The organism is Solicola agrisoli (assembly GCF_049059935.1).
Taxonomy (GTDB): Bacteria; Actinomycetota; Actinomycetes; order Propionibacteriales; family Nocardioidaceae; genus JAURVT01.
In genome coordinates, this window is the sequence record NZ_JBMGQR010000033.1 from 1 (window position 1) to 43,763 (window position 43,763).

At 73.9% G+C, this 43,763-nt stretch carries 42 protein-coding genes; 19 read left to right on the forward strand and 23 right to left on the reverse strand.

Annotation, left to right across the window (positions count from 1 at the left end):
* Window positions 1–26: 26 nt before the first annotated feature.
* Together ACI6PP_RS12795 and ACI6PP_RS12800 are read right to left on the reverse strand one after the other, a co-directional pair.
* Window positions 27–2,552 carry an SCO7613 C-terminal domain-containing membrane protein gene (locus ACI6PP_RS12795; protein ID WP_421111979.1) on the reverse strand — a complete coding sequence of 842 codons (2,526 nt, stop codon included), beginning with the start codon at window positions 2,550–2,552 and terminating at the stop codon, window positions 27–29.
* 68 nt (window positions 2,553–2,620) lie between these two features.
* Window positions 2,621–3,859 carry a class I SAM-dependent RNA methyltransferase gene (locus ACI6PP_RS12800; RefSeq protein WP_421111980.1) on the reverse strand — a complete coding sequence of 413 codons (1,239 nt, stop codon included), beginning with the start codon at window positions 3,857–3,859 and terminating at the stop codon, window positions 2,621–2,623.
* Between the two features lie 164 nt (window positions 3,860–4,023).
* Here ACI6PP_RS12800 and ACI6PP_RS12805 point away from each other — a divergent pair, with 164 nt between their 5' ends.
* Together ACI6PP_RS12805 and ACI6PP_RS12810 are read left to right on the forward strand one after the other, a co-directional pair.
* Entirely contained in the window at window positions 4,024–4,701 is a 678-nt protein-coding gene (locus ACI6PP_RS12805; protein WP_421112018.1) for a potassium channel family protein, read from the forward strand.
* Between the two features lie 2 nt (window positions 4,702–4,703).
* Window positions 4,704–5,396: a potassium channel family protein gene (locus tag ACI6PP_RS12810; RefSeq protein WP_421111981.1), complete on the forward strand. Its 693-nt coding sequence runs from the start codon at window positions 4,704–4,706 to the stop codon at window positions 5,394–5,396.
* Between the two features lie 132 nt (window positions 5,397–5,528).
* On the opposite strand, the gene ACI6PP_RS12815 is transcribed toward ACI6PP_RS12810, so the two are convergent.
* The 4 genes from ACI6PP_RS12815 to dut are packed head-to-tail and all read right to left on the reverse strand — an operon-like array spanning window position 5,529 to window position 7,874.
* Complete coding sequence (locus ACI6PP_RS12815) at window positions 5,529–6,251, reverse strand: DUF3159 domain-containing protein (RefSeq protein ID WP_421111982.1); 723 nt, start codon at window positions 6,249–6,251, stop codon at window positions 5,529–5,531.
* Window positions 6,248–6,604, reverse strand: a complete 357-nt coding sequence (locus ACI6PP_RS12820; protein WP_421111983.1) for an OB-fold nucleic acid binding domain-containing protein — start codon at window positions 6,602–6,604, stop codon at window positions 6,248–6,250. Before ACI6PP_RS12820 ends, ACI6PP_RS12815 begins: the two co-directional genes overlap by 4 nt.
* Window positions 6,605–6,620: 16 nt before the next feature.
* The gene (locus tag ACI6PP_RS12825; protein WP_421111984.1) at window positions 6,621–7,361 is read right to left on the reverse strand and encodes a DUF3710 domain-containing protein; all 741 of its coding nucleotides are present in this window, start codon (window positions 7,359–7,361) and stop codon (window positions 6,621–6,623) included.
* A gap of 45 nt (window positions 7,362–7,406) precedes the next feature.
* Window positions 7,407–7,874 (reverse strand): dUTP diphosphatase, encoded by a 468-nt coding sequence (gene dut / locus ACI6PP_RS12830; RefSeq protein ID WP_421111985.1) that lies wholly within the window; start codon window positions 7,872–7,874, stop codon window positions 7,407–7,409.
* Between the two features lie 102 nt (window positions 7,875–7,976).
* Here dut and ACI6PP_RS12835 point away from each other — a divergent pair, with 102 nt between their 5' ends.
* The 3 genes from ACI6PP_RS12835 to ACI6PP_RS12845 all read left to right on the forward strand — a co-directional run bounded on the left by ACI6PP_RS12835 (window position 7,977) and on the right by ACI6PP_RS12845 (window position 9,514).
* Window positions 7,977–8,441, forward strand: a complete 465-nt coding sequence (locus ACI6PP_RS12835) for a DUF3093 domain-containing protein (RefSeq protein ID WP_421111986.1) — start codon at window positions 7,977–7,979, stop codon at window positions 8,439–8,441.
* Window positions 8,442–8,513: 72 nt separating this feature from the next.
* Window positions 8,514–8,897: a DUF4235 domain-containing protein gene (locus tag ACI6PP_RS12840; RefSeq protein ID WP_421111987.1), complete on the forward strand. Its 384-nt coding sequence runs from the start codon at window positions 8,514–8,516 to the stop codon at window positions 8,895–8,897.
* A gap of 62 nt (window positions 8,898–8,959) precedes the next feature.
* Window positions 8,960–9,514, forward strand: coding sequence for a hypothetical protein (locus tag ACI6PP_RS12845; RefSeq protein ID WP_421111988.1), 555 nt, complete (start codon window positions 8,960–8,962; stop codon window positions 9,512–9,514).
* A 14-nt stretch (window positions 9,515–9,528) separates the two neighbouring features.
* Here the strand turns inward: ACI6PP_RS12845 and ACI6PP_RS12850 are convergent, their stop codons facing one another.
* From ACI6PP_RS12850 to ACI6PP_RS12860, 3 genes are all read right to left on the reverse strand, one after another.
* Window positions 9,529–9,828: a DUF4193 domain-containing protein gene (locus ACI6PP_RS12850; protein WP_421111989.1), complete on the reverse strand. Its 300-nt coding sequence runs from the start codon at window positions 9,826–9,828 to the stop codon at window positions 9,529–9,531.
* 117 nt (window positions 9,829–9,945) lie between these two features.
* Window positions 9,946–10,755, reverse strand: a complete 810-nt coding sequence (locus tag ACI6PP_RS12855) for an inositol monophosphatase family protein (protein WP_421111990.1) — start codon at window positions 10,753–10,755, stop codon at window positions 9,946–9,948.
* A complete protein-coding gene (locus ACI6PP_RS12860) occupies window positions 10,752–11,858 on the reverse strand; it encodes a ferrochelatase (protein ID WP_421111991.1) in 1,107 nt (368 codons plus the stop codon). Before ACI6PP_RS12860 ends, ACI6PP_RS12855 begins: the two co-directional genes overlap by 4 nt.
* A gap of 106 nt (window positions 11,859–11,964) precedes the next feature.
* Between ACI6PP_RS12860 and ACI6PP_RS12865 the strand changes: the two genes are divergently transcribed.
* A complete protein-coding gene (locus ACI6PP_RS12865; RefSeq protein WP_421111992.1) occupies window positions 11,965–13,152 on the forward strand; it encodes an MFS transporter in 1,188 nt (395 codons plus the stop codon).
* A 98-nt stretch (window positions 13,153–13,250) separates the two neighbouring features.
* Here the strand turns inward: ACI6PP_RS12865 and ACI6PP_RS12870 are convergent, their stop codons facing one another.
* Window positions 13,251–13,877, reverse strand: coding sequence for a trimeric intracellular cation channel family protein (locus ACI6PP_RS12870; protein WP_421111993.1), 627 nt, complete (start codon window positions 13,875–13,877; stop codon window positions 13,251–13,253).
* 130 nt (window positions 13,878–14,007) lie between these two features.
* Between ACI6PP_RS12870 and sepH the strand changes: the two genes are divergently transcribed.
* Both sepH and ACI6PP_RS12880 read left to right on the forward strand, forming a co-directional pair.
* Window positions 14,008–14,946 carry a septation protein SepH gene (sepH, locus tag ACI6PP_RS12875; protein WP_421111994.1) on the forward strand — a complete coding sequence of 313 codons (939 nt, stop codon included), beginning with the start codon at window positions 14,008–14,010 and terminating at the stop codon, window positions 14,944–14,946.
* A gap of 54 nt (window positions 14,947–15,000) precedes the next feature.
* Entirely contained in the window at window positions 15,001–15,648 is a 648-nt protein-coding gene (locus ACI6PP_RS12880; protein WP_421111995.1) for a thymidine kinase, read from the forward strand.
* 6 nt (window positions 15,649–15,654) lie between these two features.
* Here the strand turns inward: ACI6PP_RS12880 and ACI6PP_RS12885 are convergent, their stop codons facing one another.
* The 4 genes from ACI6PP_RS12885 to ACI6PP_RS12900 all read right to left on the reverse strand — a co-directional run bounded on the left by ACI6PP_RS12885 (window position 15,655) and on the right by ACI6PP_RS12900 (window position 20,914).
* On the reverse strand, window positions 15,655–16,797 hold the full coding sequence (locus ACI6PP_RS12885; RefSeq protein ID WP_421111996.1) for an alkaline phosphatase family protein: 1,143 nt from the start codon (window positions 16,795–16,797) through the stop codon (window positions 15,655–15,657).
* Window positions 16,794–17,417 carry a DUF5998 family protein gene (locus ACI6PP_RS12890; RefSeq protein ID WP_421111997.1) on the reverse strand — a complete coding sequence of 208 codons (624 nt, stop codon included), beginning with the start codon at window positions 17,415–17,417 and terminating at the stop codon, window positions 16,794–16,796. Before ACI6PP_RS12890 ends, ACI6PP_RS12885 begins: the two co-directional genes overlap by 4 nt.
* Window positions 17,418–17,458: 41 nt before the next feature.
* Window positions 17,459–20,182: a bifunctional acetate--CoA ligase family protein/GNAT family N-acetyltransferase gene (locus tag ACI6PP_RS12895; protein ID WP_421111998.1), complete on the reverse strand. Its 2,724-nt coding sequence runs from the start codon at window positions 20,180–20,182 to the stop codon at window positions 17,459–17,461.
* A gap of 213 nt (window positions 20,183–20,395) precedes the next feature.
* Window positions 20,396–20,914, reverse strand: coding sequence for a mycothiol transferase (locus ACI6PP_RS12900; protein WP_421111999.1), 519 nt, complete (start codon window positions 20,912–20,914; stop codon window positions 20,396–20,398).
* Between the two features lie 101 nt (window positions 20,915–21,015).
* On the opposite strand from ACI6PP_RS12900, the gene ACI6PP_RS12905 reads away from it, so the two are divergent.
* The 4 genes from ACI6PP_RS12905 to ACI6PP_RS12920 are packed head-to-tail and all read left to right on the forward strand — an operon-like array spanning window position 21,016 to window position 26,549.
* Window positions 21,016–23,499: a DNA gyrase/topoisomerase IV subunit A gene (locus ACI6PP_RS12905; RefSeq protein ID WP_421112000.1), complete on the forward strand. Its 2,484-nt coding sequence runs from the start codon at window positions 21,016–21,018 to the stop codon at window positions 23,497–23,499.
* A gap of 4 nt (window positions 23,500–23,503) precedes the next feature.
* Window positions 23,504–24,214, forward strand: coding sequence for an LppX_LprAFG lipoprotein (locus tag ACI6PP_RS12910; protein WP_421112001.1), 711 nt, complete (start codon window positions 23,504–23,506; stop codon window positions 24,212–24,214).
* 11 nt (window positions 24,215–24,225) lie between these two features.
* Window positions 24,226–25,986: an MFS transporter gene (locus tag ACI6PP_RS12915; protein ID WP_421112002.1), complete on the forward strand. Its 1,761-nt coding sequence runs from the start codon at window positions 24,226–24,228 to the stop codon at window positions 25,984–25,986.
* A gap of 56 nt (window positions 25,987–26,042) precedes the next feature.
* The gene (locus tag ACI6PP_RS12920) at window positions 26,043–26,549 is read left to right on the forward strand and encodes a beta-class carbonic anhydrase (RefSeq protein WP_421112003.1); all 507 of its coding nucleotides are present in this window, start codon (window positions 26,043–26,045) and stop codon (window positions 26,547–26,549) included.
* 43 nt (window positions 26,550–26,592) lie between these two features.
* On the opposite strand, the gene ACI6PP_RS12925 is transcribed toward ACI6PP_RS12920, so the two are convergent.
* Window positions 26,593–28,788: a DNA gyrase/topoisomerase IV subunit B gene (locus tag ACI6PP_RS12925; RefSeq protein ID WP_421112004.1), complete on the reverse strand. Its 2,196-nt coding sequence runs from the start codon at window positions 28,786–28,788 to the stop codon at window positions 26,593–26,595.
* 170 nt (window positions 28,789–28,958) lie between these two features.
* Here ACI6PP_RS12925 and ACI6PP_RS12930 point away from each other — a divergent pair, with 170 nt between their 5' ends.
* Together ACI6PP_RS12930 and ACI6PP_RS12935 are read left to right on the forward strand one after the other, a co-directional pair.
* Window positions 28,959–29,189, forward strand: coding sequence for a DUF7455 domain-containing protein (locus ACI6PP_RS12930; RefSeq protein WP_421112005.1), 231 nt, complete (start codon window positions 28,959–28,961; stop codon window positions 29,187–29,189).
* Window positions 29,190–29,205: 16 nt separating this feature from the next.
* Window positions 29,206–29,754: a DUF456 domain-containing protein gene (locus tag ACI6PP_RS12935; RefSeq protein ID WP_421112019.1), complete on the forward strand. Its 549-nt coding sequence runs from the start codon at window positions 29,206–29,208 to the stop codon at window positions 29,752–29,754.
* A gap of 4 nt (window positions 29,755–29,758) precedes the next feature.
* On the opposite strand, the gene ACI6PP_RS12940 is transcribed toward ACI6PP_RS12935, so the two are convergent.
* The 4 genes from ACI6PP_RS12940 to ACI6PP_RS12955 all read right to left on the reverse strand — a co-directional run bounded on the left by ACI6PP_RS12940 (window position 29,759) and on the right by ACI6PP_RS12955 (window position 32,907).
* Complete coding sequence (locus tag ACI6PP_RS12940; protein ID WP_421112006.1) at window positions 29,759–30,322, reverse strand: HEAT repeat domain-containing protein; 564 nt, start codon at window positions 30,320–30,322, stop codon at window positions 29,759–29,761.
* Between the two features lie 54 nt (window positions 30,323–30,376).
* Complete coding sequence (locus ACI6PP_RS12945; protein ID WP_421112007.1) at window positions 30,377–30,982, reverse strand: rhomboid family intramembrane serine protease; 606 nt, start codon at window positions 30,980–30,982, stop codon at window positions 30,377–30,379.
* Window positions 30,983–31,084: 102 nt separating this feature from the next.
* Window positions 31,085–32,413 (reverse strand): RNA polymerase sigma factor, encoded by a 1,329-nt coding sequence (locus ACI6PP_RS12950; protein WP_421112020.1) that lies wholly within the window; start codon window positions 32,411–32,413, stop codon window positions 31,085–31,087.
* 92 nt (window positions 32,414–32,505) lie between these two features.
* Window positions 32,506–32,907, reverse strand: a complete 402-nt coding sequence (locus ACI6PP_RS12955) for a universal stress protein (RefSeq protein WP_421112008.1) — start codon at window positions 32,905–32,907, stop codon at window positions 32,506–32,508.
* A gap of 196 nt (window positions 32,908–33,103) precedes the next feature.
* Between ACI6PP_RS12955 and ACI6PP_RS12960 the strand changes: the two genes are divergently transcribed.
* Window positions 33,104–33,622 carry a hypothetical protein gene (locus ACI6PP_RS12960; protein WP_421112009.1) on the forward strand — a complete coding sequence of 173 codons (519 nt, stop codon included), beginning with the start codon at window positions 33,104–33,106 and terminating at the stop codon, window positions 33,620–33,622.
* Between the two features lie 37 nt (window positions 33,623–33,659).
* Here ACI6PP_RS12960 and ACI6PP_RS12965 read toward each other — a convergent pair whose 3' ends face one another.
* Genes ACI6PP_RS12965 through ACI6PP_RS12975 form a run of 3 tightly spaced genes read right to left on the reverse strand, consistent with a single transcriptional unit; the run spans window position 33,660 to window position 36,950 of the window.
* A complete protein-coding gene (locus ACI6PP_RS12965) occupies window positions 33,660–35,132 on the reverse strand; it encodes a glutamate-cysteine ligase family protein (RefSeq protein ID WP_421112010.1) in 1,473 nt (490 codons plus the stop codon).
* A gap of 56 nt (window positions 35,133–35,188) precedes the next feature.
* Entirely contained in the window at window positions 35,189–35,815 is a 627-nt protein-coding gene (locus tag ACI6PP_RS12970) for a GyrI-like domain-containing protein (protein ID WP_421112011.1), read from the reverse strand.
* 43 nt (window positions 35,816–35,858) lie between these two features.
* Window positions 35,859–36,950: a DUF4192 domain-containing protein gene (locus ACI6PP_RS12975; protein ID WP_421112012.1), complete on the reverse strand. Its 1,092-nt coding sequence runs from the start codon at window positions 36,948–36,950 to the stop codon at window positions 35,859–35,861.
* A 131-nt stretch (window positions 36,951–37,081) separates the two neighbouring features.
* On the opposite strand from ACI6PP_RS12975, the gene ACI6PP_RS12980 reads away from it, so the two are divergent.
* The 4 genes from ACI6PP_RS12980 (at window position 37,082) to ACI6PP_RS12995 (ending at window position 42,476) form a co-directional block, all read left to right on the forward strand.
* Entirely contained in the window at window positions 37,082–38,419 is a 1,338-nt protein-coding gene (locus ACI6PP_RS12980) for a DNA polymerase IV (protein ID WP_421112013.1), read from the forward strand.
* Window positions 38,416–39,204, forward strand: a complete 789-nt coding sequence (locus ACI6PP_RS12985; RefSeq protein ID WP_421112014.1) for a sulfite exporter TauE/SafE family protein — start codon at window positions 38,416–38,418, stop codon at window positions 39,202–39,204. The genes ACI6PP_RS12980 and ACI6PP_RS12985 overlap by 4 nt, the downstream gene beginning before the upstream one ends.
* A gap of 4 nt (window positions 39,205–39,208) precedes the next feature.
* On the forward strand, window positions 39,209–41,320 hold the full coding sequence (locus ACI6PP_RS12990) for a S9 family peptidase (RefSeq protein ID WP_421112015.1): 2,112 nt from the start codon (window positions 39,209–39,211) through the stop codon (window positions 41,318–41,320).
* A 193-nt stretch (window positions 41,321–41,513) separates the two neighbouring features.
* On the forward strand, window positions 41,514–42,476 hold the full coding sequence (locus ACI6PP_RS12995; protein ID WP_421112016.1) for a sigma-70 family RNA polymerase sigma factor: 963 nt from the start codon (window positions 41,514–41,516) through the stop codon (window positions 42,474–42,476).
* A 79-nt stretch (window positions 42,477–42,555) separates the two neighbouring features.
* Here ACI6PP_RS12995 and ACI6PP_RS13000 read toward each other — a convergent pair whose 3' ends face one another.
* The gene (locus ACI6PP_RS13000) at window positions 42,556–43,359 is read right to left on the reverse strand and encodes an SDR family oxidoreductase (protein WP_421112017.1); all 804 of its coding nucleotides are present in this window, start codon (window positions 43,357–43,359) and stop codon (window positions 42,556–42,558) included.
* Window positions 43,360–43,763 lie beyond the last annotated feature (404 nt).

The following is a 43,763-nucleotide window of genomic DNA, read 5'->3' on the forward strand; positions in this document are numbered from 1 at the left end:
GGTGAACCTGGGAAACCGACGGCCGGTCAGCGCAGGGTGCGCAGGACGAGGGCGGCGGAGCGGGCCTGGCGGACGCGGCTCTCCCAGGTGATGCCGACGGCGAGGAGGGTGAGGCCGGCGACGGCGATGAGCACCCAGCGCGGGACGGCGTCGGCGTAGGGGCCGAGGTGGCGCAGCACCAGCACGGCCGCGACGGACGCGCCCGCCACCACCGGCGCCTGCCAGCGCAGCACGATCCCCGTGCCGAGCACCGCGAGGGACCCGAGCCCGAGCAGCAGGCCGCGCAGGCTGGTCGGGTCCGCCAGGACGAGCGGCAGGCTCGGCAGCAGGCCGAGGGCGAGCGCCGGCCCGAGGGCGAGCCAGGTGCCGGTGGTCGGACGGCGCCGCAGCACCACCACCCCGGCGATCCCCAGCAGCACCGCGAACGGGAGCGTGTAGGCCTCCACCAGTCCGACGTCGCTGGCCAGCAGTCTCATGACGTAGGCACCGGCGAGCAGCGCCGACCCGGCGACGCCGACGAGTCGACGGTCGGCGACCAGCAGGCCGACGAACGCGGCGCCCGCACCGAGCACCGTCCAGACGAGCGCCCTCCAGGCGAGGGTCTCCCCCGGCACCGCCAGCAGCACCGGGACGGCGACCACGGCCGCGACCACCTCGACGGGCAGGCGCAGCGCGTCGCGGCGAGCGGTCGAGAGCACCCGTGCCAGCATCTGGGCGGAGCCCACCACGAGCAGGACGGCGACGGCGGTCGCGAGCTGGACGACGCGGTCGGGCGCGGCCAGCAGGTCCGAGGCCGTCGCCACCACCGCGAGCACGGCCAGGGCGCAGGAGCCGGACGAGGCCGCCACGACCCGACGGTCGCGCGAGCGTGCGGCCACGACGCCCAGCACCATGGACGCGAGCGCCCAGGTGACGAGCGACAACGCCTGGTCGACCGCGGCGAGCCCGGAGGCGACCGCCAGGGCACCGACGACGGCCGCCTCGACCGCCGCCGAGCCGCGCCAGCACGAGACCGCCAGGCCCGCCAGGGCGACCCCGCCGGCGACCGCCACGGGCACCCAGGCGGGCGCCGGGACGATGAGGGGCTGCAGGAGCGCCGCTGCCGCGGCAACCCCGACGGCCACGCGGGGCAGCGCCCGACGGGCGCCCGCCGGTGCCGGGCTGCGGCGCCAGAGCGACGCGACGGCCGCCGCGACCGACAGCGACGCCGCGAGCAGGAGCGAGGACCACCACGGGCCGAGCGGAGCCGACGCGTCCACGGCGACGGGGTCGGTGGCCCGTCCGGACCACACCGGCAGGACGGTGGTGACGGCCGCGGTGACGGCGAGCACCAGCCAGCCGGCGAGCAGGCCCACCACCGGCAGCGACCACAGGACGGCCGAGGCCCGCAGGCCGCGCCCCACGGCTCCGAGGTCGGCCCAGCCCAGCAGCGCCAGGGCGACGACCGCCGCCGCGACGACCGCGGAGGACGTGAGCACGTGGTCGCCGACCCGGGGGTCGAGGCCGGCCACGACGAGGAGCGGAAGGACCACCTGGCCCACGGCGACGACGACCGCGGCGGACGCGACCCCGGCACGTCCCGGCAGGACCAGCACGGCGCCCGCAGCGACGCCGGCCGCGACCGCGGTCAGCGCGAGCGTCCGCAGCGCGGCGTCCGCGAGGTCCGTCGGCGAGCCGAGGACCGGGCCGAGCCCGAGGAGGACGAGCTGGGCGGCCGTCAGCAGGACGTAGGACGTGAGCGCCACGACCACGGAGCCGACCCGCAGCACCCGCAGCCCGGCGACCCGGGCGCACGCCCACACGCCGCCGGCGGCGAGGACGCCGACGAACCCGCCCCAGAACGACCCGTCGGACAGCGCGGCCAGGCCCGCCGTCACCGACGCGGCACCGAGCAGAGCCGTCAGCTCGCCGACGACCAGCGTCGAGCCGAGCCGTCCACGCGAGGCCAGCGTCGCGGCGACTCCCACGGCCAGGAGCAGCAGACCGAAGACCACCGTGGCCGGCGCGCCATCGAGGGCACCGAGCCCGGCGAGGCCGTACCCGCGCGCGGCCCAGTAGTCGAGCGCGACCAGGCCGGCCGTCACCGCCGCGAGCGCCTCGGCCGAGCCGCGCAGCCGGCGCGCGGTGGCCAGGGCGGCCGCCCCGCCGACCACGCCCGTCACCGCCACGAGCACCGCCGTGCGGCCGCCCAGGCCGAGCGAGCCCCACGCCACGCTGACGAACACGAAGGCCGCGACCACCAGGCACAGCGCACCGAGGGCGAGCAGCAGCGCGCCGACCGACCACGGGCTCCGGGCGGGCGGCGCGGGGGTGGCCGGGTAGGCGCGGGTGGGGACGAACTGCCCGGGCGCGGGCGCGGCAGCGACCCGGGACCGCCAGGACGCGGCGTCGGCGCGCATCGTCCCGAGCAGCCCGTCGACGGTCGCGAGCAGTCGCAGCACCTCACGGGCGTCGGCGCCCCGGAGGTCGACGGCGCACGTCCCGCAGCGGGGTGCCGCGGTCGCAGGTGCCCCGCAGGAGGGGCAGGTGGTGGGGTCGGCGTACGTCCTCATGCCACCAGGGTCGGCCGCCGGACGGGTCCGACGGCAGCGTCGGCGTACCCGACCGCGCCTGGGTACGCCTACTCAGCCGGTGCGGGGACGAGCGTCGCGACGCACTCGACGTGGTGCGTCATCGGGAACAGCGCGAACGCCCGGAGCGCGTCGAGCACGTACCCCTCCTCGGCGAAGGTGGCGACGTCGCGGGCGAGCGCGGCGGGGTCGCAGGCCACGTACACGACGCGCTCGGGGCGGCGTGACGCGATCGCCCGCACGACCTTGGCCTTGGCCCCGGTGCGCGGCGGGTCGAGGACGACGACGTCGACCTCGGGCGGCACGGTGCCGTGGTCCATCGCGGGCTGGACGCCGGCGTGGGCGACGACGGCCTGCGGGAGGTCGGCGAGGTTGGCGGCGGCGTCCTCGGTGGCCCGGCGGCCCGACTCGACGGCGACGACGAGCCCGGACTCCCCCACCGCCTCGGCCAGGAACGCGGCGAACAGCCCGACCCCGGCGTAGAGGTCGGCGACGGTCTGGCCCGGCTCGGGACGCGCGGCGTCCATCACGGCGTCGACGAGGACGCCCGCCGCGCGCGGGTGCACCTGCCAGAAGCCCGAGCCGCCGACGGTGAACGAGCGGTGGCGGACCTGCTCGACCACCTGCGAGGCACCGCTGACGTGGCGCCCCCGCTCGTCGACCACGCCGTCGAGCGGGACGGGAGGCAGCTCGCCGCGGGCGCCCTCGACGACCGCGAGCCGCTCCCCCGTCGACGACACGACGCCCTCGACGCGGACGGCGGGCCAGGGCAGCGAGGTCAGGTCGGCCAGCGCGGGGTGCGCGATCGGGCAGGGGTCGACGGGCAGGACGTCGTGCGAGCGGTGCCGGCGCAGGCCGAGACGGTCGCCGTCACCGACCGCGTAGCCGACCCGGGTGCGCCACCCGAGGCCGTCGCCGTCGTCGGGTGCCTCGACGCGGACGTCGACGTCCAGGCCGGCGAGGCGCTGCAGCTGCTCGGCCACGACCGCGCCGAGGAGCTCGCGCTGGGTGGGCAGGTCGACGTGCTGGAAGTCGCAGCCGCCGCAGCCGCCGGGGCCCGAGACCGGGCAGCGGGGCTTGACGCGTCCGGGCGCGGCCTGGAGCACCTCGGTGGCGTCGGCCCGCAGGAAGCGCGAGTCGTCCTCGCCCTCGGTGACGGTCGCGACCACCCGCTCGCCGGGCAGCGCGTGCCGCACGAAGACCACGCGGCCGTCGTGGCGCGCCACGCAGTGACCACCGTGGGCGACGGGGCCGACGTCGACGGTGAAGCGCTCGCCGACGAGCGTCACCGCTGCTCGTCCCGACGCGTCGGAGCGGGGTCGCCCCGGCGGACGCGGGGCTCGAGGTCCCCGAGGATGCGCATGCGTGCCTCAGCCAGTCCCACGTCGGCATCGTAGGCGCACGGGCACCGCTCGCCCGGCCGGTCCCCGTGCACCGCAGCAGCAGGGCCCTTCTGGGGTACGGTCACCGCGTGCACATCGTGATCATGGGCTGCGGCCGGGTGGGCTCCACGCTGGCGCGCAGCCTGGAGGACCGCGACCACACCGTCGCCGTCATCGACAGCAACCCCGACGCGTTCCGCCGCCTCGGCCCGTCCTTCGGCGGCACCACCGTCACCGGCCCGGGCTTCGACCGCGCGGTGCTCACGCAGGCCGGCATCGAGCGCGCCGACGCGTTCGCCGCCGTCTCGAGCGGCGACAACTCCAACATCATCTCCGCCCGCGTGGCGCGCGAGCAGTTCGACGTGCCCACGGTCGTCGCGCGGATCTACGACCCGGGTCGCGCCGAGGTCTACGAGCGCCTCGGCATCCCCACCGTCGCCACCGTGACGTGGGCCGCCGACCAGGTGCTCCGCCGCGTGCTCCCCGCCGGCACCGAGCCCACCTACCGCGACCCCACGGGCAGGATCCGGATGGACCAGGTGCTGGCCCCCGACGTCTGGGTGGGCCACCCGGTCGCCGCGCTCGAGCAGGCGACGGGCGGACGCGTCTCGCACCTCACGCGCCTCGGCGCCGGGATGATGCCCACCGGCAAGACCCGGATCCAGGAGGGCGACCTGCTGCACGTCTTCTCCGACACCGACGACGAGACGATCATGTCCGCCCTCGCCCAGGGCCCCGAGGAGGACTGACCATGCTGGTCACCATCGCCGGAGCCGGCGCCGTGGGGCGCTCGGTCGCCCAGGAGCTGCTCGAGAACGGCCACGAGATCCTGCTCATCGACAAGGACCCGCGCGCCATCAAGGCCGACCGCGTGCCCGGCGCCGAGTGGCTCCTCGCCGACGCCTGCGAGATGTCGTCGCTCGAGGAGTCGCAGATGCAGCGCTGCGACGTCGTCATCGCCGCCACCGGCGACGACAAGGCCAACCTGGTCATCTCGCTGCTCGCCAAGACCGAGTTCGGGGTGCCGCGCACCGTCGCCCGCGTCAACCACCCGTCCAACGAGTGGCTGTTCAGCGAGTCGTGGGGCGTCGACGTGTCGGTCTCGACCCCGCGCCTGATGTCGGCGCTGGTGGAGGAGGCGGTGACCGTCGGCGACCTCGTCCGGCTGTTCACCTTCCGTCAGTCCTCGGCCAACCTCGTCGAGCTGACGCTCCCCGAGGACTCCCCCTTCATCGGCCGCCGCGTCGTCGAGGTGCCCTGGCCCACCGACGTCGTCCTCGTGGCGATCCTGCGCGACGACTCCATCCAGACCCCCGAGCCCGACCGCTCCCTCGAGGCCGGCGACGAGCTGCTCCTGGTGGCCGCCGAGGAGGTCGAGGACGAGATCGCCTCGCTCCTGTCACCCTCCACGCACCCCGCCAAGCCGGTCACCCGCCCCGTCTGAGACGCCACCCCCGGACCACCTGCCCGCCCGGACCGCCGAGTGGCGCAGATTCGGGGCCGCCGTCGGTGTGTCGGCCCGGAATTGCGCCACTCGGTACGAGTTTTGCGCCACTCGGCGGGGAGGGGGCCGGGATCAGGCCTGGGCGGGACGGGCGACGGGGGTGCGGCCGCGGCCGAGCACCCACGCCATGGCGGCGAAGGCGGCCACCTGGAGGGGCCAGCCCATGACGACCTTGGAGCCGCCGAGGAGGGCGAACCACAGGCCGGAGTCCTCGCCGCGGGCGAGCAGGTAGAGCGGCAGCTGGACGACGACGCGGACCAGGCAGGGCGCGGCGAGCAGCCAGGTGAGGCGGGCGCACAGCCGCACCATGGGCTTGTCGGCGTGCCAGGCGGTGGGGTCGCCGGTGACGCTTCCCACCAGGAAGCCCACGACGGGCCAGCCCACCACGACGGAGATCGCGAGCACCACGCCGTAGACGGCGTTGTAGATGATGCCGGGCAGGAACGCGTCGGCGGCGTCGCCCGACCGGAGCGCGAAGACCGCCGCGATGCCGATGCCGACGAGCGCGTTGACGACGAACTGCGGGTTCTGGCGCTGGACGAGTCGCACCACCAGCAGCACGGCGGCGAGCGAGCCGCCGAGGATCAGCGCGGTGCGGACCTCGCGCGTCAGCAGGAACGTGACGGTGAAGGCGATCGTCGGGACGGCGCCCTCGAGCATGCCCCGCACGCCGCCGAGCGCCTTGGCGAGCTGGGCGCGGACGACCTGCTCGACGGTGTCGTGGGCGGGCCGCGAGGCGTCGGACGGGCGGTCCGGGCCGTCGCTGCCGGTCCAGACCTGCTCGGGATCGCTCACGCGGTGAGCTCGTAGCGCGGGTTGAACATCACGCGCTCGCCGTCCTGCAGGCTCAGCCGGCCGACGACGGTGAGCTGGCGCCCGCTGGCGATGCCCGCGATCTGACGGCGTCCGAGCCAGACCACGCGCAGGCAGGCCGACCCGTCGTACAGCTCGGCCTCGAGCGCGCAGACGCCCGAGCGGGGACGGATGGTCACCGAGCGCAGCACGCCGTGGACGGTGACCTGGTTGCGGACGCCGTCGCACCGGGCGATGAGGTCGCAGCCGGCGCGCTCGGCGTCCTTGCGGAGGTCGGCGTCCTCGGAGCGGCCGCTCGCCGAGATGCGCTCGACGGTGCGCGTGAAGATCCCCATGACTAGAGCGTAACCCTCAGGCGTCGCGCTCGGAGGGGTCCTGGTCGGACTCCTCGGCGGAGGTGGCGGAGTCGTCGACGACGGTCTGCTCGCCGGCCGGGACGGCGCCCGCGGGCAGCGTGACCTCGATCGGCTCGCGGGGCGGCATCGCGTCGTTGCCGCGCCGGACGACGACCTCGCGGAAGCCGCGCTCGAGGACGCCGTCGACGTCGGGCTCGAGGGCCGCGCGTCCCATGAACGTGCCGCGCAAGAACCACCGCGGGCCCTCGACGCCGACGATGCGCGACGGCTGGACGGCGTCCTGCCCGTCGGGGGTGCGGGCGGGCACCTGCACCTGGAGCTCGGGGCCGTGCGGTCCGTCGACCTCGGCGACCTGGCCCTCGAGGCGCTCGACCTCGGCGACGATCTCGGCGCGGACCTCGTCCCACAGGCCGCCAGTGCGGGGTGCGGCGAAGGCGCGGACCTCGACGGCGGCGTCGCTGGTGACGAGCAGCACGGCCGCGAGGCGGTCGGTGCCCTCGTCCTGCGGGATCTGGAGGTCGAGACCGACCCGGCCGCGGACGATGAGGCCGCCGAGGTCGATGAAGGCGGGCTCGTCGGCGGGGACGTCGAACTCGGTGTGGTCCCAGGGGCCGTTCGCCCGCGGGTCGACGGCCTCGCCGGCGTCGTCGTCGGTGTCGGAGGTCTCGTCGACCGCGTCGGCCTCGGTCTCGACGTCGGTGGCGTCGACGTCCTGGTTCCGGCGGCGGAACTTCATCGCGGTCTCATCCCCTGTGCTGGTCGGTGCGGTGTCGGTGGGCGCCTAGGTGGCTCGTCGATCGACGAAACCACCCGTGGAACCGTAACCCCCCGCACCGCGCTCGGAGGGCGGCAGGTCGTCGACCTCGACGAACTCGGCGTGCTCGACGCGCTGCACCACCAGCTGGGCGATGCGGTCGCCGCGGCTCAGCCGCACCGGCTCGTGCGGGTCGTGGTTGACCAGGAGCACGCTGATCTCGCCGCGGTAGCCCGCGTCGATCGTGCCGGGGGTGTTGACGATGGACAGGCCGCAGCGCGCCGCCAGGCCCGAGCGGGGGTGCACGAACGCCGCGAACCCCTCGGGCAGCGCGATCGCGACGCCGGTGGGGACGAGCGCCCGCTCGCCCGGCGCGAGCTCGACGTCGACCGTGGTGGCGAGGTCAGCACCCGCGTCGCCGGGACGGGCGTACGACGGCAGCGGCACGCCGTCGTCGAGCCTGCGCAGCTGCACCCTGACGCCCGCTCCTGCCACCGTCCGCACCTCCACGTCGCACCGTGACGACGGCCGTCGGGCCCCGTCGACGGCGACCCTACCGGCGTCCGGCGACACCCCTCTGCATGGCAGGCTGGACCCATGACCAGCCCGCCCGACGAGCACGCGTACGTCGAGCGGCTCAGCGTCCCGGCGTCGTGGTGGCTGGTCGGCGCGTTCACCACGCTGACGCTGTGGTGGGTCTTCGTGCTCGCCACCCCGTCGTGGTTCGCGATCGGCGCGGCCGTCGTCGGCGGCGTGGCCATCGGGGCCGGGCTGTGGCAGTACGGCAGCGCCCGGGTCGAGGTCACGCGCCTGCACCTGCGCGCCGGCACCGCGCGCATCGCGCTGCAGCACTGCGGCGAGGTCGAGGCGCTGGACGTCGCGCAGACCCGCGCCCTGCACGGCCCGCAGGCCGACGCGCGTGCGTTCTTCTGCGTCCGCCCCTACGTGCACACCGCCGTCCGCGTCGAGATCCTCGACCCCCGCGACCCCACGCCGTACTGGTTGGTGGGCTCGCGGCACCCCCAGCGCCTCGCGACGGCGCTCCGCTCGCGTCGTCCCTGACCGTCAGCACCTCCCGCGGGGTGGCAGACTGTCGACCCAGCCTCAGACCCGTGGCCCAGGACAGGAGAACCGGTGGCGTCCAGCAAGAAGAGCGGCAAGACCAAGCAGTCCGGCAAGGGCACGTGGCGGCTGCTCGACACCGGCGCCAAGGTCGCGGCCGCCGTCGTCGCCACCCGCGCCTCCTCGCTGACGTGGCGCGCCGCCACCGGCCACCGTCCGCCCACCCAGCACCCCGACCTGCGCCTCGTCGAGGCCGTGACGTGGGCCGCGCTGGCCGGCGCCACCGTCGAGCTGTCCAAGGTGCTGATCAACCGCAAGGCCGTGGAGTACTGGGTGAAGTCCACCGGCGAGCTCCCGCCCGGCATGAAGCCGCTGGCCTCGATGACCGCCGACGACCTCGCCGCCGCCCGCGCCAAGGACCTCGCCGCGGTCAAGAAGCGCATCCGCAAGCGCTGACGGGTCCGGACGTTTCGGGCGGGAGCCCGACGCGGGTGCCGGCGCTCTCCTAGCGTGGGGCCATGACGTCACCCTCCCGCAAGGTGTGGAGCTTCCCCGGCGCCTACTGGTGGAACGCCGCGATCCTCTCGGTCATGGCGGTCGGCGCGATCACGGCCGCCGTCACCCGGACCGTCTCCGACGGACCCGCGTCCGGGCTTCCTGTCCTGCTGTTCCTGGCGGTGCTCGCCGTCATCGCGTGGCAGCTGCTCGTGACGAACCTGTACCGGATCGAGCTCGACGACACGCGCATCCACTGGCGACGGCTCGGCACCGAGCACTCCGCCGCCGTCGCCGACCTCGAGACCGTCTCCACGCGCGCCAACCAGGGCACCGTGACGTTCCGCGACGACCGCAAGGACCTGCGCGTCTTCGTCGGCCCGGGCTTCGAGGCGCTCGCGCGCGACCTGGGCGATCTCAACCCGTCCCTCACGGTCGACGTCGGCTCCGGCGCCCGGCTCATGGAGCGGATGCCACGCCTGTTCGGCGGCCCGCTACTCCTGACGCAGCCGGCCCCGGACGCACGAACGTCCTGCGACCCTCCCCGGACGGATCCGGTCGGGGTGGCAGGACGGTAGGTGGTGCGGGACCCTCAGGCCGCGCAGTCCCGGCAGATCAGCCCGGACTTGGTCTCCTCGGCCAGCTGGCTGCGGTGGTGCACCAGGAAGCACGACGAGCACGTGAACTCGTCGGACTGCCGTGGGACGACCTGGACCGAGAGCTCCTCGTGGGAGAGGTCGGCGCCGGGAAGCTCGAAGGACTCGGCCGCCTCGACCTCGTCCTCATCGACCTTGCCCGAGTTCTTCTCGTGACGCCGTGCCTTCAGCTCCTCGATGCTGTCCTCGGACTGCTCTTCCTCGGTCTTCCGCGGAGCGTCGTAGTCGGTAGCCATGTTCCCCCTTCTTCCTCTCGTCGATGGTTGTCCGAGCCGCCTCGCACCAGGTGGTCCGTGGTCGGTCGGGCAGGCGGATTCTGTCACACAGATCGCGGGTCCGCCCCTCGCGTTCTGTCAGAAACCACAAGCGCGGACGACCGCGCAAAATTCCTCGTCGATGGCTGCCGGAGCGGCCACGGTGAGCCGCTCGTCCGGCCCGCCGTCGACACCGCTCATCAGGACCCCGGATTCACGGGCGACCAGGCCCGCGGCGGCCAGGTCCCACGGCTTCAGGCCCTGCTCGACATACGCGTCGAGGCGTCCGTCGGCGAGCGCGCAGAGGTCGAGCGCGGCCGACCCGATGCGACGAACGTCACGCACGTGGGCGAGCAGCCGGGTCACCGCGGCGGCCTGCGCGAGCCGCGTCTCGAGCACGTAGCTGAAGCCGGTGCCGACGAGCGCCTGCGACAGCGACGGGGGCGCCGTCGCCTGCAGACGACGGCGCTCGGCGCCCGCGTGGGCGGCCAGGTAGGCGCCCTCCCCCAGGACGGCCGTCCACTCCTCGCCCTTGACGACGTCGATGACGACGCCCGCCACCATCTCGCCGTCGACCTCGGCGCCGATCGAGACCGCGTAGTGCGGGATGCCGTAGACGAAGTTGACGGTGCCGTCGATCGGGTCGACGACCCACACCACCGACGACGTGCCCGGCTGGAGCCCGCCCTCTTCACCCAGGAACCCGTCGCCGGGGCGAGCCGCCTCCAGCCGGTCGCGGACCAGCTGCTCGGTGGACTGGTCGATCGCGGTGACGACGTCGGTGGGGCTGCTCTTGGTCTGAGCGACGTCGACCCGTCCCACCGGGCGCTGGTCGGCCACGAACACCGCGGCCTCGCGCGCCACCTCGAGGGCCAGGTCGCCGAGCGCGCGGGCGTCGACGGTGCTCACGAGTCCATCCCGCACGCCGCGGGACGCTCGCCGCGCGCGTTGGCGCAGCAGCCCACCGGGCACACGTCCCAGCTCGGGGCGAGGGCGCCCACGGTGGCCTGCGGGACCTCGCTCTCGCCGCGCTCGTGGGCGGCGCGCTCGAGCAGCAGGTCGCGGACCATCGAGACGAACTGCGGGTTGACGCCCGGGGTGGACGCGCGCTGGAACGCCAGGCCGAGCTCGGCGGCGGTCTCGCGCGCCTCGGTGTCGAGGTCGTAGACGACCTCCATGTGGTCCGAGACGAAGCCGATGGGCACCACGACGACGGCCTTGCCGCCGCGCTGGGCGACCTCGCGCAGGTGGTCGTTGACGTCGGGCTCGAGCCACGGGGTGCGCGGCGAGCCCGAGCGGGAGCAGTAGACGAGGGCGAACTCGCGGTCGACGCCCGTGAGGTCGTGCACCCGGCGGGCCACCTCGGTGGCGACGTCGCTGTGCTGGTGGACGTACGCGCCGCCGAAGGTGCCGTCGTGGCGCCCGCTGGCCTCGTTCATCGCGGTGGGGATCGAGTGCGTGACGAAGACGATCTCGGTCTCGTCGCGGACGTCCTCGTCCAGGCGGGCCAGCGCGGTGACCGTGGCGTCGACGAACGGCTCCACGAAGCCGGGGTGGTTGAAGTAGTGCCGCAGCTTGGACAGGCGCGGGGCGCCCTCGCCGGTGACCTCGAGCGCGTCGTGGAAGTTCTCGCGGTACTGCCGGCAGCCGGAGTACGAGGAGTAGGCGCTCGTCACGAAGCAGGCGGCGTGCTGGACGCCGTCGTCGCGCATCCGGGCCATCGCGTCGGTGAGGTAGGGGTCCCAGTTGCGGTTGCCCCAGTAGACGGGGAGGTCGATGTCGGCCGCGGCGAGGTCCTGGCGCAGGGCGGCGAGGAGGTCGCGGTTCTGGTCGTTGATGGGCGAGCGGCCGCCGAACGCGAAGTAGTGCTCGCCGACCTCGACGAGCCGCTCGCGGGGGATCCCGCGGCCCGCGGTGACGTTCTCCAGGAAGGGCACCACGTCGTCCGGCTGCTCGGGTCCGCCGAAGGAGACGAGCAGGAGCGCGTCGAAGGGTCGTGCGTCGAGGGGCATGACCTCATCGTCCCATCGCGGCACCTAGGCTGCCCGAGTCACCCGCCGACCCGCACCCGACGTCGCCCACGTCACGTCCGGCGGTGACGCGCGCCCTGGAGGACCGATGCTCGCCCCGTACCGCCGGATCCTGACGATCCCCGGCGCGCTGGCGTTCAGCATGACGGGGCTCGTCGCGCGGTTCCCGATCTCGATGACCGGCCTCGGGATGGTGCTCCTCGTCGAGGCGCGCACCGGCTCGTACGGCCTGGCCGGGGCGGTGTCGGCCTGCGCGGGCGTCGCCGGGGCCGTCGGCTCGCCGGTGCAGGGTCGGCTCGCCGACCGCGTCGGGCAGGCACGGGTGCTGCTCGGCGCCGCGACGGTGTTCGCGACCGGCCTGGCCGTGGTGCTGACGGCCGTCGAGACCGACCGCGTCGTGCCGCTGGCGTTCGTCGGCGCCGTGCTCGCCGGTGGCGGGCTGCCGCAGGCGGGCGCGATGGTGCGCACCCGCTGGCGTCACGTCGCCCCCGACCGTCCCACGATGCAGACCGGCTTCGCGTTCGAGGCGGTGGTGGACGAGGTGGTGTTCATCGTCGGGCCCGTGGTCGTGGTGGCGCTCGCGACGGGCGTCGACCCGGCGGTCGCGCTGGTGCTCGCCGGCGGGCTCGGCGTGGTCGGCGCCGCCGTGCTGTCCGCGCAGCGCGCGACCTCGCCCCCCGTCCGGCTGCAGTCCGACGTCGACGCCCGTCCGCGCCGGCCGCTCGGGTGGACGATGCTGCTGCCGGTGGTGCTCGCCTCGGTGGGACTCGGGACGGTCTTCGGCTCGACCGAGGTGGTCACGGTCGCGTTCACCGACGACCTCGGACGCCCGGGCGCCGCCGGCGTCCTGCTGGCGATCTGGGCCGCGGGCAGCCTGGTGGCGGGCGTGCTCGTGGGGTCGGTCGGATCGGGCTGGGCACCCCACCGGATGTTCCGGATCGCGACGCTGGCGCTCGGGCTGAGCTTCGTGCCGATGCTCTTCGTCGCCTCGGTGCCCCTGGCCGCGCTCGTCCTGCTCGCGTCCGGGCTCGCGATCTCGCCGTCGCTCGTCGCGTCGATCTCGCTGGTCGAGCGGCTCGTCCCGTCCGACCGGCTCACCGAGGGCATCGGGTGGGCCACCACCGGCCTGGCCGGCGGCGTGGCCCTGGGCGCGGCCGCGTCGGGCGCCGTCGTCGACGCCGCGGGCCCCAACGCCGCCTACGCCGTCCCCCTCGCCGCCGGTGCCCTCGCCGCGGCCATGGCCTGGGCGATCCGCCCGCGGGTCGTCGCCCCCTGACGGTTTCCCAGGTATACCTGGGAAACTGCCCCAGCACCCGGAGAATTCTCCAGGTGCCCGGAGAGTTTCCCAGGTATACCTGGGAAACTTCCGCCGGGTCAGAAGCCGTCGGTGCCGGGTGGGAGCGGGGCGTGCCAGCCGCGGCGGACGGCGAGCAGGCGCCAGCCGACGCAGACGAGGACGCCGGGCAGCGCCCACCACCACTGCTGGAGGCCGGCCTCGCGGAGCCCGACGGCGACGAACGCGCCCGCGAGCGCCGGGGTGGCGTAGAGGCCCTCGCGCAGGACGGTCGGCACCGACCCGGTGAGCACGTCGCGGACGATGCCGCCGCCGATGCCCGTCACCATGCCGAGCAGCGCGGACGGCACCAGCCCCAGCCCGGCCTCGGCCGCCTTGAGCGCGCCGGCCACGCAGAACATGCCCAGCCCCAGCGCGTCGGTCACGCTGACGGGCTTCTCCAGCCGCTCCACGACGGGGTGGAAGCGGAACACCAGCAGGCCCGCGACGAGCGGCACCACCAGGTAGCGCCAGTCCTGCAGGGCCGCCGGCGGCGTCGCCCCGATCAGGACGTCGCGCAGGAAGCCGCCGCCGAGACCCGTCAGGCCGGCCAGCACGATGACGCCGAACACGTCGAGGCGCCGCCGGACCGCCACGAGCGCGCCCGACACGGCGAACGCGGCGATGCCGACGAGGTCCAGCACCACCAGCAGCGTCTCGGCTCTCATGGGTCGCAACATAGAGTCCGACGGTGGTGCGCGGATCGGCGCACCACCGTCGGCGCGCCCCGTTGGATCGGGGCGGGTCGGGGGCGAGACTGGGGACCGTCAGACCGCGGACGGCAGAGAGGTGGAGCAGGTGCGCGAGCTCACCCTGATCGGCCTCTCCGAGGACGGCGCCCACGTCGTCCTGGCCGCTTCGTCGGGCGAGCAGTACCGCCTGCCCGCCGACGAGCGCCTCCGCGCGACCCTGCGGAACGACCGGGCCCGGCTCGGACAGTTGGAGATCGAGATGGACACTGCTCTGCGCCCCCGCGACATCCAGAACCGGATCCGGCGGGGCGAGTCCCCCGAGGCCGTGGCCGAGGCCGCCGGCGTCCCGGTCGACAAGATCATGACGTACGCCGTGCCCGTCCTCGCCGAGCGCGAGCACGTCGCCGGACGCGCACGCGCGGCCACCGTGCGGCGCAAGCACGTCCCCGGTGCGCCGGTGGTGCTCGGCGACACCGTCGACGCCACGATGTCCGCCGCCGGCGGCGACCCGTCCGAGGCCACCTGGGACTCCTGGCGCCGCGACGACGGTCGCTGGACGGTCATCGTCGCCGTCGACAACGAGCTCGCCGGCACCTTCTGCTTCGACGGCCCCGGCCGCTACGTCGTGGCCGAGGACGACCTCGGACGCGCCCTGGTCGCCGACGTGCCCCTCGACCTCGACGCCACCGACGTCGCGATCACCTCTGCGGTGGCACCGCCGCCCGTCCCCGAGACCGACGACGAGGAGCCCGGCGTCACGTCCATCCGCCGCGCCCGCGCCCGGCGTGCCCTGGCGATGGAGCAGCTCGCCCTCGACGGGTCGCTGCCCGAGGACGAGCCCGACGCGCCGGAGGAGCCCGACCAGCACGAGAGCACCGTCGACCTGTCCGAGACCGCCGAGCAGATCCGTGCCGCCAGCGGCGACGTCGCCGGCCCTCCCCCGGCCACGGCCGACGGCGAGGACGACCAGCGCTCGCGCCCGCGTCGTCGTGAGCGCCGTCGCGTCCCCAGCTGGGACGAGATCATGTTCGGCGACCAGAAGTAGGTCCCTCCCCCGGCCCACGCGGCCGGCGACGGGCCCGTGGCAGGATGGCCGACCGTGGCCAGCCTGACCTTCTTCACCGGGACGATGGACTGCGGCAAGTCGACCCTCGCGCTCCAGATGGACCACAACCACCGGGCGCGCGGACGCCAGGGTCGCATCTTCACCAGCCACGACCGTGCCGGCGACGCGACGCTCTCCAGCCGCCTCGGCCTGTCGGTCGAGGCCGTCGAGGTGCCGCCCGACCTCGACTTCTGGCAGCACGTCGTCGACACGCTCACCCACGGCGGACGCCTGGACTACCTGGTGTGCGACGAGGCGCAGTTCTACAGCCGCGCCCAGGTCGACCAGCTGGCCAAGGTGGTCGACGAGCTGCGCGTCGACGTGTTCGCGTTCGGGATCCTCACCGACTTCCGCACCCAGCTGTTCGAGGGCTCGGCCCGGCTCGTCGAGCTGGCCGACCGGATGCACGTCCTCCAGGTCGAGGCGCTGTGCTGGTGCGGCGAGCGCGCCACGCACAACGCCCGCACCGAGGACGGACACATGGTCACCGAGGGCGAGCAGATGGTGGTCGGCGACGTCGAGGCGGTGGGACGTCCGGCCCCCAAGGTGGGCTACGAGGTGCTCTGCCGCCTGCACCACCGTCGCGGGCTCACCGCCGCCCGTGCGGGCGCCACGTCGACCGACGTGCTGCCCTTCACCTGACGGGCGTCAGCGGGGCGGGTCGACCAGCAGCGGGACGAGCATCTCGTCGGCGGTGACCGAGCCGTGGAAGCCGCGCATCTTCATCTCGACCTTGAACCGCTCGCTGGTGAAGACCCCGAAGTCGCCCAGGGACGCGACGACGACGTCGCCGATGCGCGGACGGACGCGGGGCTCGATCTCGCCGAACCAGCCGCGCCGCTCGGCGTCGTCGCGGGTGAGGACGACAGCCTGCTCGCCGAGTCGCTCGGCCCAGCGTCCGGCGACGTCGGCCTCGGCGCCCGTGCGGGTGTAGAGGTGACGGAAGCGGGCCTCGCCGGCCAGCACCACGACGTCGTCGAGCAGGTGCGGCTCGGCGTCGACGTCGAAGCGACCCTCGAGGGGGAGGTCGACCATGCCGTGGTCGGCGGTGACGAGCATCGCGGTGTCGTCGGGCAGGGCGTCGCGCAGGTGGCGCAGGTCGCCGTCGATCGCCCGGAGGCGCTCGCGCCACTGCTCCGAGGTGCAGCCGTGCTCGTGCCCGGCATGGTCGAGGGTGGACTCGTAGGCGTAGACCACGCCCTGCGCCTCGGCCTCGCACAGGTCGGCGACGGCCTCGAGCCGCTCCCACACCGACGTGACGCCGTGGAACGGCACACCGCGCTGGCTGCACAGCGTGAGCCCGGACCCCTCGAACTCGGCCTTGTTGACGCTGCTGGCGGGCACGCCGGACTCGGCGATGCGCTCCAGCACGCCCGTGTGCGGCTGCCACTGCGTGGCGTCGACGTCGCTCGGCCAGCGCAGCGCGTTCAGGGTGCGGTCGGTGCCGGGGATGCGGCTGGTGTAGCCGACGACGCCGTGGCCGCCGGGCGGCAGTCCGGTGCCGAGGCTCGTCAGGCTGGTGGCCGTGGTGGACGGGACGCCGACGGTCAGCGGCGAGGTGCCCTCAGCGAGGCCCGCGAGGTACGGGGCCTCGTCCGCGTGCTTCTGGAGCAGCCGGTGGCCGAGGCCGTCGACGAGCACCACGACGTAGCGCAGCGCCGGCGGCAGCCGCAGGTGGGTGGGCCAGCCCTCGAGACCGACGGCGCCGGCGACGTTGGGCAGCACCGAGGCCAGTCCGCGTCCGGCGTAGTCGGGCTCGACCACGCCGGCGGCGCCCACCGCCGAGGTCACTGGGCGGGGACGGAGGTCGCGGCCGACAGCGCCCGGGCGAAGGCCAGCAGCCGCTCGACCGCGGCACCGCCGTCGGCGGTGGCGCTGACGCGCAGCGAGAAGTCGTCGGTGCTGTCGCTGCCCGTGTAGCCGTGGTCGGCGTCGCACTGCGGGTCGGGGCAGGTGGCGGGCTCGAGCTCGAGCCGGCGGACCGCGCCCCAGCCGACCGTCAGCACGGCCTCGGTGGCGCCCGCGCGGCTGCGACGCGGGTCGGTGACGACCATCCGGGTGACCACGACCGACCCCACGCGCCCGAGCGGGACGGCCTCGGTGGTGGTGGACGTGTACGGCTCGGGCAGGAGGTCGTCGGGCGCGTGCTCGTCGGTGTGCGCCAGGACGAGGCGGGTCTGCGTCATCACGAGAACGGTGAGGTGGCGACGGATCTCGTCGCGCTCGAACGTGGGCTCGTGGTGGATGACGTACTCGGCCACCGGCTCGCCGCCGAGCGCGTCGGACAGGCCCGCGATGACCACCTCGGGGTAGTAGCCGCTGCGCTCGACGTCCTTGCGCAGGTCGGCGGTGCGGTCGACGGGGCCGTCGCCCGCGTCGACGCGTGACGGCACGCTGTGTCGGAAGGCCATGGACGCCAGTCTGTCACCTCGCCCCGACAGGGCCCCGCGGCCTATCCGGGCAGGGTGTCCTCGAGGCCGCCGGTGGGCTGGCTGAGCCGCCGGACGTACCAGTCGCTGCGGTTGTCGGCCGCCGGCGCGACGGTGGCGCGGGCCGTCAGGACCGTCATGCCCTCGGCGTGGGCCAGCACCGGCTCGAGGTCGAGCTCGGACACCTCGGGGAGGTCGTCCTTGAGCGCGGCGAGGCGCTCGAGCAGCTCCTCGATGGCGGCGGCGTCGGTGGGCTCGCTGCCGCGGTAGCCCAGCAGCAGCGGGGCCGAGCGGAGCTCGCGGACCATGGAGGCGGAGTCGACGTCGGTGAGCGGCGGGATGCGGAACGACCGGTCGCCGAGCAGCTCGCTCGCGGCGCCGGACAGGCCGAAGGAGACCAGCGGCCCGAAGAGCGGGTCCTCGACGGCCCGCAGCGACAGCGGGACGCCCGGGGGCGACATCTTCTGGACGATGAACCGCGCCTGCTCGGGCGGCGCGACGCTGCCGGTGAGCGAGGCCCACGCGGCGCGCATGTCGTCGGCGTCGTCGATGTTGCGCCAGACGTGGGCGAGGTCGGGGCGCGCGCGGAGGTGCTCGGCGGTGGCCTTGAGCACGACGTCCCAGCCGAGCTGCTCCCCGGCGGCGATGGCCTCGTCGAGGTCCTCGACGGCCGTCCACGTCCACAGATCGATGCCGTAGCACTCGAGCAGGTCGTGCACCTGCCGCGGCGACAGGGTGGCTCCGGCGGGGTCGTCGCGCAGGATGCCCTCGACGAGCGCGCGGGCCCTGGAGGCGTCGACGTCGTCGAAGTGCCGCACCTCGCCCTGCGGGCGGCCGGCCCACTCGGCGTAGCCGACGACGCGGGCGAGCGCCCGCACGGCGGCCTCGGGGGCGGAGTACGACGGCACCGAGCCGCGTCCGGCGCTGCCCTCGACGTCGGGGACGCGCAGCAGCTCGGGCACGCCGTTGGTGCCGAGGAACGTGGAGACGATGGGCTTGTCGGACTGCTCGCCCACCGCGGCCAGGACGTTGGCGACCTCCTCGCCGGTGACGTCGAGCGGCGGGATGAAGACCGCGACGACGGCGTCGACGTCGGGGTGGTCGAGCGACTCGTCGAGCGCGCGCTCGAAGTCCTCGGCGTCGGCGTTGGCGCCGAGCGACATCGGACGCGTGACGATCAGGCCCACGGCCGCGGCGGCGTCGGCGACCAGCAGGCCGAGCGCGTCGGAGTTGTCGACGACGGCGATGCGCGGGCCGCGCGGCAGCGGCTGGTGCGCGAGCAGCTGGGCGACGTCGAACATCTCGTCGAGGGTGTCGACCTGGATGACGCCCGCCTGGCGGAACATCGCGTCGACGGCGGACTGCGGCGCCGTGGTGTGGCGCACGGCGTGCCCGACGGGGACGCCCTGGGTGGAGCGTCCGGACTTCACCGCGACGACGGGCTTGCGGCGCCCGACGCGGCGGGCGATGCGCGAGAACTTGCGCGGGTTGCCGATGGACTCCAGGTACAGCAGGACGACCTCGGTGGCGTCGTCCTCCTCCCAGTACTGGAGCAGGTCGTTGCCCGAGACGTCGGCGCGGTTGCCGGCCGAGACGAACGTGGACAGGCCGAGGCCGCGACGGTCGACCGTCTCGAGGATCGCGACGCCGAGCGCGCCGGACTGGCAGAAGAACCCGACCCGTCCGCGCGCCGGCATCAGCGGCGACAGCGAGGCGTTCAGGCGCATCCCCGACGCGGTGTTGATGACGCCGAGGCAGTTGGGCCCGACGAGCCGCAGCCCGTACGAGCGGGCGAGGCCGAGCAGCCGACGCTGGCGACGGCGACCCTCCTCGCCGGTCTCGGCGAAGCCCGAGGAGATGACGACCATGCCGTGGACGCCCTTGGCGGCGCAGTCGAGCACCACCTCGGGCACCGACTCCGACGGCACCGCGACGATGGCGAGGTCGACCTCGCCGGGGATCTCCTGCACCGACGTGTAGGCCGGCAGGCCCGACACCGACTCGGCGTGCGGGTTGACCGCGTACACCGAGCCCGAGTAGTCGCCGAGCACGAGGTTGCGGACCATCGCCTGGCCGATGGTGTCCTGACGACGGCTCGCACCCACGACCGCCACGCTGCGGGCGTTGAAGAAGCGCTCGATCGACGCCGCCTCGGCGCGGTGCTCGCGCGCCTGCATGACGCCCATCGCGGTGTCGGTGGAGTCGATGGGGAAGACCAGGCGCATCACGCCGTCCTCGACGGCGCCGGCCACCTTGTAGCCCTGGTCGCGGAAGACCTGGATCATCCGGACGTTGTCGGGCAGCACCTCGGCGACGAACGTCTTGAGGCCGCGCTCGCGACCGGCCTGCGCGAGGTGCTCGAGGAGCAGCTGGCCGAGCCCGCGGCCCTGGTGGGCGTCCTCGACCAGGAACGCCACCTCGGCCTCGCGGTCGTCGACGGCGTCGTAGCGGCCCACCGCGATGACCGCCGCGCCGACGGTGACGACGAACGCCACCCGTCGGTCGTGGTCGACCTGCGTGAAGCGGACGAGGTCGCGCTCGGAGAGCACCGGGTAGGGGGCGAAGAAGCGGTAGTACTTGGACTGGTCGGAGACGCGGGCGTAGAAGTCGACGAACGCCGGGCCGTCGTCGGGGTCGATCGGGCGCAGCTGCGCCGCCCGGCCGTCGCGCAGCACGACGTCGGCCTCCCAGTGCGCGGGGTACGCGCGGCCCGGGGTGCCGCCGGCCACCGTCTTCTGATCGGTCACGTCACGAACCTACCGCCAGGTCGGGGCCCGGCGCGGCCAGGTCCTGTGGTCCACACCACACCTGGAGCCAATCCTGAGCGACCCGCCACCGGTACCGGCCGGCGGTGCCTGAGCCACCACCGGTGCGGGCCGGCGGTGGCTCAGCCACCACGTTCGGGCCCGACGTGGTGGCTGACGCACCGCCGGACGTGGCTGGGCCACCGGCCGGCGGCGTCAGGCGCCCTCCCCCACCGAGCCACCGGCGAGCTCGACGGCGACGTCCAGGTGCCCGACGTGGCGGGCGTACTCCTGGAGCACGTGGAAGCAGGTCCACGACAGGGTGGGCAGGTCGTCGGTCCACCGGCCGCCCGGGGTGGCGAGCGCGTCCAGCGGGGACGTCGCCAGCACCTCGGAGGTGACGGCGGCACCGGCGTCGAGCCGCCCCAGCAGCGACTCGACGTCCACCCCGTCCGGGACGACCCAGCGCCCGTCGACCTCGTCGCCCCACGGCTCGGCGACCTCGCGGCCGAGGAAGCCCCACACGATCCACCGCTGCTCCACGTGCACCAGGTGGGCGAGCAGCTCGAGCGGCGTCCACCCCGACGGGAGCCGCGACGTCCGCAGCCCCTCGTCGTCGAGCGAGCGGACGCCGCGCGTCAGCTCGCCGCGGTAGAAGTCGAGGTAGCGCCCGAGCAGGGCGGCGGGGTCGGACGTCGCCGACGACGGCTCGGGGAACGTGGTGGGGACGGCCATCGGGCCATCATGGGCACGCGGCGTGGCGGGCGCGAGCCCGTCGGGGGCCCGGTGGACAATGCAGGGGCACCGTCCCGCACCGCCGAGGAGACCGCAGCCGCATGGCCCCCAGCCGCAAGTCCGCGCCCGTCGTCGACGACTTCGAGGAGAAGATCGTCGACATCGACGTCGGCGAGGAGATGCGCACCAGCTTCCTGGAGTACGCCTACTCGGTCATCTACTCCCGCGCGCTCCCCGACGCCCGTGACGGCCTCAAGCCGGTGCAGCGACGCATCCTGTTCACGATGGCCGACATGAACCTGCGGCCCGACCGCGGCCACGTCAAGAGCGCCCGCGTCGTCGGCGAGGTCATGGGGCGGCTGCACCCGCACGGCGACGGCGCCATCTACGACGCGCTCGTGCGCCAGGCCCAGCACTGGTCGATGCGGCTGCCGTTCGTCGACGGCCAGGGCAACTTCGGCTCGCCCGACGACCCGCCGGCCGCCATGCGCTACACCGAGTGCCGCCTCGCACCGGCCGCACTGGCCCTCACCACGTCCATCGACGAGGAGACCGTCGACTTCCGGGCCAACTACGACGGCCGCGAGCTCGAGCCGGCCGTGCTGCCGGCCGCGCTGCCCAACCTGATCGTCAACGGCACCTCGGGCATCGCGGTGGGCATGGCCACCAACATCGCGCCGCACAACCTCGTCGAGGTGGTGGGCGCGCTGCGCCACATGATCGCGCACCCCCAGGCCACCCTCGACGACCTCATGCGCTTCGTCCCCGGGCCCGACCTGCCCACCGGCGGCAAGATCGTCGGCCTGGACGGCATCCGCGACGCGTACGCCACCGGCCGCGGCAGCTTCAAGATGCGCGCCACCGCCCGGGTGGAGCAGATGGGACGCCGCCGCGGCATCGTCGTCACCGAGCTGCCGTACAACGTCGGGCCCGAGAAGGTGATCGAGCGGATCAAGACGCTCGTCCAGACCAAGAAGCTGCAGGGCATCGCCGACGTCCTCAACCTCACCGACGGCGACAAGGGCCTGCACCTCGTGATCGAGGTCAAGAACGGGTTCCACGCCGAGGCGCTGCTCGAGCAGCTCTACAAGATGACGCCGATGGAGGACTCCTTCGGCGTCAACGCCGTCGCCCTCGTCGACGGCCAGCCCCGCACGCTCGGCCTGCTCGAGATGCTGCAGGTCTTCCTCAGCCACCGCGACGACGTCGTGCGGCGCCGCACCGGGTTCCGTCGCCGCAAGGCCGCCGACCGCCTGCACCTCGTCGACGGCCTGCTGGTCGCCCTGCTCGACATCGACGAGGTCATCCAGGTCGTCCGCGGCAGCGACGACACCGCCGCCGCCCGTGAGCGCCTGATGCAGGTCTTCGACCTCAGCCAGGCCCAGGCCGACTACATCCTCGAGCTGCAGCTGCGCCGGCTCACCCGCTTCTCGCGGATCGAGCTGGAGAAGGAGAAGGGCGAGCTCGAGCAGACGCTGGCCCACCTCGACGAGATCCTCGGCGACGAGCAGGTGCTGCGACGCGTCGTGTCCGACGAGCTGGCCGAGGTGTCCGCCGAGCACGGCACCCCGCGCCGCACGGTGCTGCTGGAGTCCGCCGGCCAGACCGTCGCGGCGTCGCAGCCCCTCGAGGTGCCCGACGACCCGTGCCTGGTGCTGCTGTCGGCCACCGGGCTGGTCGCGCGCACCGGTGACGACGGCCCGCTGGGCACCGGCACCGGCCGCGCCTCGCACGACGTCGTCACGAGCGTCGTCCGCTCCACCGCCCGCGGCGAGGTGGGCGTGCTCACCAGCCTCGGACGGCTGGTCAAGCTCGACGTCATCAACCTGCCCGCGCTGCCGCCCACCGCGGGCGCGCCGCACCTGTCGGGCGGGTCTCCCCTGGTGGAGCACCTCGACCTCGCCAAGGGCGAGCGCGTGCTGGCCCTCACCGGCTTCGACCCCGACGCCCCCGGGCTCGCGCTCGGCACGCATCGCGGCGTCGTCAAGCGCGTGCGGCCCGAGCACCTCGCGGCCAAGGACTCGTGGGAGGTCGTGGCGCTCGCCGACGGCGACGAGGTGGTCGGCGTCCGTGCCCTCGAGACCGGCGACGAGGAGCTGGTGTTCGTCACGTCCGACGCCCAGCTGCTCCACTACCCGGCCTCGGCCGTGCGCCCGCAGGGCCGCGGCGGCGGCGGCATGGCCGGCGTCAAGCTCGGATCCGGCGCCCACGTGGTGTTCTTCGGCGCCTTCACCCCCGACGAGGGCTCGACGGTGGTCACCGTCGCCGGCGACGCCGCGGGCGCGCTGCCCGGCACGGGCAGCGGCAGCATCAAGGTCACCCCGTTCGCGGAGTACCCCGGCAAGGGACGCGCCACCGGCGGCGTCCGCTGCCACCGGCTGCGCGGCGGCGAGGACGGTCTGGTGCTCGCCTGGGCCGGACGCGGGCCCGCGATGGCCACGGCCTCCTCCGGTGCGGCGGTCGACCTGCCCGCCCCCGACGGACGACGCGACGGCTCCGGGGTGCCCGCGACCCAGGCGCTGCTGGCCGTCGCCTCACCGGTCGGGCAGGACCCCGGGCCCGTCACCGAGTCTCTGGCAGACTGACGCCGTGCCACGCCTCGGGATCCATCGCCGCCTGACACCCCTCGTGCTCCTGCTGGGCGGAGCGTTGCTCCTCTCGTCGTGCAGCCGTCAGGACGAGGAGGCCACCCGGCCCGACATGCTCGGTCCCCGGCTCGAGGCCGCGCGCACCACCCTCGACGACGCCGAGACGATCGACCTCTCGCTCACCACCGAGAAGCTGCCCTCGGGCGTCACCGGCCTGCTGTCGGCCACCGGCAAGGGCAACCACTCCCCCGCGTTCACCGGCGACGTCCGGGTGTCGGCGGGCGGCACGGGCGTCGAGGCCCAGGTCGTCTCCACCGGCGGCAAGGTCTACGCCAAGATCGCCTTCGCGCCGGGCTTCAACGCGATCGACCCCGCCGACTTCGGCGCGCCCGACCCCGCGGCTCTCGTGGCCAAGACCGGTGGGGTCTCCGAGCTGCTCACCAGGACCACGGACCTCAGCGCCGGCGACCGCAGCCGCGACGGCGACGACGTCCTCACGGCCGTCGACGGCCAGCTCGCGGGCAGCGACGTCAAGTCGCTGATCCCCACCGCCGACGCCAGCGGCACCTTCGACGTGTCGTACCGCCTCACAGACAAGGACGTCCTGCGCGACGCCACCATCGCCGGGCCGTTCTACGCCGGCGGCGACCGCGTCACCTACAAGCTGGTCGCCACCGCGTCCGACACCCCGGTCGAGATCACCGCGCCCTGACGGGCCCCGCCATGAGCACCTCGCCGGGTGACGCCGTGCGCGCCCGCTCCCGGTCGCCGCGCGTCCTGCTCGCCCTGGCCGCCGTCGCGGTCGCGTTCGCCGCCGCCGACACGTACGTCGTGGTGCTGGCGCTGCCCGACATGATGACGTCGGCCGGGCTCGACCTCGACCAGCTGCAACGTGCGGCGCCCATCGTCTCGGGGTTCCTGCTGGGCTACGTCGGCGTCCTGCCGCTCATCGGGCGCATCGCCGACCTGCGGGGACGTGCGCCCGTGCTGCTCGCCTCGCTCGTGGTGTTCGCGATCGGCTCGGTGCTCACGGCCGTCGCGTACGACCTCGACACGATGGTCGTGGGCCGGTTCGTCCAGGGCGTGGGCGGCGGTGGGCTCGTGCCCGCCACCCTGGCCCTCGTCGCCGACCTCTGGCCACCGGAGCGACGCGGGCTGCCGCTCGGCGTCGTCGGGGCGGTCCAGGAGCTGGGCAGCGTCGTGGGCCCGCTCTACGGGGCGCTCGTGCTCGCCGTCGCCGACTGGCGGGCGATCTTCTGGCTGAACTGCGCGGTCGGCCTGGTGCTGGTCGCGGCGCTGCTCGCCGTCCGTCCCGACGAGGGCGGCGCGGCTCCGGCCCGGTCGCGCGGACGACCCGACGGGCTCGGGGCCCTGCTGCTCGTGGCGGCGCTCGCGTGCGTCGCGGTGCTCGAGCTGGAGCCCACGGGCCTGGTCACCGACATCACCTGGGGCCTGGCGTTCCTCCCGACCGTCGGCGACACCCGCTGGACGAGCCCGCTCGCGATCGCCGTCGTGGTGGTCCTGGGGCTGTTCGTGCTGCGGCAGGCCACCGCCCGACGGCCGCTGCTCGACTGGCGCTCGTGGGGGCCGGTCGTCCGCACCACCGACCTGCTCGGCGCGCTGCTGCTCGCCGTGGCTCTCGGGGCCGTCGTCGTGGCCTTCGCGTCGGCCGACCCCGAGCAGAGCGCGCTGTCGCCGCAGGCGCCGTGGCTGCTGTCGGTCGCCGCGCTGTCCGCCGTCGGGTTCGCCTGGCGCCAGCGCGCCGCCCGCTTCCCGCTCGTCCCCCGCGACGCCCTGCGCGCGCGCCGCGCCTGGGGATCGATCGTGGTGTCGTTCCTGATCGGGTCGGCCCTCATCGCGGCGCTCGTCGACATCCCGTTCTTCGCCCGGATCACGGTCTACCGCGACTCCCAGCTCGACGCGGCGCTGGTGCTGCTGCGCTTCCTCGTGGCGCTTCCCGTGGGCGCCGTGGTGGGCGGCTGGCTCACCCGGCGCGTGCGTCCGGGCCCGCTGACCGCTGTGGCGATGCTCGCCGTCGCGGTCTCGTTCGTCGCGATGGCCACCTGGGACCGCGACGCCCTGCTGTCGTGGACGAGCACCGTGCCCCTGGTCGTCGCCGGCCTGGGGTTCGGGGTCGCGATCGCGCCCGTCAACGCCGCGCTGCTCGCCTCGACCCGCCGCGAGGCCCACGGGGTCGCGAGCGCTCTGCTCGTCGTGGCCCGCATGGTCGGCATGCTCGTCGGCATCTCCGCGCTCACCACCATCGGGCTCCAGCGCTTCTACGTCGCGACGCGCGAGATCCCGCCCGTCGCCGAGCTGTGCCCCGGCGGCACCACCTGCGGTGCCTACCGCGACGCGCTCGTCGACGCCGGCGTCGTCCAGCTGAGCGCGGTGTTCACCGGTGCGGCCGTGTGCGCGGCGCTCGCCGCCGTGCTGGCGCTGGTCCTGCTGCGCCCCGGACGCGGGGACGACGCCGACTCCTGAGCGTGGTCCGCCTCACGTGACGCGCGCGAGCCGCCGGCCGTCGGTACGGTGTCGCCGTGACCGACTCGACGCACGACTTCGACGACCTGCTCCAGGCCAACCGGACCTTCGCCGACCACTTCGACCTCGCCGGCTTCGACGGCGTCGCCCGCGCGGGCGTCGCCATGGTGACCTGCATGGACTCCCGGATCGACCCGCTCGGCATGATCGGCCTGAAGCCGGGCGACGCCAAGATCCTGCGCAACCCCGGCGGACGCGTCACCGACCAGGTGCTGGTCGCGCTCACCCTCGGCGCCAACCTGCTCGGGGTCGAGCGCGTCATGGTCGTCCAGCACACGCGCTGCGCGATGGCGTCGGGCACCGAGGTCGAGCTGCGCGACCGCCTCACCGAGGCCTCGGGCAGGGACGCGTCGTGGATGACGCTGGGCGTCATCACCGACCAGCGCGCCGACATCGCCGACGAGGTCCACAAGGTCCACGCCCACCCGCTCATCTCCGACTCGGTGGTCGTGGGCGGGTTCCTCTACGACGTCGACTCCGGCCTGCTCGAGCAGGTCGTCTGACCGTCGCCGCGACGGCGCCCGGACCGGGGCGCCGTCGCCGGCCTCAGTAGTCGAGCTCGTCGTCGCCGATGCGCTCACCGTTGGCGACGATGAAGTCCTTGCGCGGGGCGACCTCGTTGCCCATGAGCAGCTCGAAGACGCTGCTCGCCTGCTCGGCGTCGTCGACGGTGAGCCGGCGCAGGGTGCGCTGCCGGGGGTCCATCGTGGTCTCGCGCAGCTGGCCCGAGCTCATCTCGCCCAGGCCCTTGTAGCGCTGGATGGGGTCCTTCCAGCGCAGGTTCTTCTTGCGCAGCTCGGCGAGGCGACGCTGCAGCTCGGTGTCGGAGTGGGTGTAGACGTACTTGTCCTGGCCCTTGCGAGGGTTGGTCAGCTCGATCCGGTGCAGCGGGGGCACGGCGGTGTAGACGCGCCCGGCCTGCACCAGCTCGGGCATGTACCGGAAGAACAGCGTGGCGAGCAGGCAGCGGATGTGGGCGCCGTCGGAGTCGGCGTCGGCCATGAAGATGATCCGGCCGTAGCGGCGGGCGTCGAGGTCGAACGTGCGACCCGACCCGGCGCCGACCACCTGGATGATCGACGCGCACTCGACGTTCTTCAGCATGTCGGCCACGGAGGCCTTCTGGACGTTGAGGATCTTGCCGCGGATGGGCAGCAGTGCCTGGAACTCCGAGTCGCGGGCCGTCTTGGCGGTGCCCAGCGCGGAGTCGCCCTCGACGATGAACAGCTCGCCGCGGTCGACGTCGTTGCTGCGGCAGTCGGCCAGCTTGGCCGGCAGCGCCGACGACTCCAGCGCGTTCTTGCGGCGCTGGGTGTCGCGCTGCTGACGGGCCAGGACGCGGGTGCGCGCCGCCGCGATGACCTTCTCGAGCACCTGGCGGGCCTGGGCCTTCTGCGCGGTGCGGGTGGAGGTGAGGAACGCCTTGAGCTCGCGGGCCACCACCTGGTTGACGATCTTGGTGACCGCCGGCGTGCCCAGCACCTCCTTGGTCTGGCCCTCGAACTGCGGCTCGGCCAGCCGGACGGTGACGACGGCGGTGATGCCCTCGAGCACGTCGTCCTTGATCACGTCGGGGTCGGTGGCCTTGGTCAGCTTGGTCTGGCCGAGCACGTCGTTGAGCGTCTTGGTGAGCGCCCGCTCGAAGCCGTTGACGTGGGTGCCGCCCTTGGGCGTGGCGATGATGTTGACGAAGCTGCGGACGTGGTTCTCGTACCCGGTGCCCCAGCGGACGGCGACGTCGACGCCGAGGTCGCGCTCGACGTCCTGCGGCGTCATGTGGCCGGCGTCGTCGAGCATGGGCACGGTCTCCACGAACGATCCGGTGCCCTGGAGGCGGACGACGTCGGTGACGGGCTCGTCGGTGGCGAGGAACTCGCAGAACTCGGTGATGCCGCCGTCGTGCCGGAACTTCTCCTCGCGACCCTCGGGGCCGCGGTGGTCGCGGATGACGAGCTCGAGGCCGGGCACCAGGAACGAGGTCTGGCGGGCGCGACCGACCAGCTCCTCGTAGGAGAACTCGGCGCCCTTGATGAAGATCTGCGGGTCGGCCCAGTAGCGGACGCGGGTGCCGGTGACGGTCTTCTTGACGCGGCCGACCTTGTGCAGGGTGTTGTCGGGCGTGAACGGCGCGTCGGGGCCGTCGCCGTCGAAGACCCCCGGGACACCGCGCCGGAACGACATCGCCCACGTGGCGCCGCCCTTGTCGACCTGGACGTCCAGGCGCGACGACAGCGCGTTGACCACGGACGCGCCCACGCCGTGCAGGCCGCCGGTGGCGACGTACGAGCCGCCGCCGAACTTCCCGCCCGCGTGCAGCTTGGTGTAGACGACCTCGACGCCCGTCAGCCCGGTCTTGGGCTCGATGTCGACCGGGACGCCACGGCCGTTGTCGAGCACCTCGACCGAGTCGTCGGGGTGCAGGACGACCTCGATGGCGTCGCCGTGCTGCGACAGCGCCTCGTCGACCGAGTTGTCGATGATCTCCCACAGGCAGTGCATGAGCCCGCGGGTGTCGGTGGACCCGACGTACATGCCGGGACGCTTGCGGACGGCCTCGAGCCCCTCGAGGACGAGGAGGTTGCGGGCGTCGTAGGCGGTGGCGATGGCGGTGCTCCCTCGGGCGTGCGGCGGTGGTCCGGTGCCTGCTGAATCTACCGTCCGCCGCCGACGGTGCCGCGGGACACGCCCGCCGATCCGTGGGATGAGCGGCGCGACGGCCCGGACTGGGGGATGATGAGGCATCGGCCGGTACGGTCGGTACGGACGGCTCCCGCGGCTCCAGGTGCGAGGTCGTCCCGGTCTCCGGCCCGTGTCGTGGGTCATAGAGGCGGACCGGGATGATCGGTGCGTGGTTGGATGTTGAGGAAGTCGTGGCCACCAGTCCACTGCATTTCCAGGAGAAGAGGTCAGACGTGACGACGACCGTTGCCCCACCTGCTGCCCTCAACGCCAGCGACCGCTGCGACCGTTGTGGAGCACAGGCCTACGTCCGTGCCGAGCTCGCGGGCGGTGGTGAGCTGCTGTTCTGCGCGCACCACGCGCGCAAGCACGAGGACAAGCTCCGCGAGATCGCGGTGACCATCCACGACGAGTCCGGCAAGCTCGAGCAGACCCCGCACATCGCCGACGACGACGGGCGCTGACCACCCGTCCCACCGCATCCACGCACGACCCTGGGCCGCCAGGTCCGGGGTCGTCGTGCGTCCGGGGCATGATGAGGTCGTGAGCGTGACGGGCGAGGTCGTCGTGGGCCTGGTGGTCCTCGTGGGGCTCGTCGGCATCCTCGTCCCGGTCCTGCCCGGGGCCGCCCTGGTCTGGGCCGCCATCGCCGTCTGGGCGTTCGCCACCGGGGAGGCCGCCGGATGGTGGGTCCTCGCCGGCGCCACGGTGCTCACCGTGGGCGCCTTCGTGGTCAAGCTGGCCTGGCCCGGACGCCGCCTCACGCGCGCCGGGGTGCCGGGGCGGGCCCTGGTCGCGGGCGGGGTGGTCGGCGTGGTCGGGTTCTTCGTGGTCCCGGTCGTCGGCCTGTTCCTGGGGTTCCCGCTCGGCGTCTGGGCACACGAGCGCGCCCGGCTGCGCGACGGACGGGCGGCCTGGGACGCCACCGTCCACGCCCTGCGGGCCACCGGCCTGTCGATCCTGGTCGAGCTGGCCGGGTCGCTGCTGTCGGCCGGCTTGTGGCTCGTCGGCGTGCTGGTCCTGACCTGACCGGTCAGGACGAGACGAGGTCGAGCCGGCGCCGCAGCGTGCGGACGGCCGTGCTGGCCGCGACGCGCACCTTGGTGTCGCGCGTGACCAGGGAGTCGAGCGCGGCGACGTGCTCGGACTCCCCCACCGAGCCGCTGGCTCGGATCGCCGCCACCTGCACGCGCGGCTCCTCGTCGGCGATCAGGTCGAGCAGCGCCTCGGCCGCCGACCCGACCTCGTGGTGGAGGACGACCTTGGCCGCCATCTCGCGCACGCGCCAGTGGTCGTCGTGCAGCGCCGCGACCACCACGGGCTCGGCGTAGTCCTCCCAGACGTAGAGCAGTCCGCGCGCTCCCCAGGTGCGCGGCCAGTGCGTCTGGACGCGCTCCTCGAGGTGGCCGCGCTCCATCTGGTAGATGGCGCTGTCGCCGGCCAGGAACGTCAGCGGCACGGGCAGGCGGTCGAAGTCCAGCATCCCCTCGAGCGTCGCGAGGCAGGTGTCGATCGTGGCGTGCCGGCCGTACGCCTCGATCGCCTCGGCGATCAGGACGCGCGGGGCCGCGGCGAGGTCGACCGGATCGGGACACACGCTCGTCACGCTCTCACATCCACCCGCGGGACCGGTGCGCGCGTGACCGTCGTCTCAGACCGCGCGGAACCGCGAACGGGTGAGGCCGCGCGACAGCCACCAGGCCATCAGGACCCCCGCGAGCGCGCCGCAGAGGTGGCCCTGCCAGGAGATGCCCGGCTGACCGGGGAGCACGCCCCAGACGATGCCGCCGTAGAGGACGGCGACGGCCACCGCGACGGCGATGTTGAGCAGCCGCCGGGCCAGCAGCCCCCAGGTGACCAGGAACGCGGCGTACCCGTAGACGACGCCGCTCGCGCCGATGTGGATCGTGCCGGGGGTGGCGATCAGCCAGGTGCCGAGCCCGCCGAACAGCGCGATGCCGATCGTCGCGGCCCAGAAGTGGCGCGTGGTGACCGCGATCAGGATCCCCATCACGACGAACGCGCCCGTGTTGGCGATCAGGTGCGAGAAGTCGGCGTGCAGGAACGGGGAGGCGACGATGCCGAACAGCCCGGACTCGGCGCGCGGGTAGATGCCGTTGGCGTCGAAGTTCGTGCCGGGCAGGGTGTCGACGGCCTCCACCGCCCACATCAGCGCGACGAGGACGAGCACCGGCACGGCCGAGCCCATCGTGGTGGCGACGACCCCGCGTCCCCGAGCGTTCACCGGCTGCGACATGACCCCAGCGTACGGGCGCGTGGTGAGCCTCAGGAGTCGTCGCGGACGGCGCCCTCGCGCAGGGCGCGGTCGCCCTGCACCGGGCTGCGCCCGGTCGACGACCTAGTCGAGGTAGTCGCGCAGGACCTGCGACCGCGACGGGTGGCGCAGCTTCGACATGGTCTTGGACTCGATCTGGCGGATCCGCTCGCGCGTGACGCCGTAGACCTTGCCGATCTCGTCGAGCGTCTTGGGCTGGCCGTCGGTGAGCCCGAAGCGCATGGAGACCACGCCGGCCTCGCGCTCGGACAGCGTGTCGAGCACCGCGTGCAGCTGCTCCTGCAGCAGCGTGAACGAGACCGCGTCGGCCGGGACGATGGCCTCGGAGTCCTCGATCAGGTCGCCGAACTCGGAGTCGCCGTCCTCACCCAGGGGGGTGTGCAGGCTGATGGGCTCACGGCCGTACTTCTGGACCTCGACGACCTTCTCGGGCGTCATGTCGAGCTCGACGGCGAGCTCCTCGGGGGTGGGCTCGCGGCCGAGGTCCTGCAGCATCTGGCGCTGGACGCGGGCGAGCTTGTTGATCACCTCGACCATGTGCACCGGGATGCGGATGGTGCGGGCCTGGTCGGCCATGGCGCGGGTGATCGCCTGGCGGATCCACCACGTCGCGTACGTCGAGAACTTGAAGCCCTTGGTGTAGTCGAACTTCTCGACCGCGCGGATCAGGCCGAGGTTGCCCTCCTGGATCAGGTCCAGGAAGAGCATGCCGCGACCGGTGTAGCGCTTGGCCAGGGAGACCACGAGGCGCAGGTTGGCCTCGAGCAGGTGGTTCTTGGCGCGGCGACCGTCCTCGACGATCCACTCGAGCTCCTCGCGGACCTTGGGGGTCTGCTTCTTGTCGCCCGCGAGACGCTCCTCGGAGAACAGGCCGGCCTCGATGCGCTTGGCGAGCTCCACCTCCTGCCCGGCGTTCAGCAGGGAGACCTTGCCGATCTGCTTGAGGTAGTCCTTGACCGGGTCGGCGGTGGCGCCGGCCACCATGACCTGCTGGACGGGCTCGTCGGTCTCGTCGGCGTTCGACAGCGTGAAGCTGGACTTCTCGTCCTCGACCAGCGTGGGGTCGGTCTTGAGGTCCTTCTCGAACTCCGCGTCGGGGATGTCGGGCAGGACCTTCTTGCCCTCGGCGTCGACCTGGACGGTCTCGACGACCGCGGCCGCGGTGGAGGCCTTGCCGTTGGCCGGGGCCTTCTTGGCCCGTGCCGTCTTCTTCGGGGCCGCCTTCTTGGCGGTCTCGGGAACCTCCGCCTTGACGGTCGTGCGTCCACCCGCAGCGGCGAGGACAGCCTTGACCGTCGAGCTCTCAGGCGTAGAAACCACGTGGCGACTCCCCTTGGCTCGTGCACGCCGAGCCCTCGATTTTGGTGCATGGGCGCGGCAGGACCCGCTCAGGTCAACCGCACCGGTCCCAGTGTGCCACGCACCTGGGGGTCACGCACATGCGGCTCCCCGTGGCCGCGGCCGTCCCTGCGATGGCAGGGATGTCAGGCGGACTTGACCGCCAGGACCGGGCAGGGCGAGTCCAGCAGGACGCGCTGGGCGTTGCTGCCCAGGATCAGCTTGCCGACCGGCGAGCGCCGACGCAGGCCGATGACGATGAAGTCGGCGGCGACGTCGTCGGCGACCCGGATCAGGTCGTCGGCGGGGTCCATGCCGCGCACCAGCTGGCGGATCTCGTGCTCGACGCCGGAGTCCTTGAGGCGGTCGCGGACGTCCTGCAGCTGCTGCTCGGTCTCGAGGGCGTCCTCGCGGTCGAAGTCGCGCCCACCGCGGTGGGAGTTGACCACGACGAGCCGCGACCCGCGCAGCTTGGCCTCCTCGGTCGCACGCGTGAGCGCGGCGTCACCCTCGGGCTTGGGGACGTATCCGACGACGATGGTGCCCATGGGGGTCTCCTCCTGGTTCAGGCGCACCGGCCCGTGACGGGACTGGCTCGAGCGGTGCGGCGGGAGCAACCCTAGGCCATCTCGGACACCATCCACGACCTGTCCTGTGGACAGCCGTCACGACGCCTCCGCGGGACCCATGCTGGTCGGCGAGCCTCCGCGACCGCGGGGGTGTCGGTCGAGCAGGGAGGTGCAGGTGCCACGGGTACGACCGCAGGTGCCGGGGCTCGATCCCCGGGCCGCCGACACGTTCGTCCGGCACCGGGTGCTGGCGCTCAGGGCGACGGGGCGCGCAGGCGGCGAGCGCGTGGCCATGGTGGGCCTCGCGGACGTCGGGCTGCATCCGGCCGAGGTGGCCGACCGGTGCTGGTGGGAGCCGACTCCCGACGACGCCCCCGCCGACCGCGGCCTGCGGGCGGACGTGGTGCACGCGCTGCTCGCCGGTGCCGGCGAGGGGCCGCTGCTCGCCACCTGGACGCGCAGCGGGCCGAACGAGGTCCTCGAGCCCGACCTCGCCTGGAGGGCGGCGCTGGCCCGGGCGTCGAGCCTGACGGACCGCCCGGTGCCGCCCCTCGTGGTGCTGACGCGGTCGGGCTGGCGCTGCCACCCCACAGGCGGCCACCGGACGTGGAAGCGGCTGCGTGAGCGCGGCCCGGTGACGGGCGCCGCGGCCCCGCAGGGCACGGCGGTACGACCGCGTCGGCGCCCCGGCTAGACCGGGACGCGCGGCGCGCTCGGTCCCGGGTGTGCACTCAGTCCCAGGTATGCACAGGGTCGTTGGCGTGCATGCGCTCGGCGTAGGCCTCGGTGGTGCGGCGCAGCGCCTCGTGACGGTCGACCGCTCCCCCGCGGTGCAGCCGCTCGAAGCGCTGGATCAGCCAGGTGGACCCGTTGCGACCGGTCAGGCACCGCTGCTCGATGATGCCGAGCAGCCGGTCGCGCTCGGCGGGGTCGACCGACAGCGAGTCGAGGCCGCGGTGCGCGAGCGGGAGGAGCCGGCGCAGTGCCAGCTCGGTGGCCGGCACCGAGCCCAGGCCCGGCCAGAACAGCTGGGCGTCGATCCCGTCGCGCGCCGCGATGTGGAAGTTCTCCTCGGCGGCGCTGAACGACATCTGCGACCACAGCGGACGGTCGGCGTCCACCAGCGCCTGGGTGACGCCGAAGTAGAACGCGGCGTTGGCCAGGGTGTCGACGACCGTGGGCCCGGCCGGGAGCACCCGGTTCTCGACGCGCAGGTGCGGCCGGCCCTGGGAGACGTCGTAGATGGGCCGGTTCCAGCGGTAGACGGTGCCGTTGTGGAGCGACAGCTCGTTCAGCCGGGGCGTACCGCCGGCGTCGAGCACCTCGCGGGGGTCCTCGTCGTCGAGGATCGGCAGCAGCGCCGGGAAGTAGCGGACGTTCTCCTCGAACAGGTCGAAGATCGAGGTGATCCAGCGCTCGCCGAACCAGACCCGGGGGCGCACGCCCTGCGCCTCGAGCTCCTCGCTGCGGGTGTCGGTGGCCTGCTCGAACAGCGGGATGCGCGTCTCGTGCCACAGCTGGCGGCCCAGGCAGAACGGCGAGTTGGCACCGAGCGCGAGCTGGACCCCGGCGATCGCCTGCGACGCGTTCCAGTGGCTCGCGAACTCGTCGGGGCCGACCTGCCGGTGCAGCTGGGTGCTCGTGCACGCGGCCTCGGGGATGATCGTGTCGGCGGTGGTGCGCAGCCGGTCGACGCCGTCGATGCTGATCGAGATGTCCTCGCCCCGCGCCGCCAGGATCTGCTCGGACAGCAGGGCGTAGCGCGGGTTGGCCGACAGCGTCGCACTGGTCATGTGTCCCTCGCGCAGCGTGGGCAGGATGCCCACCATCACGAGGTGGGCCCCGACGCCGGCGGCCTTGGACTGCGCCTCGTTCAGGTCGTCGCGCAGCGTCTTCTCGAAGGCGCCGAACCCGCCGTCGTCCAGGCGACGCGGCGGCACGTTGATCTCGATGTTGAACTGGCCGAGCTCGGTCTGGAAGTCCTCGTCGGCGATCGCGTCGAGCGCCTCGGCGTTCTTCAGCGCGGGCTCGGCACGGTCGTCGGTGAGGTTGAACTCGATCTCGATGCCGGTCATCGGCCGGTCGACGTCGAACTCGGACCCGCTCAGCATCCGTGCCAGGACGTCCAGGCACATCCGCACCTTCTCGCGGTACCTGGTGCGGTCCTCCCGGGTGAACTCCCGGTGCTCGACCTCCTGGCCCATCGGACCCTCCCCTTGCTCTGCTCGGCCACCGTCACCCGGCGACGCTGCGCACCAACCTAGGGCGTCCCGGTCCGGATCACCGGCTGGCGCAGGATCGTCCGCAGCCTGTCCGGTGCCGTGCGCCGCACGTCGCTGAGGTAGACCTCGTGGTGGCGCCCCGTGGGCCGCAGGCCGTGGGCGGGGACGAACTCGTGGTGCAGGCGCTCCAGGACGGGTCCCTCGTCGTCGAACGAGCCCACGTGGAGCGTCTGCACGCACAGGCCCTCGGACAGCGGCGCCAGCCGCACGTCCCCCAGGCGGGACGGGTCGCGCCTGCGCGCCACCTGCTCGACGGCGGCGTCGAACATCTCCGGGCCGACCCAGTCCGGGACCATCACCATCAGGGTCCAGTCCCAGCGCGCCTTGTCACGAGCCGAGGTGAAGGCGTCCAGGTCGTCGGCCCACCACAGGCCCTCGAGCGGCATCACGACGTGGTCGCGCCCGAGGTCCCTCTTGCCGGCGAACTTGAGCGTGTACGCGACCGGGAACAGCGCCCCGACGGCCTCGGTGAAGGCGCCGGTGTTCGGGTCTCCGTGCCCGTCGATCATCAGGTACTGCAGGTCGGGCACCTCGACGACGTCGAGCACCCCCTGCCTCGCGCGGTAGGCGCCGATGGCGCGCTTGTGGTCGACCTTGGGCTCCACGCCGCCCATCCTGGCGTGACGCGTGGCGGCTGTCACGTGTCGATCACCCCAGGCCCGGGACGGTGCGCACCACCTCCTCCTGGGTCATGGCGGGCCAGCGCCGCGGGTCGATGCCGCCGGAGACCGCCGAGTGCAGCAGCAGCGCCATCGAGTAGCCGGGGTCGACCGCCAGGGCCGCCTCGAGGGCCGTCATGGCCTGCGCGCCGTCGCCGCACATCCAGGCCGCGAAGCCGGCGAGCGACAGCGCCGGTGGGCGGGCGGGCTCGACCGCGCGCCGTCCGACCTCGCGCCACAGCGCCAGCTGCTCGCGGGCGCTCTCGCGGGTGATGTCGGTCCAGAGCAGGTCGCGGACGACGACCGTGGCGGTCCAGACCGACAGCACGGCGACGTCGTGGTCGTCGAGCACCGGGCCGTCGAGGCCCGTCGCGCGCGTGACGGCGTCGAGGCACGCCTGCCACCCCGTCCGCACGACGACGGGATCGCCCGCCGGGTGCCGCAGGCCGGCGCCCAGCCTGCGGACCTCGTCGCGCACGTGCTCGGTCTCGGACGCCACCCCCAGGGCCCGCTCGCCCTCGACCGGCGCGAACCGCTCGACGAGCGCGTCGCGCCCCGGCAGCACCTCGTGCCCGGCCAGCACCGCCTCGGCCATGAGCGCCCCGCCCACCCGGTCGTAGGGCGTGCCGTCGCCGGGGCAGCACGTGTCGTCGACGCACGTGTAGGACACGACGCGGACGCCGTCGGCGCGGGCCGCCTCCAGCACGTCGACGTCGGCGTCGGCCAGGCGCGAGCGGAGCGACAGGAGCAGAGGGGCGGCTGCGGCGTCGGTGTCGGCGAACGCCAGGAGCAGGACGCCGTCGGGCTCCTGGCGTGCGACGTGCCCGGCCACCTGGTCGGCGAGCTCGTCGGCGTGCTCCTCGGGCGGCAGGTCGACCCGGACGGTCATCCCGAGCCGGTGCCGGGGGCCGTGGACGCACACCGCGACGAGCGAGTGCTCGGGGTGGAAGCCGAGCATGACGGGCACGACGGTCACGAGGTCGGCCAGGCTGCGTGGACGCAGGACGGTGTCGGTGGGGCCGTCGGGGTGGTGGGCGGGGTGGTGGGCGGGGCCGGGTGCGCCCGGTGGCGAGGGGGTCATGCCTGCAGGGTGGGTCCGCGCCGACCGTCCGGACCGTCGGTGCACAGGTCGGGTCGCGGCCGACACGGGCGTCGGGCGTTCCGGCCGCTCCCCGTCCACAGCCGCGGGCCACGCAGGCGAGAATGGACGCCATGCGGGCCCAGGCGAGCGTGATGCACCTGGACCTGGACGCGTTCTTCGCCGCGGTCGAGCAGCGCGACAAGCCCTCCCTGCGGGGGCGGCCCGTGGTCGTCGGCGGCACCACCGGCCGCGGTGTCGTGTCCACGGCGTCCTACGAGGCGCGCGTCTTCGGCGTCCGGTCGGCGATGCGGACGGTGGAGGCGAGGGCGCGGTGCCCCCACGCGGCGTTCCTGTCCGGCCGCTTCGACGCCTACCGCGAGAGCAGCCGGATCGTCATGGCCCGGCTGCGCGAGGTGTCGCCCCTGGTGGAGCCCCTGTCCCTGGACGAGGCGTTCGTGGACCTCGCGGCCGGTGGCACCGCGGTCGACGTCGACACCGTCCGCGCCCTCGCCGAGGAGGTGCGGAGCGACATCAGCCGGCTCACCGGCGGCCTGACGGCCTCGGTGGGCATCGCGTCGTCGAAGCTGATGGCCAAGATCGCGAGCGAGATCGACAAGCCAGACGGGCTCCACGTCGTCGAGCCCGGCACCGAGGTCGACGTCCTCGCGCCCATGTCGGTCTCCGCGATCCCGGGGGTGGGTCCGGCGACCACCGAGCGGCTCCGGCGGCTCGGGCTGCGCACCGTCGGCGACCTGCAGGCCGCCGACGTCACCGAGCTGACGTCCGTGCTGGGGACGGCGCACGGCACCTCGCTGCACGCCCTGTGCCGCGGCGTCGACCACCGCGAGGTCGTCTCCGCGCGCGAGGCCAAGTCGGTGAGCGTCGAGGACACCTTCGAGACCGACATCACCGACCCCGCGGTGCTGGCGGCGGTGGTGGACCGGATGGCCGGCCGCGTGGGCGAGCGCCTGGCCAAGGCCCGGCTGTCGGGGCGCACCGTGACGCTCAAGATCCGCCACCACGACTTCGAGACCCACACCCGCTCGTCCACCCTCGCCGGACCCACCGACGACCGACGCGTCCTCGCCCGGACGGCCCGCCGGATGCTCGCCGAGATCGACGTGTCGGGCGGGCTGCGACTGGTCGGCGTCGGCGTGTCCGGCCTGGCCGACTGGGTGCAGGACGACCTGTTCGCCGAGCTGGACGAGGCCGAGGAGGCCGCCACCGCGACCCCCGCCGAGGAGCCCGAGACCGCGGACGCCGACGACCGCCCGCGGCGCTGGGCCCCCGGCGCCGACGTCCGGCACGCCGAGCACGGGGACGGCTGGGTCTGGGGGTCAGGTCTCGGACGCGTCACCGTCCGCTTCGAGACCCGGCACACCGGCCCCGGCCCGGTCCGCACCTTCTCCGTGGACGACCCGGACCTGCAGCCGCGCACCGTCGAGCAGCCGTCCGAGACCGACGCATGACGCCCGGCGACCTGGCGCTGCTCGTCGGCGCCGGGTTCCTCGGCGGGCTGTCGGGCACGGTCGCCGGCCTCGCCTCCCTGTTCACCTACCCCGCGCTGCTCGCCGTCGGTCTCGCGCCGGTGACGGCCAACGTCACCAACACCGTCGCCATGGTCTCGACGGCCGTCGGGTCGGCGGCGACGTCCCGCCCCGAGTTGCGCGGCCAGGGTCGGCGCACCCTCGTGGCGGCGGGCGTCGCCGCGGTCGGCGGGCTCGCCGGGGCGGCGCTGCTGCTGTCGACGCCGGCGTCCGTGTTCGAGCTCGTGGTGCCGTTCCTGGTCGCGTTCGGCTCCGTCCTGCTCCTGGTGCGCGACCCGCTGCGCCGCTGGGCGGACGCGCGCGCGGCCCGCCGTCCCGAGGGGTCGGCGGTGCGGCCGTCGGGGGTGCTGGGGACGCGAGGCGTCGTCTCGCTCGTGGCGATCGGCGTCTACGGCGGCTACTTCGGCGCCGGGGCCGGCATCATGGCGCTCGCCGTGCTGTCGCTGCTGGCCACCGAGCGGCTGGCGGTGACCAACGCCGTCAAGAACGTGGTGACGGGCGGCGCCAACCTCGCCGGCGCCGTCGTCTACGCCGTGGTGGCCGACGTCGACTGGCTCGCCGCGGGGGTCCTCGCGGCCGGTCTGGTGGCCGGCAGCGCCTGCGGACCGCTCGTGGTCCGCCGCGCCCCGCAGGACCTGCTGCGGGTGGTGATCGCGGTCGCCGGCCTCGGGCTGGCCGTCCGGCTGTGGCTGACGGCGATAGCGTGACGACATGACCGACCCCACCCCGCCCGTGGCGCCCGTGCGCCCCGTCCTCCGCAGCCACCACGGCGACGAGGTCAGCGACCCGTACGAGTGGTTGCGGGCCAAGGACGACCCGGCGACGATCGCCCACCTCGAGGCCGAGAACGCGTACGCCGACGAGCGCACCGCGCACCTGGCCGACCTGCGCGAGACGATCTTCGGCGAGATCAAGGGCCGCACGCAGGAGACGGACATGTCGGTGCCGTCGCGCCGCGGCGGCTGGTGGTACTACGCCCGCACGATCGAGGGCGAGCAGTACGCCGTCCGCTGCCGCTGCCCCGTCGACGACGCCGACGACTGGACGCCGCCCGAGGTGGTCGAGGGCGAGAGAGTGCCCGGCGAGCAGGTGCTGCTCGATGGCAACGCCGAGGCCGAGGGCCACGACTTCTTCTCGCTCGGCGCGTTCAGCGTCACCGACGACGGGCACCTGCTGGCGTTCGGCGTCGACACCACCGGCGACGAGCGCTTCACGATCCGCGTCAAGGACCTGCGCACCGGCGAGCTGCTGCCCGACACCGTGGAGGGCGCCCACTACGGCGCCACGTGGGCCCGCGGCGGCAGCCACCTGTTCTACACGACCGTCGACGACGCGTGGCGTCCCGACAAGGTCTGGCGCCACCGCCTCGGCGACACCGGCGACGACGCGCTCGTCTTCCACGAGGCCGACGACCGCTTCTTCACCGGCATCGGCTCCACCCGCAGCGACCGGTACCTGATGATCGCCTCGGGCTCGAAGATCACCAGCGAGTACCGGGTGCTCGAGGCGTCCGACCCCGAGGGCGAGTTCGTCGTGGTCGAGCCGCGGCGCGACGGCGTCGAGTACTCGGTCGAGCACGCGGTGGTGGGCGGCGAGGACGTCTTCCTGGTGCTCCACAACGACGGTGCCGAGAACTTCGAGCTGGCCCAGGCGCCGGTCTCCTCCCCCGGCAGCGCGAGCTGGACGACGCTCGTCCCGCACCGCGAGGACGTCCGACTCGAGGACGTCGACGCGTTCGCCGGGCAGGTCGTCCTCAGCCTGCGCCGCGAGGCGCTGAGCCGCCTGCAGGTCATCCCCCTGACCGCCGACGGGTTCGGCGAGCCGCACGAGGTCGAGCAGGACGAGGAGCTGTTCTCCATCGGCCTCGGCGGCAACGCCGAGTGGGACCCGCCCGTGCTGCGCGTCGGCTACACGTCGTTCGTCACGCCGTCGACCGTGTACGACTACGTGGTGGCCACCGGCGAGCTGCTGCTCCGCAAGCGCCAGCAGGTGCTGGGCGACTTCGACCCGTCCCGCTACGAGCAGCACCGCAGCTGGGCCACCGCCGACGACGGCACGCGCGTGCCGATCTCGGTGGTCTGCGCCAAGGACACCCCGCGCGACGGCTCGGCACCGGCGGTCGTCTACGGCTACGGCGCGTACGAGACGAGCATCGACCCCGCGTTCAGCATCGGCCGGCTCTCGCTGCTCGACCGCGGCGTCGTCTACGCCGTCGCCCACGTGCGCGGCGGGGGCGAGATGGGCCGCCGCTGGTACGACCAGGGCAAGACGCTGACCAAGCGCAACAGCTTCACCGACTTCGTCGCCTGCGCCCGCCACCTCGTCGCCGAGGGGTGGACCTCGCACGAGCGCCTCGTCGCCGAGGGCGCCAGCGCCGGTGGCCTGCTGATGGGCGCGGTCGCCAACCTCGCCCCCGAGGCGTTCTGCGGCGTGCTGGCCCAGGTGCCGTTCGTCGACGCGCTGACCAGCATCCTCGACCCGTCGCTGCCCCTCACGGTGATCGAGTGGGACGAGTGGGGCGACCCGCTCCACGACCCCGAGGTCTACGCGTACATGGCCTCCTACAGCCCGTACGACAACGTCACGAAGGCCGACTACCCGGCGATCCTGGCCGTCAGCAGCTTGCACGACACCCGCGTGCTGTACCTCGAGCCCACCAAGTGGGTGGCCCGGCTGCGCGAGCTCAACGACGGCGCCCCCCAGGTGATCCTCAAGACCGAGATGTCGGCGGGCCACGGCGGCGTCAGCGGCCGCTACGAGTCGTGGCGCGAGCGCGCCTACGAGCTCGCCTGGACCCTCGACGTCTGCGGCGCCACGGGCTGACCGGCCGTCGCGTTCCCCGCTCCCCGCTCCCCGGGCAGTTTTTAAGAACTGCCTGAGAGCGGGGACGTCGGCGACCACTCGCACGTCAGAGCAGGTACGGACACCACGCGAGGCCCGGAATCCCCGGGTGGGGCGGTGTGTTGATACCTACAGACGGCGCGGGTGCCGTCGGACGACGAAGGAGGAGGTCCCCATGGCGACGACGACCAGGACCAGGACCAGTGCACGCGATCGCAGCGAGGGCCGCGACAGCGTCGGCATGTACCTGGACGAGATCTCCCGCACCCCGCTGCTCGACGCCGAGCGCGAGGTCGAGCTCAGCCGGGCCATCGAGGCCGGCCTGCTCGCCGCCCACCTGCTCGAGGAGGGACGCATCGGACGCCGCAAGGGCGGCGCGCCGAAGTCCGCCACGCAGGAGGAGCTCGAGTGGATGGTCGAGGACGGTGAGCGCGCGATCCAGGAGTTCGTCACGGCGAACCTGCGCCTCGTCGTCTCGATCGCCCGCAAGTACGGCCGCGCGCAGATGCCGCTGCTCGACCTCGTCCAGGAGGGCAACACCGGCCTGATCCGCGCGGTCGAGAAGTTCGACTACGCGAAGGGCTTCAAGTTCTCCACCTACGCGACGTGGTGGGTGCGCCAGGCGATCACGCGCGGCATCGCGCAGCAGGCCCGCGTCGTGCGCCTCCCGGTGCACGTCGTCGAGGAGCTCAACCAGGTCGGCGCCGCGCGTCGCAACCTCGAGCGGCAGCTCGGCTACGAGCCCGACCCGGCCGAGATCGCCGAGGAGCTGGGCATGACCACCGAGCGCGTCATCGACCTGCTCGGGTGGGGACGTGACCACGTCAGCCTCGACACCCCGGTGGACGACGACGGCGACACCTCGCTCGGCGACCTCGTCGCCCGCGAGTCGCAGCCCGGACCCGACCTGGCCGTGCTCGACACCGAGTCGCGCGACCGGCTCTCCGGCCTGGTCGACCACCTCGGTGACCGCGAGGCCGACATCATCCGGGCGCGCTACGGCCTGCTCGACGGGCGCCAGCACAAGCTCGCCGACATCGGCAAGCGCCACGGCATCTCCGCCGAGCGCGTCCGTCAGCTCGAGCGCGAGGCCCTTCAGCGCCTGCGCAAGATCGCCGACCCCGACCTGGCGGCCTGACCGCGGCGCAGCCGCCACCCTGACCGACGCCGACGTCCTCCTCCCCCGGGGCCGTCGGCGTCGTCATGTCCGGGGCCGGTCAGCGCCGGAACCCACCCTCGGTGTCGAGCACCTGCCCGACCACCCAGCGACCCTCGTCCGAGACGAGCCAGGCGATCAGGCGCGCGGGGTCGTCGGGCTCGCCGAAGCGCCCGGAGGGGAACAGCGCCCGCAGACGGGCCAGCTCGGGCGAGCCGTCGGGCGGCTCGTCGAGGTACCCGGTGTTGACCGGGCCGGGGTTGACGGTGTTGAGGACGATGCCGCGGTCGGCGAGGTCGTGCGCCACCGACGCCGTGACGCCTGCCAGCGCGGCCTTGGAGGTCGCGTAGGCGATCTCGGTGGGCATGGGCCCCAGCTGCTGCCCCGACGTCATCCAGACGACGCGGCCCCCGTCGCGTCCGTCGTGCTGCGCGGCGAAGGCCCGCGTCAGGAGCAGGGTCGCGCGGGTGTTGACCTGCCAGTGGCCGTCGAGCATCGCCGCCGTGACGTCGGCGAGCGGGCCGTCACCGCCGCTGCGGGCGTGGTTGCAGACGAGGACGTCGAGGTGGCCGAGCGCGGTGGCGGCCGCGTCGACGAGGTGGTCGGCCGCGTCGGGGTCGGCGAGGTCGACGCCGAGGTGGTCGAGGCGTGCGTCGCCGACGAGCCGCCCGCGCAGCTCGTCCAGCAGCGCGTCGAGGTCGTCGGCGCCCCACGGCTGGTCGGCGTCATGGGCGACGTGGTGGTGCACGAACAGGCCGGCCCCCATCGACGCCAGCCGGCTCGCCACCGCGAACCCGATGCCGCGCCTGCGGCTCACCCCCGTGACGAGCGCGGTGCGTCCGGTGAGCGGGAGGTGGTCGGTCATGGGCGCAGCGTAGGGGGGCGCTGGTCGTCCGCTTTTCAGCCCGCCCGGTCGTCCCCCTCGGGCCGGCGGTGGGTATGCCCCCACGTTCGGGCCGATCCTGGGGGCATGCCCACCGCCAGGTGGGTGGGCCACCACCGGCGGTGGCTGAGCCACCACGATCCGGTCCGAAGTGGTGGGTGAGGCACCTCCCCACCGCGCCGGCCCCGTCGCGTCGTGGTTAGGGCACCGCCGGGGCGCGGGAGAGGCGGCGAGGACGTCCTGGGGCCCGGGCACCGCGGTCCACCTCGGGCCGGCGGTGAGTACGGCCCCACGTTCGGGCCGATCCTGGGGGCATACCCACCGCCAGGTGGCTGGCCCACCACCGGCGGTGCCTGAGCCACCACGATCCGGTCCGAGGTGGTGGC

What these genes read in the sequence shown, in the direction of transcription:
- ACI6PP_RS12795 (WP_421111979.1), bottom strand. Translation starts at nt 2,552, where the DNA reads ATGAGGACGTACGCCGACCCCACCACCTGCCCCTCCTGCGGGGCACCT.
- ACI6PP_RS12810 (WP_421111981.1), top strand. Translation starts at nt 4,704, where the DNA reads ATGCTGGTCACCATCGCCGGAGCCGGCGCCGTGGGGCGCTCGGTCGCC.
- ACI6PP_RS12820 (WP_421111983.1), bottom strand. Translation starts at nt 6,604, where the DNA reads ATGGGGATCTTCACGCGCACCGTCGAGCGCATCTCGGCGAGCGGCCGC.
- ACI6PP_RS12825 (WP_421111984.1), bottom strand. Translation starts at nt 7,361, where the DNA reads ATGAAGTTCCGCCGCCGGAACCAGGACGTCGACGCCACCGACGTCGAG.
- ACI6PP_RS12835 (WP_421111986.1), top strand. Translation starts at nt 7,977, where the DNA reads ATGACCAGCCCGCCCGACGAGCACGCGTACGTCGAGCGGCTCAGCGTC.
- ACI6PP_RS12845 (WP_421111988.1), top strand. Translation starts at nt 8,960, where the DNA reads ATGACGTCACCCTCCCGCAAGGTGTGGAGCTTCCCCGGCGCCTACTGG.
- ACI6PP_RS12850 (WP_421111989.1), bottom strand. Translation starts at nt 9,828, where the DNA reads ATGGCTACCGACTACGACGCTCCGCGGAAGACCGAGGAAGAGCAGTCC.
- ACI6PP_RS12860 (WP_421111991.1), bottom strand. Translation starts at nt 11,858, where the DNA reads ATGCCCCTCGACGCACGACCCTTCGACGCGCTCCTGCTCGTCTCCTTC.
- ACI6PP_RS12865 (WP_421111992.1), top strand. Translation starts at nt 11,965, where the DNA reads ATGCTCGCCCCGTACCGCCGGATCCTGACGATCCCCGGCGCGCTGGCG.
- ACI6PP_RS12870 (WP_421111993.1), bottom strand. Translation starts at nt 13,877, where the DNA reads ATGAGAGCCGAGACGCTGCTGGTGGTGCTGGACCTCGTCGGCATCGCC.
- ACI6PP_RS12890 (WP_421111997.1), bottom strand. Translation starts at nt 17,417, where the DNA reads ATGGCCTTCCGACACAGCGTGCCGTCACGCGTCGACGCGGGCGACGGC.
- ACI6PP_RS12900 (WP_421111999.1), bottom strand. Translation starts at nt 20,914, where the DNA reads ATGGCCGTCCCCACCACGTTCCCCGAGCCGTCGTCGGCGACGTCCGAC.
- ACI6PP_RS12905 (WP_421112000.1), top strand. Translation starts at nt 21,016, where the DNA reads ATGGCCCCCAGCCGCAAGTCCGCGCCCGTCGTCGACGACTTCGAGGAG.
- ACI6PP_RS12915 (WP_421112002.1), top strand. Translation starts at nt 24,226, where the DNA reads ATGAGCACCTCGCCGGGTGACGCCGTGCGCGCCCGCTCCCGGTCGCCG.
- ACI6PP_RS12925 (WP_421112004.1), bottom strand. Translation starts at nt 28,788, where the DNA reads ATGCCTCATCATCCCCCAGTCCGGGCCGTCGCGCCGCTCATCCCACGG.
- ACI6PP_RS12945 (WP_421112007.1), bottom strand. Translation starts at nt 30,982, where the DNA reads ATGTCGCAGCCGGTGAACGCTCGGGGACGCGGGGTCGTCGCCACCACG.
- ACI6PP_RS12955 (WP_421112008.1), bottom strand. Translation starts at nt 32,907, where the DNA reads ATGGGCACCATCGTCGTCGGATACGTCCCCAAGCCCGAGGGTGACGCC.
- ACI6PP_RS12965 (WP_421112010.1), bottom strand. Translation starts at nt 35,132, where the DNA reads ATGGGCCAGGAGGTCGAGCACCGGGAGTTCACCCGGGAGGACCGCACC.
- ACI6PP_RS12975 (WP_421112012.1), bottom strand. Translation starts at nt 36,950, where the DNA reads ATGACCCCCTCGCCACCGGGCGCACCCGGCCCCGCCCACCACCCCGCC.
- ACI6PP_RS12980 (WP_421112013.1), top strand. Translation starts at nt 37,082, where the DNA reads ATGCGGGCCCAGGCGAGCGTGATGCACCTGGACCTGGACGCGTTCTTC.
- ACI6PP_RS12985 (WP_421112014.1), top strand. Translation starts at nt 38,416, where the DNA reads ATGACGCCCGGCGACCTGGCGCTGCTCGTCGGCGCCGGGTTCCTCGGC.
- ACI6PP_RS12990 (WP_421112015.1), top strand. Translation starts at nt 39,209, where the DNA reads ATGACCGACCCCACCCCGCCCGTGGCGCCCGTGCGCCCCGTCCTCCGC.
- ACI6PP_RS12995 (WP_421112016.1), top strand. Translation starts at nt 41,514, where the DNA reads ATGGCGACGACGACCAGGACCAGGACCAGTGCACGCGATCGCAGCGAG.
- ACI6PP_RS13000 (WP_421112017.1), bottom strand. Translation starts at nt 43,359, where the DNA reads ATGACCGACCACCTCCCGCTCACCGGACGCACCGCGCTCGTCACGGGG.